Origin of the sequence: uncultured Bacteroides sp. (assembly GCF_949298305.1) — a bacterium.
Classification (GTDB): domain Bacteria; phylum Bacteroidota; class Bacteroidia; order Bacteroidales; family Bacteroidaceae; genus Bacteroides.
Genome location: NZ_CASFWU010000026.1, coordinates 1 through 46,014 on the forward strand (window position 1 = coordinate 1; position 46,014 = coordinate 46,014).

The following is a 46,014-nucleotide window of genomic DNA, read 5'->3' on the forward strand; positions in this document are numbered from 1 at the left end:
GATTGTGCAGGTTCGACACGCTCGCCTGCGCAAGCAGAGCCGTAAGGAGCACAACCGGTTCAGCGACTACATGCTGAACTACATCAACCTTGACACGCTGGAGAATGGAAGCTGCTGGCAACCTCTCCTGCTAACATTTAACAATGAAGAACTTGAGCTGAAGTGATGGATAATGAATTTGAGAATATAGTACCTTGGAATGGAGCGAATGACACCGGTAGAGATGTCAGGCTGAAATGGCAGCGAAACTTCGAGCGCATTAAAGCGAACTTCGAGGAAGTACTGGCATTGATTGGCAAAATTGACATCGAGGAACTTGCGCAGTATTTTATTCGCAAAGACCAGCCGGACACCACCCCACACCAGCTCAATGTCGGCGAATTCATCGACTCACTTATTGCCGGCAAGGGTATCGGCCTGTTCCCCGACGGTCGTGCACAGCTCTCTCGCCTCGAAGTCCGTGACGCATTGGTAGTCATGCGTCTTCTTATCAACGAGATTCAGGCGATGGCCGGTGACTATTCGTTCTCCGACGTTGGACACATCGAAAAGGTGGAGTCCGTAGAAGAGAATACGTACAAGCTATGGATGGAGAGGCGGACAGAGTTTGACTTTACGTCGCTGTCCGAGAACGACATCCTGCTGTCCATCATCAACAACCTGCTGACAGGGGGGAAGGATTATTACTCAAGCTGGATGCGTGTGATTAATACCAACACCAACGACAACACGCTGACCGTGGTGCTCTATCCAGACAGTGAGGTGCCGGGCGGAAAGAACTATCCACCTGTGGCCGGGTACAACGTCACCCGCAGGGGCAACGCTGTGATGCCGGACGAAGGGGCTGTCAACGAGCGGGCGCAGAGCTGGCTGCTCTCCAGCCGCGAGGGGCGAATCATGTTCCTTCAGAATGTGTACAAGCCCATTCTGGAGGATTACAACTATGCGTTGACCATTGGCAAACTGCCCAACCTGAAGGCTCTGGAGCAGCTTCCGGTGACGACGGACAACGTGGGCATCGTGGCGCAGACCATCATCGCCGAGCGATTCTACCAATTCGACTACAACGGCGACGTGGTGCCCAACAAGGTAGACCGAGGTGAGTGGTCGCTGGAGGTGGCACAGGGCGAGCAGCCCTACCGCAATGTGCAGCATGAGCGGCTGACGGAGGCCGGAACGACCTACACCCTGCTGGAGCAGCACACGGTGTACCACTATGGCTGCAAATGGGGATGCCTGGTTGACAAGACGCAGCTGGAGCCTCAGTGGAACTCGCCCGGCTGGGTGCTGCTGGAGGGGGACAAGAACTATACCGTGCAGTTCGTCGCTCCGGGTACCGCCAAACGTGGCCGGGTAAATCTGGACATCACCGCCTGGGTACAATACGGCAACCGGGACATCACCGAATTACTGTTGGCATCGGCAGGCACAGAGGTGGAGTGGCTGCGTGACAGTGGCAACACACCGTCGGACAACAGCTGGCAGCCTGTCTACGTGGACGGCAAGCGGAACGTGATACACATCGACAACTCCGACGAGCACGGAGTAGGTATGAGCTTCGGGTATGAATACGATACAGTAAAGTTCATCTGCCGGGTAACGATACCCGTGGGCAGTGGTACTGAAACAATAGAAAACTATGTAGGATTTAGAATGTAAGAGACTATGATAAAGAGCAATCCCCATGATATCCCCGTCATCATAGACGGATACAGCTTTAATGCTGACATCGAGGTGTTGGCCGGTAACCCGGTGCAGAACTACAACAAGGACACCGACCAGTATGAGCCTGACCGTTCGCTGGTGCCTTGCGTACTGATGCCCGTCGTGTCGGTCAGCGACCCGGAGGGGGTGATGGCTGGCGAACAGGTGATAACAGGTGCGGAGTGGTACGAAGGCGCGCCCAAGGCTGACGGCAGCAACCGCATCAGTACAGGCACAGCCGGATATACCATATCGGCCAGCGGCAAGCCTGCTTACTCGCTCACCGTGACCAAGAACATCGACTATGACCACCCGATTGAGCTGTTTGCCGTCTTCTCGTTCACAGACAAACGTCGGAATACGCAGGTCAAGGTGGAACGGAGCATACCCTTCCGGACTACGCTGTTCGAGTCCACGAACTATAGTCTGAAGCTGAATCGCGGCAAGGGCTGGTCGCTCAACCCGCTGGAGCAGCCTGACTACACGGAGCCTTGGGCGCAAAGCATCGTCGCCCAGCTGTACAGCGGCCATGAGGCGGTGGCCGATGCCAACGCCGCCTACTGGTGGCAGGTCAAGAATGTATTCGAGGGTGACAGCAACTTCCGCGACTTCACAGCCGACGAACTGGAAGCGCATGTCAGTGGGAACCAGTCCAAGACACTCACATTCGATGCCCGTCTGCTGAAGAATGCCGTGTTCCGTTGCCGGGCTGCTTACTATACAGGTAGCAAGCCATCGGCACCCACTTCCGACGAATTGCAGGCGACCACCGCTTACAAGGTGGAGATGCCTGCCACGATGCGGGTTGACATCGTGCAGACACGGGGCATCAAGGTGGCTGCCACGCTGAAGACAGTGGCAGGCTTTGAATGTAGGCTGAGCTACAACAACACCGCCCTGGCCGAAGGCAAGTACGGCCTGTTCCGCATCAGCTGGTATCTCCGCTCGGGCAAGTCAGGCAGCACCGCCCAATACCTGGGGCTCGGCCGCACGGTCAGCTTCACGCCGGCTGATTTCGGCCTCGATGTCAACTACCCGGTCTACTGCTATGCCGAAGTGTCGCTCTATGACCGCTTCCAGTGCGTGACAGACAGCAGCGGCAAGTATCTGACGGACACAGCCGGCAAGCTGATTATTAATCCGAAATTCGTATAACTCAAAATATCACAGTATGAACTATCTGTTAGTAAAATCAGAAGACCTCGATGCGCAGGGATATCCCTACCAGTATGCTGAGCGCATACCCGACGGACGGGTGATACTGCCTGTCAGTGCCCTGAAGGTATTGAGCAATTTCACGCCCGAGGTGCTCGACGAAGAGTCGCTCAAGGCTCTCATTCGTCAGCAGCGTGAGCAACAGGCTGAGCAACAGCCGACCGAAGAAGAGGTGGCTGTAGACGAAGGATTCAGCGTGATGCCACCGCAAGAAGAAACCACTGACCAAGTAGAAGAAGGAGGAACAGACAATGAAAGTTGAAAGCGTATTCTCATTGACCGCCACACTGGACGGTACCACCATCAATGGTACGCTGCGTGTGGATGGCACACCCTTGGTGCAGCGATATAACAAAGGTACCTCGCAATTCGTGCCCGACTTTGAAACCCTGGCCGAGAACAACCGCCCCACGGTGGTCGTCATCCTGCGTGACAGTACGGACGGCAGTGTCATTGTGCCGCAGACCATCGAGTTCCGTTACAACGACCTGCTGCTGACATTTGGCAGCGACGGCCTGTCGACCAACAGCACCTTGGTTGGATATTTCAAGAAGATAGACAACTATTCTGCCAATGTGGGCGGCTCCACCTATCAGCTGCCTGCCCTGCGGGTGATGAAGAACCTGGTACCCGTAAGCGGGTACGACAATGACCGTATCAGCGTGTCTGGTACCGTCGAAGTGGGCGGAAGCTCGATACCCTTCTCCGAGTTAAGCAAAGAAGTGGTGATTCAGGAGTCTACAGGAAATCAGTACGACGTTGTCATCACCAACACCAAGGGCAGCCAGTTCACCGCCACAGGTGAGAGCCTGACCGAGACCGCCCGCATCTTCAAGGATGGCGTGGAGGTGACAGACTACAGCGGATTCACGTTCCAGTGGGTCAAGATGTTGGGTACTGGAGATACCAACTGGGGCACTGCCCGTACACAGGTCGTTAGCACCAGCGACGTGGACAACGTGCTGAAGCTGCGATGCGACGTGATGCTGGACGGCTCGAAGGTGGCAAGCGGCTACGACGAGGTGACCGACTTCTCCGACCCGTATTATCTTAATTTCAAGATAACGGGCATCACCGGCACCCGTGTCCGCAAGGGCGAGACGGCCACCATCACACCCGTGGCTGTCAAGCGAAGCACAGGAGAGGAGAATGCAAGCCTTATCACCAGTTGGGCTTTCTCGATTAAGGATAATGAAGGTGCCGCCTTTACCCTGACCGGTAAAAGCGGTGCAACGTTCAACGCTGCCAATTGCCAGGTGACTTATGAAGATATGGTACGCGCTAAAATGGGTCTGTCAGGCTCTGTCAGCGGAACTGCGTAAATGGAAAGGAGAAGATATGGTTGTTACAAACACTTTCTACCTGACCGCCGAAAGTTACCGGCAATGGCTGGAGGCCAACCCGACCGCCGTGTCGGTGGACGCCAACAATGTGCAGAAGTCGCCCCTCGTCATCCGCAGCTGGAGCGGCGAGGGCAGCGACAAGACGGCCTATCCCGTCTACCTCACCTTGCAGGTGGAGAGCGTGGCTGGCACGTCCGTCGAGGTGCTCTACACCTACAAGTCGACATCCAAGGTCAGCGAGTACACCTACACCCTGACGTCAGATAAGTACGCCACGGCCAACCGCATCACCGTATCGGCCTACGACGATGCTGCCCGCACAAAGGCAGTTGGTTCCGTGCAGCTGAATATATTGGCGGACAATCCTGTGCCTTATCCTCGTTCCGAAGAGTGGAGCACAAGTCTGACATACAAGAACGGCGAGTACCTCAAGCAGGGGGACGTGCTCTATATGTGGACAAGCCGCGTACCTGGCAACACCACCACCGACCCGAAAACGTGGATTCAGAACAACCCGACATCGAAGCTGTGGTCAGTCTATCCATACAACACGCTGCTGGCCGGACAGATACTGCTGTTCGAGTTCGCCCTGCTTGGCAAGGCTGTGTTCAAGGACGAGTACATGATGTCGCAGTACGGACGTGACGCGAACTGGAACCAGGCAAGCGACTACCGGCAATTCGGTACCGACGCCTTCACGCCCAACATCCTCTTCAACTTCCTGACAGGTGCCGGACATCTGGCAGCAGGCAACATCTACTGGGACGAAATGGGTGAGATGTACAGAAGAACGATGGGCCGCTTCATCTGGAGAGACATACATGCCGAGGGTATTGATGCAGGATTGATTGACGGCGACGATTACAACATAGACTTGAAGCGGGGAACATTCTTGGATATCTCAAGCGGATTAGGTGAAGTCTTCTATGTCGTTCTGCCTTCTGCTTCTGCATACCCGGGCATCACTATCAGTTTCCGATGGGCATTGCTTACGCGTTCAGGAGCCACTCATCCGATTAAGTGCGCAGATGGAATCTGGGCGTTGAATAAGGACAGTCAGGAATATGCATTATCGACCACAATCGACGCAGAAGGCAAGTCAGGTAACGCTACCATTCAATCCATGGAAAAAAACGGTGGATATGAATGGGTGGCAGATAGAGATTTTTCACCGGAGTAAAATCAAAAATATTTAAAACAAATAATTATGGAAAAAGAAACATTGCAATCGGCTCTTGCTGAGTTCCCGCAAGTGCCAACAGTGAACATCAACAACGTGAAAACCTTCCTCGCAGTAATGGCCGACGGGAGCATCCAGCAGATGTCAAAAGCCGACATGGCGTCAGTTCTGGGAGAACTGCTTGGCATGGAAAGTAAAATGTTTACTCAGGCATTATTGTATCGTGGAATTGCAAATTTTGATGACTTTAATAAGGCTGGTTTTGGTGTTTGGATAATATATGGAAACCAGAATAGCATTCTGAATAGTCCAAACGTTGAAAATTACGGAACTGTATTATGTCTTGGTGATTCATCATATTTTATTGTTCAGATAGCTTTTCCTCGTAACAATAATACGAAAATAACATATAGGTTGAGGAACGATTATTACAACTCAAATTGGACGAACTGGTCTCCGTTATAACTATTATGTTGTTGGAGAATACTTCTTCCAAGAACGCCACGTCACGTAAAAATCTCGGATATACAAAATGTTGTATGAGTCTGATATGTATATTTGTGTTATAAAATCATTTCCATATACTAATAACGTACCATATCTGTATGCACCATCTGGCTGGTGAGGTATATCTGATGTTCCTGACACATTATAGTAACCTGGTTCTGTTGCGGAATTAAAGTCCGAAACAGTTCCTCTATACATGAAAGGAAAGAGCTTCTGACTGGACATGAGTTCTCCCAGCCAGGCAGAATACAAGACATAATGTAAGCCTGGTTGGACGGCTGGGAGGACTACTAAGCAGCCTAAAGCTATACCCGTATATGTATAGAGGCATAGCAGGTGATATGAATAATATATTAGAAGTCGGATATTATTCATCAGTATCAAACATTACTACAAATTATCCTGATAAAGCTTACACGCATGGTGTATTGGAAGTATTCGGAGGTGGTAATTTTATAGCACAGCGATATACACCGCATGCGAATTATTCAGGTAATTTTGGCGAATACACCCGCATTAGATATGATGATAAATGGGGAAGCTGGAGATTTATTCCTTATCAATAGGAGGCTGAGAAGCCTCCTACTCCAATAATAACTTTTTCCACACTCTCCACGATGAATCTGAACAAGTCCTTAGTTTGAGATTCTCCATATTAATATTGATATTTATCTGAACAAGATAGCCTTCTTGCATTTTGAATACAATTAAATAAGACCAATCAAGAGCGTTAATTGTGTTAGCTCTTAAGTAATAGATTCCTGATTCTGTCAATGAATCAGCATCTATTCCGTCTTGAAACCCAAATCTTCCAAATATAGAATTTCTGGCCAGTCCTCCCAGGGTGACAACCAGCATCCCCATTCCTCACCATTTCCTAACTTTGCCGCAAACTAACAACTATGCAGAAGATACGATACAGACTTGTATACAACCGAAAGAACCATCTGAACCAACAGGGCACCGCCCTTGTACAAGTGGAAGCGAAGCTGAACCAGCGCAACATCTACCTCACCACCAACATCTACCTCCGGCCGGAGAACTGGGAAAAGTCAACGGCGCAAGTCATCAACCACCCGCAGGCCATCGAACTCAATGCGATGCTCTTCGAGTTCGTCATCCACCTGCAGGCCATCGAGCTGGGGTTCTGGAAGCGCGGCATCCAGCCGACGCTGGCCCTGCTGCGGGATGCCGTGAAGAAGAAGGCACCGGCAACCATCACCTTCCCGGCATTCGCCCGGTCGGCCATAGCCGCCTCCGACAAGCGGCCGAACACCAAGGAAAACTTGCTGTCCACCGTCACCCAGCTGGAGCAGTTCCGGCCCGGCTTGGACTTTGCAGACCTGACCTATACATTCCTGAAGGACTTCGAGGCTTGGCTGCGGGAGCAGGGAAAGGGAGTGAACACCGTGGCCAAGCACCTCCGCCAACTGCGCACCCTCATCAACGAGGCCATCAACGACGGATACATGCCCGCCGACGCCTACCCGTTCCGTAAGTTCAAGATCCGGCAGGAGAAGGGCAGGCACGAGTTCCTTACCCCCGACGAACTGCGTCGGCTGGAGACGGTGCAGCCCGCTGATGAACGCCACCGCCACGTGCTCGATGCTTTCCTGTTCTGCTGCTATACCGGCCTGCGGTACTCCGATTTCTGCGCATTGTCGACAGTGAACGTCGTACCGATTAACCGCACACGCTGGCTGTGCCTGAAGATGCAGAAAACAGACATTGAAATCAAGCTGCCGCTCGCCCTGCTCTTCGACGGCAAGGCCCTTGAGGTCATCGACCGCTATCCGTCCGTCGAGGAGTTGGCCGCTATCCCGTCGAACTGCGAAACCAACAAGCTGCTGGCCGATGTCGGCAAGTTAGCCGGTGTGAAGAAACACTTCACCTACCACACCGCCCGGCACACCTGCGCGACGCTGCTTGTTCACCAGGGCGTCGCCATCACCACGGTGCAGAAGGTGCTGGGGCATACGTCGGTCAAGACGACGCAGATATATTCAGAGGTGCTGTCCGACACCATCGTCCGCGACCTGAAGGGCATCCGCAAGCGCAAGCGATTGTAGGTCTTTTTCTTTCCGCATCCGGAAATCGGTACATTCCTGGTATATCCTATAAAAATATACCCACAATCTACCCGCTGACATGGCTTGTCAGCCGATTGCGGCCGTGTCCTTTTATTGTGTATTATACCGGTATATTTTTGCCCAAAATGAATATAGACATGGAATTGAACGATTGGGTCATTCTGATCACCGCTCTCGGAGGAATTGAAGGTGCAAAACAACTCGTCAAATGGGTGCTAAATCGTAAGTACGAACAGCGCAAGGAGGATGCCTCTGCGGATGCCGCCGAGTACGAGACGGAACGGCAGCAGGTAGACTGGCTGGAGAAGCGGCTTGCACAACGCGACGCGAAGGTGGATGCACTATACGGAGAAGTCCGCAAGCTGGAAAGCGAGAAACTGGATCTTGTATACAAGAATCACGAACTCGAACTGCAACTCAAGGAGGCGGATATGAAGAAGTGCCTGAGGCGTGGTTGCGGAGACCGGGAGCCGCCAAGCGACTATTGAAAATAGGAGAGCGCATCTCACGACGCCCCCCCTATATAAGTATAAAAAACTACGCAAAAATAGAAATAAATATTGAATTATGAAAATCTTAATAGACAATGGCCACGGAAGCAACACAGCCGGGAAACGTTCTCCCGACGGAAGGCTGCTTGAGTACGCCTATACCCGTGAGATAGCGGAACGCCTTGTGAACGAATTGCGCAAGCGTGGCCTCGATGCAGAGCGCATCGTACGGGAAGAGGTAGATGTGCCGCTGGCCGAGCGGTGCAAGCGTGTGAATGAGTACAAGGCCAGTGAGGCCATTCTGGTCTCCATCCACTGCAACGCGGCCGGAAACGGCTCGGCATGGATGTCGGCCCGCGGATGGGAGGCATGGACGTCTGTTGGTAAGACGAAGGCCGACAAGCTGGCTACCTGCCTGTATGAAGCTGCCGGACGGGCCGGCTTCAGGCTGCGCAAGGACGAGACGGACGGCGACCCGGACAAGGAGGGGCATCTCTACATCCTGAAGCACACGAAGTGCCCGGCGGTACTGACGGAAAACCTGTTCCAGGACAACAGGGAGGATGTGGACTATCTGCTGTCCGAGGAGGGGAAGAAGGCGATTGTGGGATTGCATGTACAAGGTATTTGCGAATACTTGGGGCTATGATACGGGGAGTGAATACTTTCAGGAACATTTTCGTGAGTTCACGAAAATGGTTGTGCATCATTTTGCTGACGTCAGCAATATGGTCATGTCGGAGCGTGAAGTATGTTCCAGTCGAGACTGTCCGCACGGACAGCATCTACATCAACCAGGTGCGGCGCGACAGCATCTACCGGCGCGACAGCATCTACATCCGTGACAAGGGCGATACGGTATGGGTGGAGAAGTACAAGTATCTGTTTGTGGACAAACTTCGCCATGACACGCTGTACCTGAGCCGCACGGACAGCATCCGCGTGCCTTATCCGGTGGAGAAGGAACTCACCCGCTGGCAGCAGATGAAGCTGGAGCTTGGCGGATTTGCGTTCGGGATAATCATCGCCTTCGCCCTTATAATTGTCGGCTGGCTTGTGTACAGGTCGAGGAAAAAGTAGTACCTTAGCGGCGTAGAAGTTTTACTTGTCGTTGACAAGTTTCCCCGGCTGTCGGAAGGTGGTCGGGGATTTTTATATCCAAATGTTAAATATTCTATTCGCAGTGTATTTTTATCGTATTTCTTTTGTAATACAACAAAAATACACTATCTTTGCAGAGTCAAACAATAACTAATAAGTCAAACTAAAAAATGAACATTATGAAAAAGATTTGCAAAAAGGACGTGACATTCAAAAGGGTAAAGTATACCAATAACGTTAGAACTGAAACCACAATAGAAGTTCGGGTATTCGGGAAACGAGTTGGATATTTGAACCTTATATCTCGGTATATGGGTTATCAATTAATGATAGACAAATATCCTGCATTTGAGAACTTATATTACAGGCCTGAAGTAAGTTCTTACGATGAAGTAAGAGAAATGCTGAGAGGTCAACAAATTGACCTACAAATGCTTTAATCATGTACACAGCCACCATGACAGCGGATGAACTCGTAAAAGAGTTCACCGCTGACTTGCCCCAAATAATCGGGGTGAGCGACGCAAAGCAGAAGAAGGCAGACCGGATAATCAAGAAGTCCGTGCTGTTCCCGGTCTACCTCCACTCGTTTGTTAAAAGCAAACGAGGGAATGACTGGATGATTCTCATCGAAGCGAAGTCGAAGAAGTATGTCGGAGACAACTGCCTGATAACACTGGTATCGACCTTCGACGTCGGCCATGGCCGCTACGCTATCATGTGGTCAACTATACAAGGCCAGCCCCAGTACATCATATTCACGCCTCACTTTTTCCAGCGTTTCGCATTGCGTGCCGGTGTGAATCTGACAGGAATAGAACTTATTCATCGCTACTTCAAGATGAACCCGGCATACGGGTTCAATGTCGAGAAGGAAGTCATCGGTGATAAGGAGAAGACCAACGTGTACGGTTCGACTACCGAAGGTGCAGCATTAGGCGTTCGATTGTACACAGAGCATGACATCATCCTGTTCCGGACCTTCATAACCTACGACATGTGCAAGGGGGAACAGATAGAGAGTTTTGCCAAGGCGGACCTGTTCCGCCGAGAAATGCACGAAGAAGAAACAACCGTATAATAATAAAGAATATGGCAGCAAAAGCAGTATCACTCCGCTTGCCTGAAGAACTGGTAGAGCGGCTGAATAAAAAGGGTGATAACTTCACCCAGACGGTCATCAACGAACTGAACAACCTGGATCGCATCCGGCTGGTGTCGCTCGGTGAAGTGAAGGGCCTGTTCACGCAGCAGGAATGGATATTCATTGCGGATGCCTTCAACGGAACCCTGATGGATTCCGCACTTCGTGCGAATGTGGGTGTGTTCATTGCATCCTGCGAGGATGCAGAGCGGTTCGAGGGGAAGGCAGGACTGCACCAGATTGACCTTGCAACATTCCTTGAGAAGGTTAGGACGCTTCGGGGTGCGAACATCGAGGCAATCATCAACAGAGTAGAAGAATACTGGGAGCATTGCCACGAAATCGACATTAATAGCTGGTCGCAATTCTGACAAAAGAGGCGGAGCATTGCGCCCCGCCTCGGTGTCAAACAATTCCAATAAGCCGGACGGCTCAAAGAACTGCTGCAAAGATAGGATTTTCTTAATTAGTATAATCAAATCATGTTATACAACATAAATCTAAAAATAGCCGTTAGTATATTTGCTAACATTGAAAAATATGCTTATCTTTGCAACATCGAAATAAGAGATAAACCTTTTAAAAGCGGGGGCAACGCTATAAATTCTGCAACAAAGATATGACAACTGACTTTTATACAATCGCCGAAATTGAGAACCTTCAAGTAGTTGATACTACCTCTGCCATAAGTGGCTACCCTCAATCTCTAAAAAAAGCCTTGATCGGATTTGATAGCTTCGAAGAAGCTGAACGCATTGCCGGTGAATACGGACTTAGCATTGAGACTTTCACAAAACGTGATGGATGGCAGCTCTATTACCGCACCAATAATCGGGCTTATTCAGCTATCGAGGTGTCTGCTGAAGAATATGGTGATGATTACAGATCATTCACGGCATCAGATTATGAAGGCTTTTACGAAAATGAGGTTCAGGGCATGATAGGTGAATTTGACGACTTTGATAGCGTTGAAGATTTCTTGGAGAAAAAGAAAAAAATATATGACGCTATTGAAGATCTCGAAGACGATGAGATGGTTCTGACCTGCCAAGGTGAATACTATGACACTGTGAAAAGATACACCATGTGCCACAGCTTTGACACGAAAACGACCGTTATAGGTCTTATCTAATTACATATATGACACATAGAGAATACATAGGGCAGCAACTCGCTGCCCTTAGAAACAAACAGGGGCTAACAACCCGGCAACTTGCTGATATGTGTGGTGTGACATACGTCAATATAAGCAAGATTGAAAATGGTAGATACAACGTGAGTATAGACATCTTGCAGAAGGTCTGCGATGCACTAGGTGCTGATATTAGAATCATAGAGAAGGAGGTAGAAGATGGCGAAGCGTGAGATACCCTTATTTATAATCGACACTGCCCACTGGCATAATCAGGGCGATGCTGATTTCGTGGTCTGCACTGACCAGGAAAGCGGATTTATTGCAAGAGTCGACATCATTGGCGCTGATCAGCCCGATACTGTGGCCGACACCATCCGCATAGGGCATGAAAATCGTGGGTATAAGATGCGAATGGAGATAAAGCGCATCACTGGCAAGAACCCATCACCATCGGCCATGCGCACGTTGATGAAAAAGGCGTGCGATTATTATGCTGATAATAAGCGAACGCCCATCCATTCGGATGAACCCAGTACACTGGAGTGCGTCAAGTTCTTGGGGCTACTGATAGATGGTAATAGGAATAATCTGCAAGAAGCCGGCGTAGATTATAACGAGCGCAGAACAGTTGAGACAAGTCTGAAGATGCTGGAGGCTATTAGACTGAAACTTCTGGAATGATATTAGCATGAGGGCGACCGATTGGTCGCCCTTCTTATTAAAATTCGCCAGAATAGTTTTTTATCAAATCATTCGCTTCCTGTATATCGTGCGGCGTGTATATGTCCGTCATCAAGATACTGCTATGCCTGGCCTGATCACGAACACTCAACACATCATAATGTCGTAGCATGTTGGTGATACCTGTATCTTTTAGCGAATAGAACTTATATTTTTCCGACAGCTTCAGGTCTTTTCGAACATGGCTACTCCAGTAGTCACGAAACATTTTCTCTGTTCTTTCCTTGCGTCCCGGTCGCATGCCATCTGAGAAAAGGTAATAATCACCTGGGTTACTGAATATATCAAGGTCAATCATCAAATGTATAACCTTTGCAGGTAAGGTGATAGTTCCATCCTTCCTGTTCTTTGATATGGTGTCTTGTACAAAAATCGTCTGTTTTTGCAAACTGATATTGTCCAGTTTGAGCCGTACCATTTCTGCCGGCCGAATAAAACAATAATATAGAATATAGCTTGCAAGCAACATATATGGATTGTGTTCCCGAAGGTATATATTTATCTTTTGCAGCTTATCTGGTTCCACAACGCAGCGAATTTTTTTCTTTCCCTTACGTCCAAGGCTGCTTATTCCTTCAGTCGGGTTCTTGGTGAGGTAATTGTGGCTCAAACAAAAGCTGCTGAATGATTTTAAGAATCCAAGATAATTATCCCTTGTGAAAGCAGTATTATCGCGGCCGACATAAATCTCATCAAGCAGCTGCACACAGAAATCTTTATCAAATTGGTATATATAAGTAATAGGAACTTTCTTTTCCTGATTGAATAATTCTAAGTTACGAAGATAAGAGGTGTAGGACTTCAGTGTCTCAGGTCGATACCTGCCATCGCGCAACATCTTGGCCATGAATACGCGATAGCGGTCTGCCACTTCTTTGAACAGAGTATATGCAGAACCACTTTCTGCTTCAATCCATGGGTTCCAGCCTATAGATAGTTTCTCCGATAGTCGATTCATAAAGTCCTTGGCGTATTTCCTTCGAGCTGTGATAGACTCAATATGGTTCAGCTTGAATTTCTTTCTTTTCATTTTCCCGGTATCTGGGCAAAACGAATAAAAGTCGATGTACCATTCTTTGCCAGTGTGAAGAACTGGAGGGGTATAAGATTTGATTTCGTTGAGTGAAGACATTTTTTTTATTTGTTTTCGCCCGAAGGAAAAAACAAATACGTTATTTTTTGCGTCCCGATTTCGTCCCGGCTAAAGCCTTTAAAATGAGATAAGCCGCTAATTATTAGCGGCTTATTCACTTTTTAGTCGGAATGAGGCGACTCGAACGCCCGACCCCTACGTCCCGAACGTAGTGCGCTACCAACTGCGCTACATTCCGCTACCTTTATTAAAAGAAAGTGGTGTCACCAGGAATCGAACCGGGGACACAAGGATTTTCAGTCCTTTGCTCTACCAACTGAGCTATGACACCAAATGCTTATCTTTCGATTGCGGGTGCAAAGGTAAGCATTTTTTTTGATGCTCCAAACTTTTATGGGAAAAATATGCGAAAAGAGGACTTATTATTAAAAAAAACGCCGATTGGTGCAGACTGTCGCAACTGGTTCTACCACGTCGATGAAGAATTGAGTGGAGAACAGCTGCATCCGTCTGCGCCAATCAGCGTTTCAGCATTTGCTTGGCACGAGGGTGTCAGTCAATGTTGGGGTTGATGCTGTGCCATTCGCTGATGGGAGGCAGTACGCCCATGCCGATGACTTCGTCACGCAGAGTGCAGAGGTGCTTGTAGCTTTCCTGCAACTTGGCCTCTTCTTCGGGAGTACCTTTCAGCTCTTTGTAATGTACGCCGTCCTTTGTGATTTCAGTTTCCATGGCCATCATGATGTGGTCGAAGCCGTGGCTGTGTACGTATGTGCCTGCGGGCCAACGGAACGGTTTGCCACCCATAGCGGCTGCAATCATTTCGATGGACACGTATGCCGGGCTCTGGAAGGAAGAGCGGCCACGCAAAGCGATGATGTTGGCACCGCCTTTAGTTACTTTCGTCTGGATTTCGGCCCATTGTTCTTTAGTCAGCTCGGGTGTGCCGATGATGTCCAGCAACGGTTTTCCGTCTACTTTGGCTGTTGAGGCGTAAACGGCCATCTGTTCGCCGTGTCCACCGTATGTACGGCAGTTCTCAATCTTGTCCGGAGCCATGTTGAAGTGCTTGGCCAGTTCGCTGCGCAGACGGGTACTGTCCAGAGCGGCCAGAGTCGTTACCTGAGAGGGCTTCAAACCTGAATAGAGTAAAGTGATGAGGCCTGTGATGTCGGCGGGGTTGAAGATGACAACCACGTGCTTTACGTCGGGGCAGTATGCCTTCACGTTCTTACCGAACTCTTCGGCGATGGCTGCATTACCCTTCAGCAGGTCTTCGCGGGTCATGCCGGCCTTGCGGGCTGCACCACCTGACGATACCACGTACTTGGCACCCGTCAGCGCTTCCTTGATGTCGGAAGTGAAGGTGAGGTTCAAGCCCTCGAAGCCGCAGTGAAACATTTCCTCGGCTACGCCCTCCAATCCCGGTGCATAGGGATCGTACAGACAGATGTTGGGGGTGAGACGCATCATGATGGCGGTTTGTGCCATGTTTGATCCGATCATGCCGGCTGCGCCGACGATGGTCAGTTTCTCGTTTGTCAGAAATTCCATAAGCTCATTATTTATTTAAAGGTGAGTAATCATGTCACAAAGATAACTCTTTCCTCTCAGACTTGTTCATAGAAAGAGGTTATAATTTAGAATGAAAAGTTATTTCTATTATCTTTGCCGCAAGAAACGTTAAATGGAGGAAGGTTTATGAGTATCGAATTAGGGAAATTCAACACACTGGAAGTAGTGAAGAGGGTGGATTTCGGTCTGTACCTGGATGGTGGCGAAGAGGGTGAAATCCTTTTGCCTGCCCGCTATGTGCCCGAGGGATGTTGCCCGGGTGATGTGCTGAAAGTGTTTATCTATCTGGACAACGAGGAGCGGCTGGTGGCCACCACGCTTACCCCCTTGGCGCAGGTGGGGCAGTTTGCCTTTCTCGAGGTGGCCTGGGTCAACCAGTATGGCGCTTTCCTTAATTGGGGGCTGATGAAGGACCTGTTTGTCCCTTTCAGCGAGCAGAAGATGAAGATGCAGGTGGGCAAGAAGTATCTGGTACATGTTCATCTGGACGAAGAGAGTTTCCGCATTGTGGCCTCTGCCAAGGTAGAACGCTATCTTTCCAAGGAGAAGGCGCCCTATACACCGGGGCAAGAGGTAGACATTCTGGTATGGCAGAAAACCGACCTCGGTTTCAAGGCCATCATTGCCCATGCTTATGCCGGACTGCTCTACGAGAGCGAAATCTATCGGCCTCTCCATGCGGGCATGGCTTTGAAGGCTTATGTGAAGCAGGTGCGCGACGACGGCAAGATTGACCTTACCCTCCAGAAGCCCGGACATGCCGGCGTGGAAGACTTCGCCACGACCTTGCTGGAGCATATCCGTGCAAACGGAGGACGTACACCGCTGAATGACAAAACCCCCGCCGATGAAATCTATGCCATATTCGGAGTCAGCAAGAAGGTTTTCAAGAAGGCTGTGGGCGACCTTTACAAGAAGCGTCTCGTTGTGCTTGCCGAGGACGGGATAAGGCTGAGTTAGCGGATAATGGTTAGTGGTAAGCGGTGAACGGTAAGCGGTGAGCGATAAGCACTGACCAACCTGCCGAATGGCTACCAACCACTCACCACTCACCGCTCATGTCGTCGCTCAATATAGGGTTTTCCCTACCCGGAAATAGAGACAACCTGTGGGGAAGGTGTTTTTCCTTCCCTATTTTTGTATCCACAATATTAATGAAAAACTAAAAGAGAGAACAGCGTATGAAACGTTTATTATGGATAGGAATCCTCCTCCTGTTGGGCAATGTGGCCTGTCGTGCGGCCATGAGCAACGGCCAGATGCGTACGGAAGTCCGTTTCCTGACGGACAAGATGGCCTACGAACTGAATCTGAGCACGGCGCAGTATAATGATGTCTACGAAATTAACTATGACTTTCTTTTCGGAGTCAATTCTGTGATGGATGCGGTCGTACGCGGTGAAGCCTGGGCGTTGGACCGTTATTATGACCGTCTGGATTTGCGTAACGACGATTTGCGCTGGGTGTTGGACAGCCGCCAGTACACGCGTTTCCTGCGCACTCTTTACTTCTATCGTCCGCTCTACGTATCGGACGGCCGCTGGCAGTTCCGCGTCTATATCACTTATTCCAATCACAGTCACTTCTATTTTCCTCTGCCGGCCGTATGTCGGGCTTACCGTGGAGCTCATGCACGTCCGGCTCCCGACCGTCCCAGTTTCTATCGGGGGCGCTATGATCACCCGCATTACGAGGGACTTTACCGCATCCGCGATCCCCGCCATTACCGCAGTGCGCGTCAGTCGGACTTCGGTCCCGTACGGCCTGCTGCAGGCAGACCGTCGCCCGCCAGGCCTTCACGTCCGGCTGCCCGGCCCGATGCCGGCCGAGGAGACAGACCCGCCCAGCGCGGACCCGAACGTCCTTCCCGCGGTAAGGCCGAGAAAACGCCCGGACGTCGCGGACAGGGAGCCGTGCGCGGTGCTTCCGATACTGAACGCAGGACCGACGACCGGAAAGCTCCCGAAAGGAAACGTCCCATGAGGGGCGATGACCGGAAGTGATGTTCCGAAGCGGCAGAGGGCGCAGCCTTCATCTTCCGTCGTCCAGCCCGAGATGCAGACCGTCACTTCGGATAAGGCTGCAACTTTGTCTGGCCCGTAGCTGTAGCGGCATGGCCAAAGGCCGCATCGCTCTTGTCTTTGATGCGTTTTTATAGAAGACTCGCCACAGACTGTGCAAGCTCTCCTCCTTTATTTTGCTCAATGCAAACGGATGAGGATGCTGCGCAGTCTGTGGCGAGTCTTTTTATCGTGTCCTTCCGGTAGGAGGTCAGAGGTCTTGTTTATACGTATATTCAAGGCTCTTGAGGCAGCTGTTGTCCGAGCTGCCTCCGTACATCAGGCGGTAGGTGCCATCCAGCGGGTGGACGGTGTTGGTCTCCTTGTCCCACCAGTTGAAGGTTTCGTCCGTCAGGGGCAGCACCACGTCGCGGCTGGCGCCGGCGGGGATGGACACACGCTTGAAACCTCTCAGGGTCTTCTGCGGGCCTTCGGGGTCGTCGGTGCGCTGCAGGTAGAGCTGCACCACCTCTTCGCCGTCGCGTTTGCCCGTGTTGCTCACCGTCACTACCAGGTTGCCGTCCGCCACCCGGGCCTCGCCGTAACGGAAGGTGGTGTAGCTCAGTCCGTGGCCGAAGGCAAAGAGGGGCTTCTCCGCCAGGTAGCGGTAGGTGCGGCCCTTCATGGAGTAGTCCTGGAAGTCGGGCAGCTGGCCGATGTTCTTGTAGAAGGTGACGGGCAGGCGTCCGGCGGGATTGTAGTCGCCGAAGAGCACGTCGGCAATGGCCTCGCCTCCCGCCTGTCCCGGATACCAGGCCTGCAGGATGGCGTCGCAGCTGGTGCTTTCGGGTGTCAGCCCGACGGCGCTTCCGGAGAAGTTGACCATCACAATCTTCTTTCCGGCCGCCTTGAGGGCCTTCAGCAGCTGGCGCTGTACGGCGGGCAGCTCGATGTCCGTGCGGTCGCCTCCCTTGAAGCCCGGCGCGTCGACGGCCATCTCTTCACCCTCCAGCGAGGGGGCGATGCCTCCGGCAAAGACAACCACGTCGCATCCGCCTATTGCCTGGAGCACTTCCTGCCGGTTGACGGGCGTGTTGGTGCCCAGGTCGAAGAACAGCGTGGCGCCGTTTCCCTGCTGGCGGTATTTCAGTTCGATGTCGTAAGCCTGTCCGGCCTTTGCGGGCATGGTGTAGACGGTTTCCATCTTGCGGTAGATGCCCTCCTTGGCGGCCACCTGCTTGCCGTCGACGAGGAGCTCGTAGGCGCCGCGCATCTGGATGCGGAACTCAATCTCTCCTGCCTTCTGTGGCTTCAGGGTAGAGCGGTAGACACCCGAGAAGCCGGTGAGCGGCACGTTGGGGGCAAAGGCGGTGGCGCCGTCCGTGTTGAAGCGGAATGGGGTGGTCTGGCGTGCGGTGGCCACGGGGGTGCCTTCGCAGGTGCCGTTGTCCCAGTAGGTGGCGTCGAACCCGTTGCCGGCGGCCGTGCCGCACTGGTCGAAGAGGCTGGTGAACATCCGCTCGGAGACACGGTCGCAGCCCGGCACGTAGACCAGCTGAGCCTGCGGCAGGCGGTGTTGCAGGGCTTCGAGCAGAGTGACGGTGTGGGCCGGGAAGCCGTTGTAGTTGCCCCACTGCATCACCGAGTCGTTGGCATTGGGGCCTATGAGGGCAATCTTGCAGTTCTTGTCCAGCGGCAGCAGGTTGTTGCGGTTCTGCAGCAGCACCATGCTCTCGCGGGCCATGCGGAGGGCCATCTGCCGGTGTTCGGGGCTGTCGATGATGTCGTCCGGAATGCTGTCCCAGGGCGTGGTGGCGTCCATCTCGCCCAGCTCGAAGCGGGCCTTCAGCAGCCTGCGCACGGAGCGGTCTATGTCTTCCTCCTTGATTTTTCCCTGCTTCACGGCCTCGGCCAGGGTGGCATATACGCTGCCGCACTCCAGGTCCGTGCCCGTCAGCACGGCGGCCGATGCGGCCGAAGGCTCGTCGGGGTGGGTCTCGTGGTGTCCCTTTTCGAAGAAGTCGTTGATGGCCCAGCAGTCGCTCACGATGAGGCCGTCGAAGCCCCACTCGTCGCGCAGAATCTGCGTCAGCAGGCGGTTACTGCCGCAGCAGGGGGCGCCCTCGAAGCGGTTGTAGGCACACATCACCTCCTTCACGCCGGCCTTCTGCACCAAGTCCTTGAAAGCGGGCAGGTAAGTCTCCCACAGGTCGCGCGGGTCGATATTTTCGGCATTGAAGCTGTGTCGGTTCCATTCGGGGCCCGAATGTACGGCGTAATGCTTGGCGCAGGCGTGGGCCTTGTCGTAGCGGCTCCCTTCGGGGCCTTGCAGCCCGCGCACCACGGCCATGCCCAGTTGGGCGGTGAGGTAGGGGTCTTCGCCGTAGGTCTCCTGTCCGCGTCCCCAGCGCGGGTCGCGGAAGATGTTGACGTTCGGTGTCCAGAAGGTCAGTCCCTGGTAGCGCTTGTAGCTGCCTGCCTGGCGGGCCAGGCGGGTCTTGGCGCGGGCCTCGTCGCTGACGGCGTTGAACACCTCGTGGAGCAGCGAGTCGTTGAACGAGGCGCCCATGCCGATGGCCTGTGGGAAGACGGTGGCCAGTCCGGCGCGTCCCACGCCGTGCAGGGCCTCGTTCCACCATTCGTAGGGCTTGATGCCCAGGCGGGGGATGGCGGGCGAGTTGTTTTGCATCAGTGATACTTTTTCCTCCAGTGTAAGTTGTTTCAGCAGGTCGTCGGCCCGTTGCTCGGGGGATAGTGTGGAATCCTGATAAGGACTTTTGCCGCCGCAGCTGCACAGGCAGCAGACAACGGACAGCAGGATGAAAATGTTTTTCATGCGGTTGTTGTGTTTAAGTGGTTCATTTCCTGCAAATGTATGGATAACGGATGTATTGGCAAAGTCATGTCTGAATTATTTTTCAGAAGCGGGAAAAATGACACGGCTCCTGTGGCGTGCCGTCTGCCGGGTGTGCGTGGCGGCAGGCTATGTACGGTTTTTTCAATCGTGGCGGCCGTTTTGTAAAGGGCTGGTTGTGAGCGATGTGTAAATAGCCCGTCTCAGTCGTATACAGAGGGGCTCTCAGTCGTGTACTGAGGCTGCCTCGGTATACGACTGAGGGGGCCTCGGTTGTGTACTTTCGCTGCCTCGTTTTCTGATGTAAATAAAAATGGATGTCTGCTTTCGTCCGGCCGTCGTGGGGCGGCGGACGGCAGGCGGCAGGCACAGGGCGGGCCGATGAGCGCGGCAAAGGCGGGCGGGCCTGTGCCCGCAGACAAAAGCAGAGGGCGCACCGTGCGGATGCGCCCTCTGTGTCAGGCCGTTGTCAGGCAGGGGTTATTTCATATACCATCTGGGGTCGCCACAGTTGCGTTTGCCGTCGAAACTGTTGTCTATGATGGTAAAGTCTCTGTTCTCGGGGTCTTGGAACAGGTCGGCTTCGCCGCCTTCATAGGTGTTGAGGCCGTTGATTTTGTTGCCCGTAATCTTCATGTCGCTGGTCATATAGCTGTTGCTCACCACGGGTACGACGTCGTTGGCGCGGATGCCCTTGGCCTCGGCCGAGGTGCTGCCCAGGATGCAGTTGGTGATTTCGATGCTCTGCGGTCCGTTGCCGTTCTTGTCGCAGTCCAGGAAGTAGTCGCCGCTTCCCATGGCCTTGCTGAAGGTACAGTCGGCCACCTTCAGCGAGGTGAAGTCCGTGTTCTTGCAGTAGACGAAGCACTTGCCGGTGTAGACCACGGTGGAGTTGGTGAAGACGATGTTCTCCACCTTGCCCTTGCCGCTGCTGGCGTCAACGTGTACCAGGCTGTACGAGCGGCTTTCGGCTCCGTAGATGATGCAGTTGTTGAAGCTGAGCGTGTTGATGACCTTCTCGTTGGAACCCTGGAGGCGGAACGGTGTGTTCTTGAGGCTGTGGATGAAGCAGTTGTTGAACTCGATGCTGCCCACGGTGGCTGCCGCCGACTGGTTGAACAGGTAGTCACCGTGCTCGCCGGTGAGTTCCACGTTCTCGAAGCGTACGAAGCTGTGGGTGCCCTCCACGTCGAAGTTCTTCACGCTGATGACAGCTTGTGCGTCGCCCGGCAGTCCGAAGAAGGTTACCGACATGCCGTCGGGGATGTAGATGGTGTTCTCGTTCTTGTAGCTTGCTCCGGCGTTCAGGGCCACGTTGACGGTCTGATAGCCGGCTGCCGCCATTTCTTCGAGCAGGGCATTGTTGAGCGAGTCTTGGGCGCCCAGGTAGGCGGTGTAGTCGGCGTCGGGCACCTTGGCGTTGGTGGTGAAGCTCAAGACGCCGCGTTTGGTATCGCCCAGGTAGATGGTGGCCGTGTACGAGGTCAGCTGCTGCAGGCCGTCGATGGTCATTTCGCCCTTCTGCTTGGCCTCTTCGGTCACTTCTACGGACTTGACCAGCGTGCCGTTGGCATCGGTAATCTCAATGCGGTCCACGTCGGCTCCGGCTTCCCAGTGCAGGGTTACGGAGTTGTCGTCCACGTCTGAGCCGGACAGTGACTCGAAAATCTGTTCGGTCGGTGTGGTGAAGCTGTAGTCGGTGTAGTAGCTCCATTTGGATTCGCTCTTCTGGCTCGACAGGCTCTTCATGCGGAGGAAGTACTTGGTGTCGGCCTTCAGGTTGCCGATGGTGTAGGGGCTTTCGACGATGGACTTGTCTTCGCCATAGACCATGGCGTTGGCGCCGCCCATGGGTATGTCGTTGTACAAGCTGTCCGTACTCACCTCAATGATGTAGTATTCGGCCTCGGGTACGGCGTTCCATTTCACTTCGGCTGATGTGGCCTTGCTCGATACGGATATCCCGTCCGAGCTTACGCTGAACAGTCGGTCGTATGAGCTGTCTACCTCCCAGTCGTTGCCTTCCGTGCAGGAGGTTGTTGCGAAGGCGGCCAGGAGCATGAGAGCTCCGGCGCCGATGATATGTTTGGTATTCTTCATGTCAGTTATATTATAGGTGTTGGGTAATGTTAGTTGGAGTATCCGTAAGAGTTGTACAGCGTTCCGTTGGATGCCGAAATCGTGGTGGAGCCGATGGGCAGCAGGTAGCGGTTCTTCACGGTCACGTTGTCGCCTATCAGTCCGCTGGAGATGGACGGCAGGTTGACGTTCAGGTTCTTCTGGGTGGCGTCGGTTCTTTCCTTGCCGAAGAAGTCCTTGCTGTCGTCATAGTCGGCCGAAGTCTTGCCTTCGGGCAGTCCGTACCAGGTCACGCTGCTCAGGTCTATTACGGTCTTGCTTTCGTCCGTGTAGTTGAAGTAAATCTTTTCGGGATAGCCGTTGGTCTCGTCGCTCATCTGTGCTACGTAGTTGTCTTTGAACTCCTGTGTCTTCTCGGCCAGCAGGTTCCAGCGGATGAGGTCGAACTTGCGGACGCCTTCGCCGGCAAGTTCCCATGCGTTCTCGTCTACGATGGCGTTGAAGAAGGCATCCTTGTCGGCCGGGATGGCGGCAATGTAGCTCTCGGCCTCAGCCTTGTCGCCCTGGGCGAAGGCACGGCAGTGGACTTCGGAGAGCGCCTGGCGGGCGGTCAGACCGGCCGAGCCGGCATATCCGCCGTCGGGTCCTGCCAGTTCGTTCATCACTTCGGCATACATCAGCAGCACCTGCGGATAGCGCATGCGCACCACGTTGATGCCGCTCATCCACTTGGCGTTGCCGGTGGCGATGGCTGCCTGGCGCCATTCTTCGTTCATCTTGCGGATGTCCCACTTGCCCACGTAGATGGCGAAGGGGGTGTTGCCCAGCATCTCTTCCTTCAGGACTCCGCTTGTCTCTTTCAGCTGGAGGTTGCAGCAGGTGATGTCGCGGCGCAGGTCTTTCTTGTCAAACGACCAGAAGAACGGGGCGGTGACCTTCATCTTGCCCGATGAGTTGCCCTTGGCGCCGTATTGTGCGCTGGCGCCGTTGATGCGCACGCCTACCGTATAGCCCAGCTCGCTGCTGACGCCCAGTCCCATGGGAATCTCGAAGATGTTCTCGCGATAGGTCTGGTCCAGTTGGCGCTGGTTGAGCAGATACCATTGGTTTTCGATGGAGGGGTTCAGCTGGTGCGTGCCGTTGGTGATGATGGCGCTCAGGTGAGCGAGGGCCAGTTCATACATCGCCTTGCGGGTGGCTGCGTCGCAGCGTTGGGTGGGATAGGTGGGGTCGCTGTACGAGGCTGTCTCATAGCCTTCCTTGGACTTCTCGCGGATGGCCCATCCGGCCCGTGTCAGGGCAATGTTGGCCAGCAGGGCGTGTGCATAGCCTTTGGTCACGTGTTCGGTGCTGTAGGTGGACACTTCGCCTGCCCAGGGCAGCAGTTCGATGGCCTTCTCCAGGTCGGTAATCAGGGTGTCCAGAATGACGTCGCGGTCTGTTTTCTCCAGATAGGCGTTGCTCAGGTCCGATTTGGACGACTCCAGCTTCATGGGGATGTCGCCGAAGAAGCGGATGAGGTCCAGGTAAATCATGGCACGCAGGGTCAGTGCCTCGCCTTTATAGCGTTCCATGGTCTTTTGGTCCGTACCTCCCGAGGTGGTCAGCGGACTTGCGTCTATCATTTCGATGGCCAGGTTGGCGTTTTCAATGACGCCGTACATGGCGTCCCATACCTGTGCCAGTCTTGACCAGCCGGGGTTGGCGTTGTAGTTCATGTTGCCCCGTTCGCTGGTGGCGTTGGTGGCGTCGTCGCCCAGACCGTCTACCAGCTCACAGTCAGAGTTCAGGCCCCAGATGATGGGGATGTATTGCGAATACGTGGCATCCTGTGTCAGCCCGCCGTATATCTTGTTCACCGTCAGTCCGGTGTAGTAGGTCGATTGCGAGATGGTTTCGCCGGTCAGTTCCGAAGGGGAAGTCTGGTCCAGGAAGTCCGAACAAGAGGTCATGCCCAGTACCCCGGCTGCCAGAATCAGTGCTTTTGCTATATTTTTCATAAATGGTTTCTTTTAAAGTTAAGTTAGAATGTAACGTTGATGCCTCCTACGAACGAACGGCTCTTGGGATAGGCTGCATAGTCTATGCCCGGTGTCATGGCGTTCTTCTTGCTGCTGGTGTCCACTTCGGGGTCGGCACCGCTGTACTTGGTGAAGCAGAAGAGGTTGTAGCCGGTCAGGTAGATGCGTATTCTCTGTGTGAACACCTTCTGGCACCAGGCCTTGGGCAGGGTGTAGCCCACCGTCACGTTGTTTACACGCAGGAAGGATGCGTCTTCTACGGCGTAGTCAATCAGCTGCATGGTGGTCACGGCTGCCGGGTTGTAGATGGAGGCGTTGGCGTTGATGGCGTTCAGGCGCGAAATCAAGGCGTCGGCTCCCCCGTAATAGTCGATGACAGTGTTGCTCGGACGGCCCAGGTTCAATCCCGTTGCGGGGTCAATCCAGGTGTAGCGGTTGGCCAGTGCGAAGTCGTTGTTCAGGTTGTAGCCTCTGGCCGAGCCGGTGTAGAAGGCGGTGGCCAGTTTGGTACCGTTGACAATCTGGTTGCCGATGGAGTAGTTGAAGAAGATGTTGAAGTCGAAGTTGCCCAATGTGCCGTCAAAGCCGAAGCCGCCGGTCAGCGGGGCCACGGTGTTGCCCAGCTTCTGCTTGATGGGGTCTCCGTTCTCGTCGCATTCCACCTTCAGGGCGCCCGGATAGTAGGTGCCGCCGGTGATGCTGTTGCTCTTGTCGTTGATGCCGTCTCTCAGTACCCAGTTGGTTCCGTTCAGCACCAGTTCGCCGTTCGGGTTGCTCTGCGGGTCGTAGGCTGTGAAGAAGCCGTTGGTCTTGTAGCCCCAGATTTCGCCCAGGCTGCCGCCTTCCTCCACGCGGAAGTCTTCGTATTTGGCAATGGTGCTGCCCGACCAGCTGCTGCTCTGCCAGGGGTTCTCGGTGTTCAGTTCGTCGATGCGGTTCTTGTTGTAAGAGATGTTGAAGTTGAAATTCAGGCTGTAGTTCTTCTTGTCCAGCAGGACGGCGTTCAGGGAGAGTTCCACACCCTTGTTGGAGGTCTTTCCGAAGTTCTGGTACTGGTAGCTGTAGCCGGTGTTGGACGGAATCTCGGTTCTCATCAGCAGGTCTTTGGTCGTGTTCCAGTAGAAGTCCAACGAACCGGAGAGGCGGTTGTTCCAGAAGCCGAAGTCAACACCCAGGTTGCGGGTGATGGTTGTCTCCCACTTCAGGTCGGGGTTGGACAGGTTGGTGCCGTGCTCCAGCATGGTGTAGCGGGTTTCGTCGAAGAAGGGCGCCTTGGAAGTGTTGCCCGACAGGGAGAAGGTGGTGTACATCAGGCCGGAGTTGATGCGGTTGTTACCGGCCGTACCGTAGCTGAGGCGCAGCTTCAGGTTGGATAGCCATTCGGACGCGCTTTGCATGAAGGATTCGTCGGACACGCGCCATGCCAGGGCGGCAGACGGGAATACGCCCCACTGGTTGCCCTTGGCGAACTTGCTGGAGCCGTCGGCACGTACCGTAACGGTCAGCAGATACTTGTCGGCCATGGTGTAGTTGACGCGGCCGAAGAAGGAGAGCATGTTCTCCTTGGCGGAGATGGTGGTCTGCGTGGGCAGTGCCGTGCCCGAACCCATGTTGGCCAGCACTTCTTCAATGGTCATGGAGATGGGGAAGGCCACCGAGGTGTTCTCTACGCTCGTCTTCTGACTGCTGCTTACCTCGTGACCCAGCAGCACGTTCAGCTTGTCGCGTCCGTCAAACAGTTTCTTGTTGTCGTAGGTCAGGGTGTTGGCATTGCGCCAGTTCTTGGTGGTGTTTCTGGTCAGGATGGCCTGCGGCTGTCCGTTGTAGCCCAGCTTGGAGTTCTGTACGGCGTCCGATGCCCATACCTGGTCCGTATCTTCGTATTTCCAGCCGTAGCCGAACTCCGAACGGAAGGTGAAGTTCTTGAAGGGCTTCCAGTTCAAGCCTACGTTGTAGTTCTGGTTGAAGGTATTCTTTTTCTTATAAGTGGCAAGCAGGCGCTCCAGCGGGTCTTTCTGGCTGGAGGTGTTGTTCTCGTCGTCGTCGGTGTTGCTGGTCAGCGGGTCGATGGGGCGGAAGCGGGCGGCGTTGGCCACGATGGAGTTGGCCGCATTCGACTCGTTGGTGTCCGCACCGCCGCTCAGGCCGTCGATGGTCGTGTAGCTCAGGCGGGCATTGAAGTCCAAGGACATCCATTTGTTCAGCTCGGCATTGATTTTGGCGTTGATGTTGTCCTTGTTGAAGCCGGAACCGAGCATGATGCTCTTCTCGTCGTTGTGGGCGTAGCCTACGTTGAACTTAATCTGCTTGCTGCCGCCGCTTACGTTGACGTTATACTGCGTCTGGTTGCCGGTGCGGCCGAAAATCTCATCCTGGAAGTCTGTTCCTTCAACCGATTTCCAGATGTCCAGGTCCTGGTAGTTGCCATAGTCGGTAGAACCCAGTTCATATTGGTAGGCGGCATAGTCATACGGGCTCATCACCTTGTTCAGCTTGGTCACTTTCTTGTAGCCGTAGGATGCGTTGAAGTCCACCTGAGTCTTGCCTTCGCGGCCGCTCTTGGTGGTTACGATGATAACGCCGTTGGCGCCTCGGGCACCGTAGATGGCCGTGGAGGAGGCGTCCTTCAGTACGTCGATGCTTTGGATTTCAGAGGGGGCGATGTCGCTGATGCTGGACACGGGGAAACCGTCCACGATGTAGAGCGGCGAGTTGTCCTGCGACAGTGAACCGCCGCCACGCACACGGATTTTGATGTCGGCGTCGGGCGAACCCTCGGTAGTCGTGATGTTCACACCGGCCAGCTTACCGGTCAGCGCCTCGGAAGCGCTTGAGACGGGCACCGCTGCCAGTTGCTCGGAACTGACGGAGGCAACGGAACCGGTCAGGTCTCTCTTGGACACCGTACCGTAACCGATAACCACGACCTCGTCCAGTGTCTGGGTGTCGTCTTCCATCGTCACGTTGACAACCGTCTGTCCGTTGACGGGCTTTTCAATTGATTTCATACCTACGAATGAGAATACCAACGTGGCGTTGGAGGGGACGGAGAGGGTGTAGTTGCCGTCAATGTCGGTTATTGTACCGTTGCCGGTGTTCCCTTTCTCTACTACGGAAGCTCCGATGACCGTTTCTCCCGTCTTGTCTTTCACAGTACCCTTTACGGTTACGTTCTGCGCCGATACGCTGAGCGATATCATCGCCGCCAGTAGGAACAGCAGCGAAGTGTGTTAGACATTCTTTGCATGTTTATAAATTAGAAATATTTTTCTGTCCGGGTGTGTTCGTACACACTGTTAATTCCTCGATGCAAAAGTATAGGGATGTGAAAAAGTAAATGTGTAAAATCTGTTTTTAGGTGGGTATTTTTTGTTATTAACAGGGGACAGGACGCTAATGCTAAGCCGCTTGGAGGTTTTTCGGGACGGTGGGCAGGCGGGAGTGGAAGGATGGGGTGTGTCCGATAACGGAAAGCGGCCTCCGGCAGGGAAAGGAAGGCTTTTCCGGCTTGCCGCAGTCCGGACGGAGTGGGATGGTTCGTGTATAATACAATTCCTTCCGTGTGGCTTTTCTGTCTGTGTTTTTCCACAGGGACGAAGCGGAGGCGTGCAGGTCTGCGTCGGGGAATGCGGGCGGCGCGCCGGTCGTGTGGCTCTTGTGGCGGTGAAGGGTGAGCCGTATGGACGGGTGCGCCGTTCGCATTCCTGGCACAGGCCCGATGCCGCTGGGGGCAGGCTTGTGTCAGCCGTTGCAGACTGCTTGCCAGACTTCTTCGGTAGAGTCTGCCAGACGGGCAGGGTGGAAGGCTTCCAGCTCGGTGCGGGGGCGGAATCCCCACGTCACTCCGCAGGCGGTGACGCCGGCGTTGGCGGCTGTCTGCATGTCCACGCCCGAGTCGCCCACGTAGAGCACCTCCTCGCGGGGGATGCGGGCTATGGCGAGGATGTCGTGGACGATGGTCGGGTCGGGCTTGACGTTCACGCCTTCGCGCTGGCCGAAGACGGCGGTGAAGCGGATGGCGGGGAAGTAGTGGGCTATCAGTCTCTCGGTGGCCGCCTGATACTTGTTCGAGGCCACGGCTACGGCCACTCCTGCGCCTTGCAGGCGTTCCAGCAGCTCGGGGATGCCGGGATAGGGGCGGCTCATGTCGGCGTTGTGTACGTCGTAGTAGGGGATGAACTCGCGGCGCACGCGCAGCACGTTCTCTTCCGTCTTCTCGCCCTCGGGCAGGGCGCGTTCAAACAGCTTGTTGATGCCGTTGCCCACCATGAAGTTGTAGGCCGACTCTTCGTGCGTGGGGTAGCCCAGGGCCTTGAGGGCGTGGTTGGTGCTTTGTGCCAGGTCGGCAATGGTGTTCAGCAGGGTGCCGTCCAGGTCGAATATTACCAGTCTTTTCATTGTCTTTTCGTTATTGTCCGGCGGCAAAGATACGAATTTCCTCCGCAAAGGCGGGCTGATGGCTGCCCGATTTCGATGTCCCGGCCTCAAGGAGGAAGGGGCCGCCCCGTCGGGCACTTGCGGGGCGGAGGCCCGGAGACGGCCGGCACAGGACCTGGAGCAGGAAGGGACTCTGTGCGGGAAAGGACAGCCCTCTGTGCGTCCCGGCTTGGGCCAAGGCCGAAGAAAAGTTATAAAGCAGCCGCTGCGTTTTATAACGCAAGCGCTCAGATGTACAACTGAACGGCTCAGATGTACAACGCAGCCGCTGCTTTATAACTTTCTGCGGACTTTGAGTCATCCTTCCTGCCGGATAGCAGACACCCTCCTGCATGCCAGGCCTGTGTTTGCGGCCTGCGTGCAGGAGGGTGTCTCTGTGCCGTGTGTGGGGAGGCTACTTGCGGGTGATGCGGAACCAGTCGATGTCCGCCCAGCCGCCGTCGTTGGTCGTGATGGCGGGCCGCGTGCAGAAGGTGCCCACCTTGGCGCCTATCCATTTCCCCTCGCGGGCCTGGAAGGCGCTGCCCAGGGGCTGGAACTTCTTGCCGTCCGTGCTGTAGCTGAAGCGGCAGTTCACCACCAGGTCGTGTCCGCCCTCGCTCTTGGCTATCTTGCGTCCGTCGCAGCTGAACCTTACGCGCAGGTAGACGGTGCTGTCCGCCACGGCGGTGGAGGCGTTCACCGCTTCGGGGCTGCCCTTGTCGGCCTTGCGGCAGGTCACCTGCGAGAGCACCAGCCCCCCGTCGGTATTCTCCAGCATCAGTCCGGCATAGTCCATGCCCATGACCACCAGCCCCGTGCGTTCGCCCTTATACTTGGCCGTGGGTTTGAAGGTGAGCTTCAGGGTGGCGGTGAAGTTGGGGGCGGGCGTCTTCTGGAGCAGCAGGTTGGCCACGTCCCACAGGTTCTTGCAGTCGGCGGTCACGGGGTAGGAGTAGAGGCGCAGCAGGCTCCGGTCGCCGGCGCAGTAGGCCCACTTCTCGTTGATGTTGGCGTGCCACTGCCATTGGGGCGACAGGGTGTAGCCGTCGAACTCGTCGCTCTCCTGCGGGTTGCAGACGGGGTAGGTGCGGCCTACATTGGGTTTCTGCCAGGTCAGTACGGGCTCGCCGCAGCCGTCGCCGTCCGGGTCCGTGCCGATGACGGGCCATCCGTCCACCCACTTCATGGGTTGCAGGTGTACCAGCCGTCCGTAGGCGCCTACGTCCTGGAAGTGCAGGAACCAGTCCTCGCCTGTGGGCGTGTCCACCCAGGCTCCCTGATGGGGGCCGTTGACGGGGCTGTCGCCCTGTGCCAGCACGGTGCGCCACTCGTAGGGGCCGTAGACGTTCTTGGAGCGCAGCACCACCTGCCAGCCGGTGGGCACGCCTCCGGCGGGGTGGAAGATGTAGTAATAGCCGTCGCGCTTATAGAACTTGGGGCCTTCGCAGGTCTCGTGGGCCTCGTGTCCGTCGAAGACGATGCGCGACTGGGTGATGGCCCGCGTGGCGTCGGCGTTCAGTTCGCAGACGGCGATGACGCTCTTCAGGCCCGCACGGCTGCCGGCGTAGGCGTGGACCATGTACACGCGTCCGTCCTCGTCCCACAGGGGGCAGGTGTCGATGATGCCCTTTCCGGGCTTCACGAGCACGGGTTCGGTCCACGGCCCTTGCGGGTCTTTGGCCTTCACCATGAAGGCGCCCTGGTCGGGGTCGCCCCAGAAGATGTAGAACTCGCCGTTATGATGGCGGATGCTGGGCGCCCAGACGCGGTTGCCGTGTTCGGGGCGTTCGGGCGTCTCGACGGGGGGCAGGGCGTAGGGTACGGCGGCGCCGATGATGCGCCAGTTCACCAGGTCCTTGGAGTGGAGTATCTGCAAGCCGGGCAGGCAGTTGAAGCTGGACGAGGTCAGGTAGAAGTCGTCGCCCACGCGGCAGGCGTCCGGGTCGGAGTAGTCGGCATAGAGCACGGGATTCTTGTACTTCCCGTTGCCCAGGTCGGCACACCAGACTTCGGAGACGTAGTCCGTCTGCTGGGCGGAGAGGGGCAGGGCGATGAGCAGGCCCAGCCCTGCGAGGAGGGGTTTGAGAGACATTGGGGAATGATTAATGGTTAATGGTTAATGATAAATGGTTAATGGTGGATGAAACGCAGATTTACGCAGATTTACGCAGTTTGGTTCCTATAATCTCTGCGCCATCCGCGTCTAAAAAATGTGTATCGGCTTCCGGCCGGCTTTATGGCTCGATGCTGATGCTGACGCGGGCCGGATGCTCCAGTCCGTCTTTCCACTCCTCCATGTAGGCAAACCAGGCTTCGGGCGAGGGGTAGCCGAAGGTCTCCTTGCGCGAGGTGAACATGGTGTGGTAGTGGAAGCGGTCGCTGCCGGGGGCCGAGACGGTGTAGAGGAAGTTGTCCTCGTCCTTCACCTCCTGCCCCACGTACTTGCGGGGGATGCAGGTGGCTATGCCCACGGTCTCCTTGGCGTACTTCACCGTGTCCGTCACGGGCCAGTGGCGTCCCCAGCTGCCCACCAGTCCGCGGTGGTCGGAGTGGGCGAGGGTCTCGTTGCCCATGATGTTCTGTACGCCCGTGCAGAACACTTCGTCCTGCAAGGGGGCGGAGAAGAAGGTCTCCACCCGCAGGTCGCGGTGTCCGGCGTAGAGGATGTAGCGGTTGGTCATGTCCAGTTCCTTGCCCCGGTATTCCCAGCCCTTGACCTCCACGTCCACCACGGTGCGCACAGGTCCGTATGCCAGGATGCGCTCCGTGCGGCTGGCTATGGGCTCGATGTGGGTGGCACGGGTGCCGTCCCATCCTTTCAGCGCGCCCACGCCGCAGCTGTTGCCCACCATCAGCACGTCGTCGCCGAAGCCGCGCGCCAGTTGCCGGTCGGTGGGGTAGAACTGGCTCTCCTTCAGCTCCAGCCCCTTGTTGAACTTGCCGTAGGGGTCTACCGTCTGCTTCTGGTTGAAGTAGATGCGGTAGGCCACCAGTTCGGACTCGAACATGGGGCCGTGGCCTTGCAGCATGTTGTAGAAGTTGGTGGTGCCGGGCACGGTGATGGCCTGCGTGGGGGCGTGCTTCTGCTTCTTGGCGTCCTTCACCAGCATCTGGGCGAATACGCGGGCGGGATAGCTGCGGCCGGTCTTCTCGGAGGAGAGGGTGACGGTCAGCCGCCGGGTGCTGCGTGCGGGCAGGTCGATGACGAAGGCCAGTTCGTCGGCCTTGCGGTCGCCGTCCAGGTCGTCCAGTTGCGAGGGTATTTCGCGGTCGCCGTCCGTGACCGTGGCCGACTGCACGCGGAATGCGGGCTTCACTTCCGCCAGCCGGATGACCACGGGCTCGTCCGTCTTGTCGCGGTTCCAGTCGTTGCCGACTGTCACCGTCAGGCGGACGGTGGTGGCACCGGTGGCCTGCTGTGCGCTCACGGGGAGGCCGCACAGCAGGCACAGGATGAAGAGTAGGTTCGTTTTCATGGTGCTGGCAGGCTGGTTACAGCTCGATGGCCTGTGCTTTGGCCGAGGGGTTGTTGTGGGTCTGTCCGTTCACCGTCACGTTCTCGGCGTTCTTGATTTGCAGCACGTCGCCCTTGGTTTCGATGCGGATGTTCTCCAGGGTCACGTTCTTGGCCTGGCTGATGACGATGCCGCTCTTGGCCTGGCTGATGACCACGTTCTTCACGCTGACCCCTTCAATTGGCATTTCGGGCAGGCCGTTGAAGAACATGGCGCGTCCCGAGCCCTTGCAGATGACGTTGCTGATGTGGATGTCGCGGAAGGCGGGTGTCTCTTCGGTGACGGCGGGGATGTTGGCCTTCATGCGGTTTTGCAGGTCGGCTTCGGTCTCTTCGCCGGCCGCCTTGCCGCCATAGAAGAGGTCGAACAGCAGGGGTTCGTGGGGAATGTCAATCATGTGGATGTTGTCGATGTAGATGCCTTCCACCACGCCGCCACGGCCGCGGGTGCTCTTGAAGCGCAGGCCTACGTCGGTGCCCAGGAAGGTGCAGTCGGCCACGTAGATGTTCTTCACGCCGCCCGACATCTCGCTGCCCACCACGAAGCCGCCGTGTCCGTGCAGCACGGTGTTGTTCTTCACAATCACGTTCTGGCAGGGCTCGCCGCGCTTGCGGCCGTCCTCGTCCTTGCCGGACTTGATGCAGATGGCGTCATCGCCGGCGTCGAACACGTTGTTCACAATCAGGGCGTTCTTGCACGACTCCAGGTCCAGTGCGTCGCCGTTCTGCGAGTACCAGGGGTTGAACACCTTCACGTTGCGGATGGTGATGTGTTCGCACGAGAGCGGGTGCAGGCACCAGCTGGGCGAGTTCTTGAAGGTGACGCCTTCCAGCAGCACCTTCTTGCTCTTCACGATGTTGAGCAGCACCGGGCGCAGCCACGGGCGTATCTCGTTCCATTCTTCGTCGGTCTCGATGCCTTCGGGGTTGTTGAAGTCCTTGCAGGCCATGGCACCTTTCAGCGAGCCTTCGGTGGGGTACCAGACGTCGTCCTTCACCACGCCGCCCGTCTTGACGAGGCTGTTCCATTGCGAGGAGGTCATCTTGCCCTTCTTCACGGGGCGCCAGCTGTCGCCCGAGCCGTCGAACACGCCGTGTCCCGTGATGGCAATGTTCTCAGCGTTCCGGGCCGAGATGGGCGACTGGCAGCGGCGGGTGTTCAGTCCCTCGAACGAGGTGCTGATGATGGGGTAGGCGTTGAAGTCGTCCGTGAAGATGACCAGCGCGTTTTTCTCTGTATAGAGGTTGACGTTGCTCAGCAGTTCGATGGGGCCTGTCAGCCAGAGGCCTTCGGGAATGATGACCTTGCCGCCTCCCTTTTCGTTGACGGCCTTGATGGCCTTGTTGATGGCTTCCGTGTTCAGGGTGATGCCGTCGCTCTGGGCTCCGAAGTCCGTGATGCTTGCCTCGTAGGCAGGAAAGACGGGTTGTTCCACCTTGGGCATGTCGAAGGGCAGTCCGGCATAGAGGAGGCTTTCGTCCGTTTGTGCGGTTGCGACCTGTTGCTTCTCGTTGGTTGCACAAGCTTGGTTTGCCAGCAGCAGGAAGGCAAGTGCGGAAAGTGAAAATAACTGTTTCAGTGTGTTCATCGATATATGATTATTAATGTTAATTCTTCGTCTCTTGCTTGTCGGCTCCTCCGCAGGCGGCTCTCCCGAGCGGCTTGCGAAGGTCCTGACAACGGTTCAAGTAAACCTAATTCTAACCTTAAATAACTACTTGCTTATGTCTCGCTATTTACCGTTTGCAAAAATATCCGCCTTCGCCTGAAACCGTGTGTACTAATTGTTGCATTTGGTGCATTTTTTGTCATTTTGCCCCTTCTGTAGCCCCCTGTGACGCGTCATAGCCTTAAAAATTAGTTACTTATTTGGCGGTGCGCTCAAATTCCACTATCTTTGCAGCCTCTTTTCAAAGAAGATGGAAAGAGAGTGGGGGAGTAAAAAACGGTCTTTTTCATCCATGGTGCCGCACTTGCCCTGTGGCGGATGACACTTCCCCGAGACAAGTATTTTTATTACTAATAAATATAGGTATGAGTTACAATTTGCTGAAAGGAAAGAGAGGCATCATCTTCGGTGCCCTGAATGAACAGTCCATCGCTTGGAAGGTAGCCGAGAAGGCTGTTGAAGAAGGTGCTGTCATTACATTGTCCAATACACCGGTTGCCGTCCGCATGGGTGAAGTATCGGCGCTTGCCGAGAAGCTGAACTGCGAGGTGATTCCGGCCGACGCTACCAGCGTGGAAGATTTGGAGAATGTGTTCAAACGTTCCATGGAAGTGCTGGGCGGTCAGGTTGACTTCGTGCTCCACTCTATCGGCATGTCTCCCAACGTACGCAAGAAACGTACATACGATGACTTGGATTACGATATGCTGTCCAAGACACTGGACATTTCGGCCGTTTCTTTCCACAAGATGATACAGTCCGCCAAGAAGCTGGATGCCATTGCCGAGTACGGCTCCATCCTGGCTCTGAGCTACGTGGCCGCACAGCGTACGTTCTATGGCTACAACGACATGGCCGATGCCAAGGCTTTGCTCGAATCCATTGCCCGCAGCTTCGGTTACATCTATGGCCGCGAACATCACGTGCGTGTCAACACCATCTCCCAGTCGCCTACCATGACTACGGCCGGTTCGGGCGTGAAGGGAATGGACAAACTGTTCGACTTTGCCAACCGCATGTCTCCGCTGGGCAACGCTTCGGCCGACGAATGTGCCGACTATTGCATCGTGATGTTCTCTGACCTGACCCGCAAGGTGACCATGCAGAACCTGTATCACGACGGCGGCTTCTCCAGCGTGGGCATGAGCCTTCGTGCCATGGCCACTTACGAAAAGGGTCTGGATGAATACAAGGACGCCAACGGTAAGATTATCTACGGATAAATATCAATCAATGCTGAATGGAGAATGGATAGGGGAGGTTCCTCCCTTGTCGGTTCTCCATTCTTTTTTTGTTCAATTTCTTAATGCTTCATTGACCGAAGATGGAACCTGCTCTTTACCTTCTGCCCGTCACCCTGGGCGACACGCCGCTGGAACGCGTATTGCCTTCTTATAATAAGGAAATCATTGCCGGCATCCGGCATTTCATTGTGGAGGACGTGCGCTCGGCGCGCCGTTTCCTGAAGAAAGTGGACAGGGAGACTGACATTGATGCGCTGACTTTCTATCCGCTGAACAAGCATACGTCGCCCGAAGAGATTTCCGGCTATCTGAAACCGCTGGAAGAAGGTTTCTCCATGGGCGTGATTTCCGAAGCGGGTTGTCCGGCAGTGGCCGACCCGGGTGCCGACGTGGTGGGCATTGCGCAGCGCAAGAACCTGCGGGTAGTACCGTTGGTGGGACCTTCGTCCATCATCCTGTCTGTCATGGCTTCGGGCTTCAACGGACAGAGCTTTGCCTTCAACGGCTATCTGCCCATCGAAGCGGGTGAGCGTGGCAAGCGGCTGAAGCAGTTGGAACAGCGGGCTTATGCCGAGCAGCAGACCCAGCTTTTCATCGAGACTCCTTACCGCAACAACAAGATGGTGGAGGATATTCTGCACAACTGCCGTCCGCAGACGAGGCTTTGCATCGCTGCCAACATCACTTGCGAGGGCGAGTACATCAGGACGCGCACCGTGCGCGAGTGGCAGACGGGCGGAGTGCCCGACCTTTCTAAAGTCCCTTGTATTTTTCTCTTGTACAAATAACCGATTTCAGGTATTCGTATTCGTTCTCAAAGCAACTGCTGAAGTAGTTGTGGCCGATGTCGTACTTGATTTGCTGGAAAGTCCAGAGTTTGGCGTTCTTCAGTCCGGCACTGTACAGGAGGGTGTCGTCTTCAATGTCCAGCAGGAAAAGGAATATCAGGCGGTTGGTGACCTGGTTCTTGAAATGGTATTTCAGGCTGAAGCGCAACTTGTCCGGTGCAATGGCAGGAAAGGTCTGTTTCAGGATGCGTTCCGCTCCTTGTTTCAAGCTCTCTCCGTAGGTCAGGAAAGTTTCCATCGGCAAGTCCATCCTTCCTTTTTCCAGCAGACAGCACTGCGGACGTGAGGCCAAGAACAACATGCCTTGTGAGGCTACGGCAATCCGCACGACGGGACAGATGAACTTATTCTTCTTTCTGATGAGCTCGGCGACAGGCATTTTCCCGAGTATCTTTCCTTGTATGTTTACGATGGGCAGGAAGCGCGTGTGCTTCATAATCGTGTTGAAATAACAGATGCCCAGTTGGTTGAACAGAATGCTTACGACGAATACGGCAGGAGGAACGATGTGGAAGAGGATGAGGCGGGCTGTGTCACTGAGCGGTGAACGGAAAAGCAGGGTGCAGCCAATGGCCAGAAAATGGAGAAGCCCCGTCAGCAGCACGACACGCGATGTCACGACGGCCGCTTCGATTCCTTGGGTCAGCAGTTGCTTGTACTTATTCCGGGGCTTGTCCGGTGCGGAGGACCGGTGCCTTCTGTGCAGCAACAGAATGACGGCAGGCGATACCAATGCGCTTATTTCCAAAATGAAGGGGGCGGACTGTGGCGGATTGCTGCTGCCTGTGAAGAAGATGAACGCGGACATCAGCACCAGCATTCCGGTGGTGGCATAGAGTATCAGGGGAGGGATGAGGCTCTTCCTGCACAGGAACAGGCAGGTACATTCGATAACTCCTACACCTGCACCGATGTAGACTGACATGTCATTCGTTATGAATTCACCTAATAGAATGGATATGATAACGGGGATAAATCCCAATGACATATTGAACTGAGATGACAAGACTCCAGGTTGACGCATTGTTTGTACGATTTGCCGTTTTCAACTTGTGTAACAATTGCACCCCCTAAAGGTTCAGTTCTTTAACTTCCTTTAAAGTTTGCGCGCTCGGTTTATAAGCAGCATCTGAAATCAGAACTCTGAAATCTCAGGTGTCTTCCGTGGTGAGAAATGGTACGCAGATGACGCAGATAAAACAGATGACCACAGGAATTATCAAAGAAAAGACTGAAAATCCGTCCCATCTGTGTCATCTGTGTGCCATCCAACACTCACTTACTCTGAAATCAGAACTCTGAATTTCTTCTGACATGCTTCTCGGCATGGTACGAAGACCGCACCAGCGGTGCGCTTTCCACCTGGCTGAATCCCTTGGCCAGCCCCGTCTGCTTGTAGGCGGCAAACTGTTCGGGCGTCACGTATTCCGCTACGGGGTAGTGGCGGTGGCTGGGTTGCAGGTATTGGCCGATGGTCAGAATCTGGCAGCCGACGGCCCGCAGGTCGTCCATCAGCTCCTCCACTTCGGCCGTTGTCTCGCCCAGGCCCACCATGATGCCCGACTTGGCTGTCGTGCCGCTCTCGGCTATCTGCCGGATGACCTCCAGACTGGTCTCGTAGCGTGCCCGGCTGCGGACCAGGGGACTGATGCGCCTCACCGTCTCCAGGTTGTGCGAGATGATGTCGGGGCGTGCCTCGATGACCTGTTCCACCAGCTCCTTCCGGCCCTGGAAGTCGGGTATCAGTACTTCGATGGTCGTGTCGGGGTTCAACCGTTTGATTTCGTGGATGGTCTGTGCCCAGTGTGCGGCTCCCAGGTCGGGCAGGTCGTCGCGGTCTACCGACGTGACGACGGCGTGCGACAGCTTCATCAGCGCCACCGACTCTGCCACGCGGCGCGGCTCTTCCCCGTCCAGCGGCAGCGGCCGTCCCGTCTTTGTGTTGCAGAACTTGCAGCTGCGGGTGCAGATTTCACCGCCTATCATGAAGGTGGCCGTTCCCTTTCCCCAGCACTCGCCCAGGTTGGGGCAACGTCCGCTGCTGCAGATGGTGTGCAGGCAGTGGGTGTCTACAATGCGCTTGGTCTCGGCATACCGCTCGTTGGCGCCGATGCTTATCTTCAGCCATTCCGGCTTGCGTACTCTTTCCATGTGAGGTTGTTGTGTACTCTTTCCTTGCTTTTTACAAATTGTTTTTGAAGAACTCCGTCAGCCGGGTGTACAGGTGCAGGCGGGTATTTCCGCCGAAGATGCTGTGGTTGCGGTTGGTGTACACCTGCATGTCGAACTGCTTGCCTATCTGCACCAGATGTTCGGCATACTCCGCGCAGTTCTGGTAGTGCACGTTGTCGTCCGCCATGCCGTGAACCAGCAGCAGGCGTCCGTGCAGCTTGTCGGCGCGGTTCAGGGCCGACGTGGCCTTGTAGCCTTCGGCATTCTCCTTGGGGGTGCGCATGAAGCGTTCGCCGTAGATGGTGTCGTAGTAGTTCCAGTCGGTCACGGCAGCCACGGCCACGCCCGCCTTGAACACGGGTGTCCCTTCGCTCATGCTCATCACCGTTGTATATCCGCCGAAGCTCCAACCCCAGATGCCGATGCGGTTCTTGTCCACGTAGGGCTGGCTGCCCATGTAGAGCGCCGTCTCCACCTGGTCTCTCGACTCCTTCACACCCAGGTTCAGGTACGTACACTTCTCAAACTCGGCGCCCCGTCCTCCGGTGCCCCGTCCGTCCACGCAGACCACGATGTAGCCCTGCGAAGCCATGTACGTCTCCCAGCTGATGCCGAAGGCGTCCAGCACCTGTTGCGAGCCCGGGCCGCTGTACTGGTATTGCAGCACCGGATATTTCTTGGACGGCGTGAAGTCGGTCGGCTTCATCATCCAGCCGTTCAGCGTGGTTCCGTCGGTGGTCTGGAAGCTGAAGAACTCCTTCTGCGGCACCGCATATCCGGCCAGCTTCTGCTTCAGCGCTTCGTTGTCAACCAGTGTGGTGAGCACCTTTCCGTTGTTGTCGTTCAGGGTGATTACCGTCGGGGTCGTCAGGTTGGAGAAGCGGTTCATGTAGTACTTCATGTCCGTGCTGAACTGGGCGTCGTTCGTTCCCTCCTGTCCGGACAGCTTGGTCTTCCGGCCTTTGCGGTCGGTCTTGTAGACGGCTTTCCGCATGGGGCTTTCCTCGTTGGAAGTGTAGTAGAAGGCGCCTTCCTCGGGGGCATAGCCCAGGAACTCCTTCACCTCGTAGTTGCCTTTGGTCACCTGCTTCACCAGGTTGCCGCCCATGCTGTACCAGTACAGGTGGTTGAAGCCGTCCTTCTCGCTGACAAAGCTGAAGTTGTCGGGGTAGAACAGGATGTTGTCAAACACGTTCTCCTTGATGTAGGTGTCGGTCTCGTCGCGCAGGACCAGCTTGCACACCGTGCTGCGCGGGTCGGCGAAGTAGAGGTCCAGCCGGTTCTGGTGACGGTTCAGGGTCATGATGGCCAGCTTGTTGGGGTCTTGGGTAAAGCGGATGCGGGGGATGTAGCCGTCTTCGTCCAGGGGCACCTGCATCTGGCGGGTTACCCGCGTCTTGATGTCGAACGTGTGGACAGACACCTTGGAGTTGGCTTCTCCCGTCTTGGGATATTTATAGGTATAGGCACCCGGATACTTCTCGTAGGCGCCGATGTGCGGAGCCTGCCCCGCAAACACCGGGAAGGAGTAGGAGGGGACGGCCGACTCGTCGAAGCGGACGTAGGCCAGCATCTTGCTGTCGGCGCTGAACTCCAGGGCGCGGTTGAAGGCAAATTCCTCTTCGTACACCCAGTCGGGGATGCCGTTCAGCACCTCGTTGCGCTTCCCGTCCTCCGTCACCTGGCTTTCGCTGTTGCCGAAGTAGAGCTTCACCAGGAAGACGTTGTTGTCACGCACGAAGGCCACCATGCTGCCGTCCGGCGAGAACACGGGCACCTGCTGCGGCCCGCCGTCCGACAGCTTCTCCACCACGTTGTTTATCTGGCCGTCGATGTTGCGCTTCAGGCTGTACAGGTAGTGGACGGCGGTGTACGAGCGGCGGTAGACGGGTGTCGTCTCCGTGGCGATGAGCAGTGTCTCGCCGCTGGGCGAGAAGCTGTAGCTGTCAAACCGCTTGAACGGACATTCGCGGGCGGTGGTCGCGTCGAACAGCACCTCCACCTGCTTGCCGGTCTTGAACGAGTACTTGATAATCTGCGTTCCCTCGGCGTTCATCTGCGAGTAGTGCTCGCCGTCGCCGGGGATGGGTATCACGCCGTAGATGTTCTGCGGGCTGAATTGTCCCGTCACGATGTCTTTCAGTTCGAGTGCCTGCCCTCCTTGGGCGAAGCCTGCCAGCGTACAGAGGCAGAAGATGAATAAGATGCTTATCCGTTTCATGTCATTGGCTTGTTTTTTTGATGAGATGGTTACGCCGCGCTCTTCCTTATTGTGCGCTGAACCGCTTGGACTGTTCGGCAATCAGCTCGGCGTCGTCGAAGTAGTTGATTTTCATGGCGCGGCGCACTTCGTCCAGTGTGGCGGCGGCGGTCTCGCGGGCTTTCTCGCAACCCTGCTTCAGCATGGCGTAGATGGCGGGTATGTCCTGCTCGAACTCCTTGCGGCGGTTGCGGATGGGTTCCAGCGTCTCCTGCATGATGGCGTTGAGGAAGTTCTTCACCTTCACGTCGCCCAGTCCGCCGCGGCGGTAGTGGGCCTTCAGCTCGTCCAGGTTGGGATAGTCGGGCAGGTAGCGTCCGAAGTGCTCGGGACGGCAGAAGGCGTCCAGATAGGTGAACACGGTGTTGCCTTCCACCTTGCCGGGGTCCTGCACGCGCAGGTGGTCGGGGTCGGTGTACATGCTGCGTATCTTCTTCTGCACCTCGTCGGCGGGGTCGCTCAGGTAGATGCAGTTGCCCAGGCTCTTGCTCATCTTGGCCTTGCCGTCGGTGCCGGGCAGGCGCAGGCAGGCGGCGTTGTCGGGCAACAGGATTTCAGGCTCCACCAGCGTTTCGCCGTAGATGTAGTTGAAGCGGCGTACGATTTCGCGGGCCTGCTCCAGCATGGGCTCCTGGTCTTCGCCCACGGGCACGGTCGTGGCCTTGAAGGCGGTGATGTCCGCTGCCTGGCTGATGGGGTAGGTGAAGAAGCCTACGGGGATGCTGGCCTCGAAGTTGCGCATCTGTATTTCTGTCTTCACGGTGGGGTTGCGTTGCAGGCGGCTGACGGTCACCAGGTCCATGTAGTAGAAGGACAGCTCGCACAGCTCGGGTATCTGCGACTGGATGAAGATGGTGCTCTTCGTGGGGTCCAGTCCGCAGGCCAGGTAGTCCAGCGCCACTTCGATGACGTTCTGGCGCACCTTTTCGGGATTCTCCATGTTGTCTGTCAGGGCCTGTGCGTCGGCAATGAAGACGAACATGTCCTTGTAGTCGCCGGCATTCTGCAATTCTACGCGGCGGCGCAGCGAGCCTACGTAGTGGCCTATGTGCAGGCGTCCCGTGGGACGGTCGCCTGTGAGGATGATTTTTTCTTTTGTCATATTTATTCAGTTAATCATTGAAAGTCGGTAGCCGGAAAAACGGACGCTGAAAATCTCCATCGGCCGTCCGCTTTTCATCCTTGTTATTCGTGGGCGTAAAGGTAGGGCTTTTTCGTGAGAAACTGAAAAGAAATGGAAAGGAATGAAGGGCGGCAGGAGGGGAGCCCGTTTGTTTTGTCTTGTTTTCAAACCCGGAGGCCGGGTACGGCCTTGGCCGGAAGCGCACGGAGCGGCGCAGGGGGGCGTCTGCAGGGCCTGCGGACGATGCTTGCATGGTCCGTGGACAATGCAAGCACGGTCCGCAGGGGGTGCAGGCATCTCTTTTTCGTGGGTGAAACATGTGTTGCAAAACATTCTTGAAAATATTTGTTCGTTTCACGAATAAATCGTTACTTTGCACAAATTTTAAGACCGTATATGCAATTACAGAAAATGGAAACCGGCTTTTACCTCTGTTATTCGGATGATTTTCATTCGCCGGCTGTCGGTTTTTCTGTTTCTGGCAAGATATTTATTAGTTCTTTGGTAAATGCGTTATCCTTTGTCGGGTGACGCATTTTTTGTATGTGCGGATGGAACGCGAATGAAACTTGAACAACTTATATAAAGAAACAATGAAGAACGATTTGAAGAAAGTGCTCGTCTTGGGCTCAGGTGCGCTCAAGATTGGTCAGGCCGGAGAATTTGACTACTCCGGTTCGCAGGCATTGAAGGCTTTGCGTGAAGAGGGCATCAGCTCCGTATTGGTGAATCCCAACATCGCTACCATCCAGACGTCGGAAGGCATTGCCGACCAGGTCTACTTCTTGCCCGTCACTCCCTATTTTGTGGAGGAAATCATCAAGAAGGAACGTCCTGACGGCATTCTGCTGGCCTTCGGCGGACAGACGGCGCTGAACTGCGGTACGGAGCTCTATCAGAACGGCGTGCTGGAGAAATACGGCGTGCGTGTGCTGGGCACCTCGGTAGAGGCCATCATGTACACCGAGGACCGTGACCTCTTCGTGAAGAAGCTGGACGAAATCCCCATGAAGACGCCCAAGAGCCACGCCGTAGAGAGCATGGACGAGGCCCTGAAGGCTGCCCGCGAAATCGGCTATCCGGTCATGGTGCGCTCGGCCTACGCGTTGGGCGGACTGGGCAGCGGCATCTGCCCCGACGAGGAAGCCTTCGTGAAGCTGGCCGAGAGCTCGTTCACTTTCTCCAAACAGATATTGGTGGAAGAGTCGCTGAAGGGCTGGAAGGAAATTGAATTCGAGGTCATCCGCGACGCCAACGACCACTGCTTCACCGTGGCCAGCATGGAGAACTTCGACCCCCTGGGCATCCACACGGGCGAGAGCATCGTGGTGGCTCCTACCTGTTCGCTCACCGACGAGCAGGTGGCCATGCTGCAGGAACTGTCACGCAAGTGCATCCGTCACCTGGGCATCGTGGGCGAGTGCAACATCCAGTACGCCTTCAATGCCGAGACCAACGACTACCGCGTCATCGAGGTGAACGCCCGTCTGAGCCGTTCGTCGGCCCTGGCCTCCAAGGCTACGGGCTATCCGCTGGCTTTCGTGGCCGCCAAGATTGCGCTGGGCTATACGCTCGACCAGATTGGCGAGATGGGCACGCCCAACTCGGCCTACGTGGCTCCGCAGCTGGACTACCTCATCTGCAAGATACCGCGCTGGGACCTGACGAAGTTCGTGGGCGTGAGCCGCGAAATCGGTTCGAGCATGAAGTCCGTGGGCGAAATCATGTCCATCGGCCGCTCGTTCGAGGAAATCATCCAGAAGGGCCTGCGCATGATTGGCCAGGGCATGCACGGCTTTGTGGGCAACGAAGGCCTGCACTTCGACGACCTCGACCACGAGCTGTCCCATCCTACCGACCTGCGCATCTTTGCCATCGCACAGGCGCTGGAAGAGGGTTACAGCATAGACCGCATCTACGAGCTGACCAAGATAGACCCCTGGTTCCTGGGCAAGCTGAAGAACATCGTTGACTACAAGCATCTGTTGTCCCAATATAATAAGGTGGAAGACCTGCCTGCCGACGTGCTGCGCCAGGCCAAGGTGCTGGGCTTCTCCGACTTCCAGATTGCACGCTTCGTGCTGAGCCCGAAGGGCAATATGGAGAAGGAGAACCTGCTGGTACGCGCCCGCCGCAAGGAGCTGGGCATCCTGCCGGCCGTGAAGCGCATCAACACCGTGGCCAGCGAACATCCCGAACTGACCAACTACCTGTACATGACCTATGCCGTGGAGGGTTACGACGTGAACTACTACAAGAACGAGAAGTCCGTGGTTGTGCTGGGCTCGGGCGCCTACCGCATCGGCTCCAGCGTAGAGTTCGACTGGTGCTCGGTGAATGCCATCCAGACTGCCCGCAAGCTGGGCTACAAGTCCATCATGATTAACTACAACCCCGAAACCGTATCTACCGACTACGACATGTGCGACCGTCTTTACTTCGACGAGTTGTCCTTTGAGCGTGTGCTCGATGTCATAGACCTGGAGCAGCCGCGCGGTGTCATCGTGTCGGTGGGAGGACAGATTCCGAACAACCTGGCCATGAAGCTCTATCGGCAGTCGGTTCCTGTATTGGGCACCTCGCCTGTATCGATTGACCGTGCCGAGAACCGTAACAAGTTCTCCCACATGCTCGACCAGTTGGGCATCGACCAGCCGGCCTGGCAGGAACTGACCAGTCTGGAAGACGTGAAGGGGTTCGTTGCCAAGGTGGGCTATCCGGTCCTGGTGCGTCCGTCCTACGTCCTGTCAGGAGCGGCCATGAACGTTTGCTACGACGAGGACGAGTTGCAGGAATTCCTGAAGATGGCGGCCGAGGTGTCCAAGGAATATCCGGTTGTGGTTTCACAGTTCTTGCAGAACACCAAGGAAATCGAGTTCGACGCAGTGGCTCAGAACGGCGAAGTCGTTGAATACGCCATTTCCGAACACGTGGAGTTTGCCGGTGTACACTCGGGCGACGCCACGCTGGTGTTCCCCGCCCAGAAGATTTACTTCGCTACCGCACGCCGCATCAAGAAAATCAGCCGTCAGATTGCCAAGGAACTCAACATCTCCGGCCCGTTCAACATCCAGTTCCTGGCCCGCAACAACGAGGTGAAGGTCATCGAGTGCAACCTCCGTGCATCGCGCAGCTTCCCCTTCGTCAGCAAGGTGCTGAAGCGCAACTTCATCGAGACGGCTACCAAGATTATGCTGGACGCTCCTTATACCAAGCCCGACAAGTCGGCTTACGACATCGACTGGATTGGCGTCAAGGCCAGCCAGTTCTCCTTCTCCCGCCTGCACAAGGCCGACCCCGTGCTGGGTGTGGACATGTCGTCTACGGGCGAGGTGGGCTGCCTGGGCGATGACTTCTCCGAAGCCCTGCTCAACGCCATGGTGGCTACCGGCTTCAAGATTCCGCGTCCCGAAAAGGGCGTGATGTTCTCCAGCGGTGCCATGAAGTCCAAGGTGGACTTGCTCGACGCCAGCCGCGTGCTCTTCTCCAAGGGCTATAAGATTTATGCTACGGCCGGTACGGCAGCCTTCCTCAACGCCCACGGCGTAGATACGGTGCCCGTGTTCTGGCCCGACGAACGTCCCGATGCCGAGAACAACGTGATGAAGATGATTTCCGAGCACAAGTTCGACCTCATTGTCAACATCCCGAAGAACCACACCAAGCGCGAGCTGACCAACGGCTACAAGATTCGCCGCGGTGCCATCGACCATAATATTCCGTTGATTACCAATGCCCGTCTGGCCAGTGCCTTCATCGAGGCCTTCTGCGACATGAAGCTGGAGGACATCCAAATCAAGAGCTGGCAGGAATATAAATAATCAGGGCACGGCGTAAGCGTGACATGAATAGAGCGGGAAGGGGCTTGTGGCACACACGGCCCCTTTCCTGTTCTTCAGAGGATGCCGGGCAGAAACTTTGCGGGGTAATCACAAAAAAAAACGGGCGAATGTTTGCAGATATCAAAATTAGTCGTACCTTTGCAGCGCTTTTGAAACGAAAGTGACGGGCGTTTAGCTCAGCTGGTTCAGAGCATCTGCCTTACAAGCAGAGGGTCGGCGGTTCGAATCGTTCGAATCCGTCAACGCCCACTATCAGATTACTTCACTTTCGTCATTCAAAACGGGCGTTTAGCTCAGCTGGTTCAGAGCATCTGCCTTACAAGCAGAGGGTCGGCGGTTCGAATCCGTCAACGCCCACATTCAAGATTTTATCCTTTCATTGTTGAAAGGGCGTTTAGCTCAGCTGGTTCAGAGCATCTGCCTTACAAGCAGAGGGTCGGCGGTTCGAATCCGTCAACGCCCACCGGTTTTTTAAGGAGGCTGCCTCAAAATAAATTTGAGGTGGCCTTTTCCGTTTTGAAAGCATAGGGCTTTGTGGTTGGGCAATTTAGGGGTCAGCGGATATTCCCGGTTGGTAGGCATGGTGTATCAAGCGTATTGCGTAGCAAGTCTGAACATAAAGAACTTGATGTCTCCCACACCTCGGAAC

36 protein-coding genes and 5 tRNA genes are annotated in these 46,014 nt (G+C 55.2%); 25 read left to right on the forward strand and 16 right to left on the reverse strand.

Annotation, left to right across the window (positions count from 1 at the left end; all coding sequences use genetic code 11):
- Nucleotides 1–165 precede the first annotated feature (165 nt).
- The 16 genes from Q1Y74_RS05105 (at nt 166) to Q1Y74_RS05180 (ending at nt 12,591) form a co-directional block, all read left to right on the forward strand.
- Entirely contained in the window at nt 166–1,659 is a 1,494-nt protein-coding gene (locus tag Q1Y74_RS05105) for a hypothetical protein (RefSeq protein WP_300812650.1), read from the forward strand.
- Between the two features lie 6 nt (nt 1,660–1,665).
- Nucleotides 1,666–2,859, forward strand: a complete 1,194-nt coding sequence (locus Q1Y74_RS05110; protein WP_300812651.1) for a hypothetical protein — start codon at nt 1,666–1,668, stop codon at nt 2,857–2,859.
- Nucleotides 2,860–2,875: 16 nt separating this feature from the next.
- Nucleotides 2,876–3,181 (forward strand): hypothetical protein, encoded by a 306-nt coding sequence (locus Q1Y74_RS05115; RefSeq protein WP_300812652.1) that lies wholly within the window; start codon nt 2,876–2,878, stop codon nt 3,179–3,181.
- Entirely contained in the window at nt 3,171–4,241 is a 1,071-nt protein-coding gene (locus Q1Y74_RS05120) for a hypothetical protein (RefSeq protein ID WP_300812654.1), read from the forward strand. Before Q1Y74_RS05115 ends, Q1Y74_RS05120 begins: the two co-directional genes overlap by 11 nt.
- 16 nt (nt 4,242–4,257) lie before the next feature.
- The gene (locus tag Q1Y74_RS05125; RefSeq protein WP_300812655.1) at nt 4,258–5,442 is read left to right on the forward strand and encodes a hypothetical protein; all 1,185 of its coding nucleotides are present in this window, start codon (nt 4,258–4,260) and stop codon (nt 5,440–5,442) included.
- Nucleotides 5,443–5,469: 27 nt separating this feature from the next.
- Nucleotides 5,470–5,907 carry a pyocin knob domain-containing protein gene (locus tag Q1Y74_RS05130; RefSeq protein ID WP_300812656.1) on the forward strand — a complete coding sequence of 146 codons (438 nt, stop codon included), beginning with the start codon at nt 5,470–5,472 and terminating at the stop codon, nt 5,905–5,907.
- Nucleotides 5,908–6,266: 359 nt separating this feature from the next.
- Nucleotides 6,267–6,515 carry a pyocin knob domain-containing protein gene (locus tag Q1Y74_RS05135; RefSeq protein WP_300812657.1) on the forward strand — a complete coding sequence of 83 codons (249 nt, stop codon included), beginning with the start codon at nt 6,267–6,269 and terminating at the stop codon, nt 6,513–6,515.
- Between the two features lie 336 nt (nt 6,516–6,851).
- The gene (locus Q1Y74_RS05140; protein ID WP_300812658.1) at nt 6,852–8,018 is read left to right on the forward strand and encodes a site-specific integrase; all 1,167 of its coding nucleotides are present in this window, start codon (nt 6,852–6,854) and stop codon (nt 8,016–8,018) included.
- A 158-nt stretch (nt 8,019–8,176) separates the two neighbouring features.
- Nucleotides 8,177–8,527 carry a hypothetical protein gene (locus tag Q1Y74_RS05145; protein ID WP_300812659.1) on the forward strand — a complete coding sequence of 117 codons (351 nt, stop codon included), beginning with the start codon at nt 8,177–8,179 and terminating at the stop codon, nt 8,525–8,527.
- Between the two features lie 79 nt (nt 8,528–8,606).
- On the forward strand, nt 8,607–9,179 hold the full coding sequence (locus Q1Y74_RS05150) for an N-acetylmuramoyl-L-alanine amidase (protein WP_300812660.1): 573 nt from the start codon (nt 8,607–8,609) through the stop codon (nt 9,177–9,179).
- A 95-nt stretch (nt 9,180–9,274) separates the two neighbouring features.
- On the forward strand, nt 9,275–9,610 hold the full coding sequence (locus Q1Y74_RS05155; protein ID WP_300812661.1) for a hypothetical protein: 336 nt from the start codon (nt 9,275–9,277) through the stop codon (nt 9,608–9,610).
- Nucleotides 9,611–10,088: 478 nt separating this feature from the next.
- Nucleotides 10,089–10,712, forward strand: a complete 624-nt coding sequence (locus Q1Y74_RS05160; protein ID WP_300812662.1) for a hypothetical protein — start codon at nt 10,089–10,091, stop codon at nt 10,710–10,712.
- 11 nt (nt 10,713–10,723) lie between these two features.
- Entirely contained in the window at nt 10,724–11,146 is a 423-nt protein-coding gene (locus tag Q1Y74_RS05165) for a hypothetical protein (protein ID WP_300812663.1), read from the forward strand.
- 248 nt (nt 11,147–11,394) lie between these two features.
- Nucleotides 11,395–11,907: a hypothetical protein gene (locus tag Q1Y74_RS05170; protein WP_300812664.1), complete on the forward strand. Its 513-nt coding sequence runs from the start codon at nt 11,395–11,397 to the stop codon at nt 11,905–11,907.
- Nucleotides 11,908–11,915: 8 nt separating this feature from the next.
- Nucleotides 11,916–12,140, forward strand: coding sequence for a helix-turn-helix transcriptional regulator (locus Q1Y74_RS05175; protein WP_300812665.1), 225 nt, complete (start codon nt 11,916–11,918; stop codon nt 12,138–12,140).
- Nucleotides 12,127–12,591: a hypothetical protein gene (locus tag Q1Y74_RS05180; protein ID WP_300812666.1), complete on the forward strand. Its 465-nt coding sequence runs from the start codon at nt 12,127–12,129 to the stop codon at nt 12,589–12,591. The genes Q1Y74_RS05175 and Q1Y74_RS05180 overlap by 14 nt, the downstream gene beginning before the upstream one ends.
- A 37-nt stretch (nt 12,592–12,628) precedes the next feature.
- On the opposite strand, the gene Q1Y74_RS05185 is transcribed toward Q1Y74_RS05180, so the two are convergent.
- From Q1Y74_RS05185 to Q1Y74_RS05195, 3 genes are all read right to left on the reverse strand, one after another.
- Nucleotides 12,629–13,783, reverse strand: a complete 1,155-nt coding sequence (locus Q1Y74_RS05185; RefSeq protein ID WP_300812667.1) for a site-specific integrase — start codon at nt 13,781–13,783, stop codon at nt 12,629–12,631.
- Between the two features lie 126 nt (nt 13,784–13,909).
- Nucleotides 13,910–13,982, reverse strand: a tRNA-Pro gene (locus Q1Y74_RS05190).
- A 20-nt stretch (nt 13,983–14,002) separates the two neighbouring features.
- A tRNA-Phe gene (locus Q1Y74_RS05195) sits at nt 14,003–14,075 on the reverse strand.
- On the opposite strand from Q1Y74_RS05195, the gene Q1Y74_RS05200 reads away from it, so the two are divergent.
- Complete coding sequence (locus Q1Y74_RS05200) at nt 14,068–14,316, forward strand: hypothetical protein (protein ID WP_300812668.1); 249 nt, start codon at nt 14,068–14,070, stop codon at nt 14,314–14,316. The two genes, Q1Y74_RS05195 and Q1Y74_RS05200, sit on opposite strands and share 8 nt — an antisense overlap.
- Here Q1Y74_RS05200 and Q1Y74_RS05205 read toward each other — a convergent pair.
- Entirely contained in the window at nt 14,297–15,298 is a 1,002-nt protein-coding gene (locus Q1Y74_RS05205) for a malate dehydrogenase (protein ID WP_300812670.1), read from the reverse strand. The two genes, Q1Y74_RS05200 and Q1Y74_RS05205, sit on opposite strands and share 20 nt — an antisense overlap.
- 147 nt (nt 15,299–15,445) lie before the next feature.
- Here Q1Y74_RS05205 and Q1Y74_RS05210 point away from each other — a divergent pair, with 147 nt between their 5' ends.
- Nucleotides 15,446–16,279, forward strand: a complete 834-nt coding sequence (locus Q1Y74_RS05210; protein WP_300812671.1) for a S1-like domain-containing RNA-binding protein — start codon at nt 15,446–15,448, stop codon at nt 16,277–16,279.
- Nucleotides 16,280–16,500: 221 nt separating this feature from the next.
- On the forward strand, nt 16,501–17,322 hold the full coding sequence (locus Q1Y74_RS05215; RefSeq protein WP_300812672.1) for a hypothetical protein: 822 nt from the start codon (nt 16,501–16,503) through the stop codon (nt 17,320–17,322).
- Nucleotides 17,323–17,590: 268 nt separating this feature from the next.
- Here Q1Y74_RS05215 and xyl3A read toward each other — a convergent pair whose 3' ends face one another.
- The 8 genes from xyl3A to Q1Y74_RS05255 all read right to left on the reverse strand — a co-directional run bounded on the left by xyl3A (nt 17,591) and on the right by Q1Y74_RS05255 (nt 33,795).
- Nucleotides 17,591–20,155: a xylan 1,4-beta-xylosidase gene (gene xyl3A, locus Q1Y74_RS05220; RefSeq protein ID WP_300812673.1), complete on the reverse strand. Its 2,565-nt coding sequence runs from the start codon at nt 20,153–20,155 to the stop codon at nt 17,591–17,593.
- A 498-nt stretch (nt 20,156–20,653) separates the two neighbouring features.
- Nucleotides 20,654–22,273, reverse strand: a complete 1,620-nt coding sequence (locus Q1Y74_RS05225; protein WP_300812674.1) for a DUF5123 domain-containing protein — start codon at nt 22,271–22,273, stop codon at nt 20,654–20,656.
- Between the two features lie 29 nt (nt 22,274–22,302).
- Nucleotides 22,303–24,252, reverse strand: coding sequence for a RagB/SusD family nutrient uptake outer membrane protein (locus Q1Y74_RS05230; protein ID WP_300812675.1), 1,950 nt, complete (start codon nt 24,250–24,252; stop codon nt 22,303–22,305).
- Nucleotides 24,253–24,275: 23 nt separating this feature from the next.
- Nucleotides 24,276–27,473, reverse strand: coding sequence for a TonB-dependent receptor (locus Q1Y74_RS05235; protein WP_300812676.1), 3,198 nt, complete (start codon nt 27,471–27,473; stop codon nt 24,276–24,278).
- 541 nt (nt 27,474–28,014) lie between these two features.
- Nucleotides 28,015–28,671, reverse strand: coding sequence for an HAD family hydrolase (locus Q1Y74_RS05240; RefSeq protein WP_300812677.1), 657 nt, complete (start codon nt 28,669–28,671; stop codon nt 28,015–28,017).
- A 433-nt stretch (nt 28,672–29,104) separates the two neighbouring features.
- Nucleotides 29,105–30,784, reverse strand: a complete 1,680-nt coding sequence (locus Q1Y74_RS05245; RefSeq protein WP_300812678.1) for a glycoside hydrolase 43 family protein — start codon at nt 30,782–30,784, stop codon at nt 29,105–29,107.
- Between the two features lie 142 nt (nt 30,785–30,926).
- Nucleotides 30,927–32,168, reverse strand: a complete 1,242-nt coding sequence (locus Q1Y74_RS05250) for a DUF4861 domain-containing protein (protein ID WP_300812679.1) — start codon at nt 32,166–32,168, stop codon at nt 30,927–30,929.
- Nucleotides 32,169–32,184: 16 nt separating this feature from the next.
- Nucleotides 32,185–33,795, reverse strand: a complete 1,611-nt coding sequence (locus Q1Y74_RS05255) for a glycoside hydrolase family 28 protein (RefSeq protein WP_300812680.1) — start codon at nt 33,793–33,795, stop codon at nt 32,185–32,187.
- Nucleotides 33,796–34,241: 446 nt separating this feature from the next.
- Here Q1Y74_RS05255 and Q1Y74_RS05260 point away from each other — a divergent pair, with 446 nt between their 5' ends.
- Together Q1Y74_RS05260 and Q1Y74_RS05265 are read left to right on the forward strand one after the other, a co-directional pair.
- Nucleotides 34,242–35,099: an enoyl-ACP reductase gene (locus Q1Y74_RS05260; RefSeq protein ID WP_300812681.1), complete on the forward strand. Its 858-nt coding sequence runs from the start codon at nt 34,242–34,244 to the stop codon at nt 35,097–35,099.
- Between the two features lie 101 nt (nt 35,100–35,200).
- Nucleotides 35,201–35,908 (forward strand): SAM-dependent methyltransferase, encoded by a 708-nt coding sequence (locus Q1Y74_RS05265; RefSeq protein WP_300812682.1) that lies wholly within the window; start codon nt 35,201–35,203, stop codon nt 35,906–35,908.
- On the opposite strand, the gene Q1Y74_RS05270 is transcribed toward Q1Y74_RS05265, so the two are convergent.
- The 4 genes from Q1Y74_RS05270 to trpS form a co-directional block, all read right to left on the reverse strand.
- A complete protein-coding gene (locus tag Q1Y74_RS05270) occupies nt 35,874–36,992 on the reverse strand; it encodes a hypothetical protein (RefSeq protein WP_300812683.1) in 1,119 nt (372 codons plus the stop codon). The genes Q1Y74_RS05265 and Q1Y74_RS05270 overlap by 35 nt on opposite strands.
- A 266-nt stretch (nt 36,993–37,258) precedes the next feature.
- Nucleotides 37,259–38,158: a lipoyl synthase gene (gene lipA / locus Q1Y74_RS05275; protein ID WP_300812687.1), complete on the reverse strand. Its 900-nt coding sequence runs from the start codon at nt 38,156–38,158 to the stop codon at nt 37,259–37,261.
- Nucleotides 38,151–40,361, reverse strand: coding sequence for a S9 family peptidase (locus Q1Y74_RS05280; RefSeq protein ID WP_300812684.1), 2,211 nt, complete (start codon nt 40,359–40,361; stop codon nt 38,151–38,153). The genes lipA and Q1Y74_RS05280 overlap by 8 nt, the downstream gene beginning before the upstream one ends.
- A 46-nt stretch (nt 40,362–40,407) precedes the next feature.
- Complete coding sequence (gene trpS, locus Q1Y74_RS05285) at nt 40,408–41,502, reverse strand: tryptophan--tRNA ligase (protein ID WP_300812685.1); 1,095 nt, start codon at nt 41,500–41,502, stop codon at nt 40,408–40,410.
- 614 nt (nt 41,503–42,116) lie between these two features.
- Here trpS and carB point away from each other — a divergent pair.
- The 4 genes from carB to Q1Y74_RS05305 all read left to right on the forward strand — a co-directional run bounded on the left by carB (nt 42,117) and on the right by Q1Y74_RS05305 (nt 45,828).
- The gene (gene carB / locus Q1Y74_RS05290) at nt 42,117–45,344 is read left to right on the forward strand and encodes a carbamoyl-phosphate synthase (glutamine-hydrolyzing) large subunit (RefSeq protein WP_300812686.1); all 3,228 of its coding nucleotides are present in this window, start codon (nt 42,117–42,119) and stop codon (nt 45,342–45,344) included.
- A 186-nt stretch (nt 45,345–45,530) separates the two neighbouring features.
- Nucleotides 45,531–45,614 (forward strand) — tRNA-Val (locus Q1Y74_RS05295).
- 33 nt (nt 45,615–45,647) lie between these two features.
- Nucleotides 45,648–45,722, forward strand: a tRNA-Val gene (locus Q1Y74_RS05300).
- A 31-nt stretch (nt 45,723–45,753) separates the two neighbouring features.
- Nucleotides 45,754–45,828, forward strand: a tRNA-Val gene (locus Q1Y74_RS05305).
- Nucleotides 45,829–46,014: the final 186 nt, after the last annotated feature.

Excerpts from the sequence above, each read along its gene's own strand:
- Q1Y74_RS05270 (WP_300812683.1), bottom strand. The coding sequence starts at position 36,992 with ATGCGTCAACCTGGAGTCTTGTCATCTCAGTTCAATATGTCATTGGGA.
- Q1Y74_RS05250 (WP_300812679.1), bottom strand. The coding sequence starts at position 32,168 with ATGAAAACGAACCTACTCTTCATCCTGTGCCTGCTGTGCGGCCTCCCC.
- Q1Y74_RS05225 (WP_300812674.1), bottom strand. The coding sequence starts at position 22,273 with ATGAAGAATACCAAACATATCATCGGCGCCGGAGCTCTCATGCTCCTG.
- Q1Y74_RS05125 (WP_300812655.1), top strand. The coding sequence starts at position 4,258 with ATGGTTGTTACAAACACTTTCTACCTGACCGCCGAAAGTTACCGGCAA.
- Q1Y74_RS05245 (WP_300812678.1), bottom strand. The coding sequence starts at position 30,784 with ATGTCTCTCAAACCCCTCCTCGCAGGGCTGGGCCTGCTCATCGCCCTG.
- Q1Y74_RS05260 (WP_300812681.1), top strand. The coding sequence starts at position 34,242 with ATGAGTTACAATTTGCTGAAAGGAAAGAGAGGCATCATCTTCGGTGCC.
- Q1Y74_RS05200 (WP_300812668.1), top strand. The coding sequence starts at position 14,068 with ATGACACCAAATGCTTATCTTTCGATTGCGGGTGCAAAGGTAAGCATT.
- Q1Y74_RS05240 (WP_300812677.1), bottom strand. The coding sequence starts at position 28,671 with ATGAAAAGACTGGTAATATTCGACCTGGACGGCACCCTGCTGAACACC.
- Q1Y74_RS05215 (WP_300812672.1), top strand. The coding sequence starts at position 16,501 with ATGAAACGTTTATTATGGATAGGAATCCTCCTCCTGTTGGGCAATGTG.
- Q1Y74_RS05235 (WP_300812676.1), bottom strand. The coding sequence starts at position 27,473 with ATGATATCGCTCAGCGTATCGGCGCAGAACGTAACCGTAAAGGGTACT.
- Q1Y74_RS05110 (WP_300812651.1), top strand. The coding sequence starts at position 1,666 with ATGATAAAGAGCAATCCCCATGATATCCCCGTCATCATAGACGGATAC.
- Q1Y74_RS05170 (WP_300812664.1), top strand. The coding sequence starts at position 11,395 with ATGACAACTGACTTTTATACAATCGCCGAAATTGAGAACCTTCAAGTA.
- trpS (WP_300812685.1), bottom strand. The coding sequence starts at position 41,502 with ATGACAAAAGAAAAAATCATCCTCACAGGCGACCGTCCCACGGGACGC.
- Q1Y74_RS05265 (WP_300812682.1), top strand. The coding sequence starts at position 35,201 with ATGGAACCTGCTCTTTACCTTCTGCCCGTCACCCTGGGCGACACGCCG.
- carB (WP_300812686.1), top strand. The coding sequence starts at position 42,117 with ATGAAGAACGATTTGAAGAAAGTGCTCGTCTTGGGCTCAGGTGCGCTC.
- Q1Y74_RS05165 (WP_300812663.1), top strand. The coding sequence starts at position 10,724 with ATGGCAGCAAAAGCAGTATCACTCCGCTTGCCTGAAGAACTGGTAGAG.
- Q1Y74_RS05135 (WP_300812657.1), top strand. The coding sequence starts at position 6,267 with ATGTATAGAGGCATAGCAGGTGATATGAATAATATATTAGAAGTCGGA.
- Q1Y74_RS05230 (WP_300812675.1), bottom strand. The coding sequence starts at position 24,252 with ATGAAAAATATAGCAAAAGCACTGATTCTGGCAGCCGGGGTACTGGGC.
- Q1Y74_RS05120 (WP_300812654.1), top strand. The coding sequence starts at position 3,171 with ATGAAAGTTGAAAGCGTATTCTCATTGACCGCCACACTGGACGGTACC.
- Q1Y74_RS05145 (WP_300812659.1), top strand. The coding sequence starts at position 8,177 with ATGGAATTGAACGATTGGGTCATTCTGATCACCGCTCTCGGAGGAATT.
- Q1Y74_RS05255 (WP_300812680.1), bottom strand. The coding sequence starts at position 33,795 with ATGAACACACTGAAACAGTTATTTTCACTTTCCGCACTTGCCTTCCTG.
- Q1Y74_RS05175 (WP_300812665.1), top strand. The coding sequence starts at position 11,916 with ATGACACATAGAGAATACATAGGGCAGCAACTCGCTGCCCTTAGAAAC.
- Q1Y74_RS05130 (WP_300812656.1), top strand. The coding sequence starts at position 5,470 with ATGGAAAAAGAAACATTGCAATCGGCTCTTGCTGAGTTCCCGCAAGTG.
- Q1Y74_RS05160 (WP_300812662.1), top strand. The coding sequence starts at position 10,089 with ATGACAGCGGATGAACTCGTAAAAGAGTTCACCGCTGACTTGCCCCAA.
- xyl3A (WP_300812673.1), bottom strand. The coding sequence starts at position 20,155 with ATGAAAAACATTTTCATCCTGCTGTCCGTTGTCTGCTGCCTGTGCAGC.
- Q1Y74_RS05115 (WP_300812652.1), top strand. The coding sequence starts at position 2,876 with ATGAACTATCTGTTAGTAAAATCAGAAGACCTCGATGCGCAGGGATAT.
- Q1Y74_RS05185 (WP_300812667.1), bottom strand. The coding sequence starts at position 13,783 with ATGTCTTCACTCAACGAAATCAAATCTTATACCCCTCCAGTTCTTCAC.
- Q1Y74_RS05205 (WP_300812670.1), bottom strand. The coding sequence starts at position 15,298 with ATGGAATTTCTGACAAACGAGAAACTGACCATCGTCGGCGCAGCCGGC.
- Q1Y74_RS05210 (WP_300812671.1), top strand. The coding sequence starts at position 15,446 with ATGAGTATCGAATTAGGGAAATTCAACACACTGGAAGTAGTGAAGAGG.
- Q1Y74_RS05180 (WP_300812666.1), top strand. The coding sequence starts at position 12,127 with ATGGCGAAGCGTGAGATACCCTTATTTATAATCGACACTGCCCACTGG.
- Q1Y74_RS05280 (WP_300812684.1), bottom strand. The coding sequence starts at position 40,361 with ATGAAACGGATAAGCATCTTATTCATCTTCTGCCTCTGTACGCTGGCA.
- Q1Y74_RS05105 (WP_300812650.1), top strand. The coding sequence starts at position 166 with ATGGATAATGAATTTGAGAATATAGTACCTTGGAATGGAGCGAATGAC.
- Q1Y74_RS05140 (WP_300812658.1), top strand. The coding sequence starts at position 6,852 with ATGCAGAAGATACGATACAGACTTGTATACAACCGAAAGAACCATCTG.
- Q1Y74_RS05150 (WP_300812660.1), top strand. The coding sequence starts at position 8,607 with ATGAAAATCTTAATAGACAATGGCCACGGAAGCAACACAGCCGGGAAA.